Here is a 56636-nt window from a genome sequence, read left to right on the forward strand (position 1 = left end):
TTGCGCAAGCCACCAACACCGACCTGACCATCTGGCAGGAACTGACCATCCTGGGCGTGGCGATGCTGACCTCCAAGGGCGCCTCCGGCATCACCGGCGCCGGCTTCATCACCCTGGCCGCGACCCTGGCCGTGGTGCCGACGATTCCAGTGGCCGGCATGGCGCTGATCCTGGGCATCGACCGCTTCATGAGCGAATGCCGCGCGCTGACCAACTTCGTCGGCAACGGCGTCGCGACCATCGTCGTATCGAAATGGGAAAAAGAGCTGGACATGGACAAGCTGCGCAACGAGCTGGCCCACCCAACCTACGCGGCCGATGACGCTTATGTTGCACCAGCAGTCAATACCGTGAAGTAATCAAGACTGCTAATTGAGTAGTCAGAAGGCCCCGGTAGCGAAAGCTGCCGGGGCTTTTTTCATGGCCGCCGTGTCCCTTAAAAGCGACTGCTCAGCTGCAAATAAATAGTACGTGGCTGGGCCACGTATTTACCCTGGTTATTGTCGTCGAACGAACGCGTGAAATAGCGCTGGTCGAACAGGTTCTTCAGGCCCAGGCTCAGGCGGAAGGCGGCCGGGCCGCCGTCCAGGTCGACACTGCCGCGCGCAGCCCACACGCCATAGCCGGGAATGCGGCCATTGTTGCCGGCTGCGCTCTCCAGCAAAGTATTGGCGCTGTCGGCATATTGGCCGCCTTCGAACATGCCATCGAGACTCGCGCTCCATTTGCCCGCCTGGTAAGCAATCCCGGCCGTGCCCTTGTGGCGTGGCGAAAACGGCACTTGCTTGCCGAAATTGTCGCCCTCTTCCTTGATGGCGGCATCGACATAGGCATAACTGGCGTAGACATTCACGCCGCGCAGCTGCGGCCACGCTTCACCGAGCGCATATTGGGCGCTGCCTTCCAGGCCGCGGTGACGCGTCTTGCCGCGCGCATACACGCTATTGGTTTGCTGGTTGCTTTCATATTGATTGCTGAAGCGTATCAGGAACAGGTCGGCGTCCAGGCGCAAGCCGCCTTGCTGGTAGCGCGTGCCCAATTCCCACGAGCGGGCTTTTTCCGGTTCGGCGCCGCCACTGACGACGGCATTGGCCATCTTGCTGTATTGCACGGTGCCAAACGAGCTGTCGCTGCTGGCGTACAGATTCCATTGTTCGCTCACGTGATAGATCACGTTCAGCGCCGGCAGCAGCACATTGTAGTCGCCGCCATCGCGCTTGCCCGTCAGGTTATTGTCCTGGTGCGAGCGGATGCGCTCATTGCGCACGCCGGGCGTGACGGTCCAGTTGCCCGCGTCGATGCGGTCATCGATAAAGAAGGCGTTGGCGCGCGTGCTGCCCGAAGTGTCGCGATCAAAAGGGCTCGCTTGCGTGGGCAGAATGCCGCCCGACTTCAGGCGCCAGTAGCGCAGCTCATGGCTGGTTTCATCGATATAGCGGTGGCCGACACCGATCTCGTGCCGCACGCTACCGGCGCGAAATGCCTGCGAATAACGCGTCTCGATGCCGCGCACCGTGTACGTGCGCGGCGACAAGGTCAGGTTCTTGCCCTGGTCCAGATAACCGCTGCGCAAGGTATCCGTATAGAACGTCTGCACGGTGAGTTGGCGCTGGCGGTCCGGCTTGTATTCGTACGCCAGGCTGGCCAGGTTGCGGCGGCCCCAGAAATTGTCATACGGGCGCGTCGATTGATACGGGTCGCGCGCATACGCGGCGGCCGTCAAGCCGCCCGGCATGTCGGCCCGGCCTTCATAGTTTTGCAGCATGGCCGTCAGGGTGCTGGCGCCATCGATGCGGTAGCGGCCTTTCAGGATCACGTCATCGATCTTGGTGTCGCCATGTTCGCGCCAGTCGGCGCCGCGCACGCCGCTATATAAAATGGCGCCGCCCAGGCCATTGTCCAGCGTGCCGCCCAGCAACACGCTGGTATGCGTCTTGATGCTGTCGCTGGACGACGAGGGGCTTTGCTCGCCCTGCACACTGACTTCGCCGGTGGCTTTGTCAGGAATCGCGCGCGTGACGAAGTTGACAATGCCGCCCACGTTTTGCGGACCATACCGCACGGCGCCGCCACCGCGCACCACGTCCACCGCATCCATATTGCCCATGGAAATGGGTGTAAACGACAGTTGCGGCTGGCCATACGGGGCGAACGGCACGGGGATGCCGTCCATCAAGACCGTGGAGCGGGCCGCCAGGCGTGGATTCAAGCCGCGCACGCCAAAGTTCAGCGCCATGTCGTGGCTGCCCGTGCCATTGTTGGCCGGCGCCAGCACGCCCGGAATGCGGTTGAGCACATCGCGGGCATCGGTCGCGCCCAGTCGCACGAATTCGTCGCGCGCCACCACATTGCGCGCGCCGCCATGTTCGAACACGGATTGTGCATCGGGCTGGGCCAGCCAGTTGCCGACCACGGTAATCACCGCCATCGATTGCTCGGCAGGCGCAGCTGCGATTGCCGCCTGGCGCAGCACATAACTGCCCGGTGCGCGGGCGACGGCTTCCAGGCCGCTGCCCGCCAGCAAATGCTGCAAGCCTTGCTCTGGCGTGTAACTGCCTTGCAGGGCGGGCGCCAGTTTGCCATCGGTCAAGCTGGCGTTGACGGACAGCGCAATCCCTGCCTCGCCGGCAAAGCGGCTCAGGGACGTGCTCAGCGGGCCGGCAGGAATCTGGTAGGCGCGGGCGGCAACTTGCGCGGCAGGAGTATTTGACGCCGGGGCGGCAAGCACCAGGCTGGCTGGCAGCATCAGCAGGGCGGCCTGGACGGCAGCAGCCAGACGGCGCGGAGAGGCGATACGGGGCGAAACAAAATGCATGGGTTTCCTTTTCGATCAACACAACAGAGATGGGGCTTTCTCTTGTCTGCCAATCGAAACGCCAAAAGCGGAACCACTTTTTGAATTTTTTTATTCTTGTCAGGAATTATTCCGCGCCGACACGCTGATCCACCAGGGCAGCGGCCGCCGCACCTGCACCGGCAAGCTCGCTTCCAGCATGGCAAAGATGGCGTCCTGGTCATCGAGCGGATACGCGCCCACCAGGCGCAGCGCCGCCACTTCCGGCGCGCAGCCCACATAACCATGGCGGTAGCGCGATAACTCGGCCAGGAAGGCATCGAGGCGCATATTGTCGGCCAGCAGCATCTTGCGCGTCCAGCCGGGCGCGGCGGCCGGCACATGGGCGGGGGCGTCGATGTACCCAGCGTCAAAACGGGCGCCCTGCCCTGCCGCAATCACCTTCGCTCCAGCGTGCAGCGGCGTGATTTCAACCGCGCCCTGCTCCACGGATAACTGCGTCTGCCCACCCTGCAGGCATACTTCAAAACGCGTGCCCAGCGCACGCAAGCTGCCCTGGCGCGTCTGCACCAGCAAGGGCCGCGGCGGATGCTGCGGATCGGGGGCGCTGCTCACATAAATACGGCCGCGCCGCAAGATGATGCGCCGGGCCGTGGCGCTGTAAGCGAGCTCGACCTCGCTATCCGTATCGAGATGCAGACTGCTGCCATCGGCCAGCAGCAACTGGCGTACCCCGCCGACTGCACTGCCGTACGCGCTATTGGCCAGCGCATTGATGGAAGCAGGCTCTTCGCCGCTACGCCATTGCCACAAGGCCAGCCCGCCGACGGCCGCCACCAGCATGGCGGCAAACGCGCGCCGCCCCTGCGCACCGCCCGCCGACAAGGCGGCGTGCGCCGGTGCGCCGGGCAGGCGCTGGAATTGTCCGCTGATGGCTTGCACTCTTTGCCAGGCCGCCGCATGCGCGGGGTCGGCGTCCAGCCAGCGCTGCCACTTGGCATGGTCGCTGGCGCCCGCTTCATTGGAAGCCAGCAAGGCCCACCACTCCGCCGCTTGCTGCAAGATAATGAATTCCCCCTTGGCCGGCATGGCGCGCGTCATCCAGCGGGCCTCAAGCTGCGCTGGCCAGGCAATGCAGCATCGCCTGGGCCATGTATTTGCGCACCATGCGCTCGGATACGCCCAGCTCCAACGCGATTTCACCATACGCACAACCATTGAGCTGGTGCATCAGGAAGGCGCGCCTGGCCTTGGCCGGCAGCCGCGCCAGCATGGCGTCGGCCGCGTGCAGCGCTTCGAGCACCAGTGCCCGCTCTTCCGGCGAGGGGGCCAGCGCCAGCGGCATGGCCGCCAGGGCGTCCAGATACGCACGTTCGATATCCTGGCGGCGCCAGTGGTTGACGGCCAGGCCGTGTGCAATCGTGCACAGGTAGGCGCGCGGCTGCAGGATGCCCACGCCAGCGCGCGCCGCCAGCACGCGCAAAAAGGTATCGTGCGCCAGGTCGGCCGCCAGATGGGCTGAGCCCAGCTTCAAACGCAGCCACGACAGCAGCCAGCCGTGATGCTCGCCATACAGCCGCCCTACCGTATCGGCATGCTGGGCAGAACTGGGAAGCATCAGGTCGCTGGCGGGCATCGAAGGGGAAGTCGCGCGGCGAGGCACGGATTAAATGAGAAGTATTCTCATTATCAGGCAAAAACAGGCGAATCGCAAGACAGATGTGTTAACTTAAACAACAGTGACAAGGCACATTATCAATGAATGAGAAATGATGCATCAATAAAAATCATGATGATCAACCCAATGAAAATCATTATAGTCTTCATCACTCGCCGTCATGTTGAAGCGTCGATCATCGACTTTGCAGCATGAGATTGATTTATCCACTTTTTTGAATGGAGTCCATCATGTTCCCTTCCCCTGCTTTCAGCGCCACCTGGTCGCCACGCGCACAAGGCTTGTTGCGCATCATCGTTGGTTTCCTGTATCTGCAGCATGGCGCGTCCAAGCTGTTCGGCGTGCCGCACGTGGCCATGTTCGATGGCTTGCAATTGTTTTCCCTGATGGGCGCGGCCGGCGTGCTGGAACTGGTCGGTGGCAGCCTGGTTCTGCTGGGCCTGTTCACCCGTCCCGCCGCCTTCTTGCTGTCGGGCCAGATGGCCGTCGGCTACTTCATGATGCATGCGCCGCAAGGCTTCTTGCCGATGCTGAACGGCGGCGAGCTGGCCGTGCTGTATTGCTTTACCTTCCTGTACTTCGCCACGGCCGGCGGCGGCGCCTTCAGCCTCGATGGCGTGCGCAGCAAGGCTGCCACGGCGTAAAGCAAAAAACGGCGCAAGCTCAAGGAGCCTGCGCCGTTCTGATTGCAGCCGATAGGGGCTTAGAAACCCACTACGTCCAGCTCGGCGCCCGTGGCCGCCTGGATCTGTTCCTTCGTCACGCCCGGCGCCAGTTCCACCAGCTTCAAGCCGTTTTCCGTCACGTCAATCACGCCCAGGTCGCTGATGATGATGTCGACCACGCCCACGCCCGTCAGCGGCAAGTCGCATTGTTTCAGCAGCTTGTGCGACGTCGTACCATCCTTGGCGGTGGCCACGTGCTCCATCAGCACCACCACGCGCTTGACGCCGGCCACCAGATCCATCGCACCGCCCATGCCCTTGACCATCTTGCCTGGAATCATCCAGTTCGCCAGGTCGCCCTTTTCCGACACCTGCATGGCGCCCAAAATAGCCAGGTTGATCTTGCCGCCACGAATCATGCCAAACGAGTCGGCCGAGCTGAAGTAGGCAGCGCCCGGCAAGGCCGTCACCGTCTGCTTGCCGGCGTTGATCAGGTCGGCATCGACTTCATCGTCGGTGGGGAACGGGCCGATGCCCAGCAAGCCGTTTTCCGACTGCAGGAACACTTCGATATTGTCCGGCACATAGTTGGCCACCAGGGTCGGCAAGCCGATGCCCAGGTTCACATAAAAGCCATCCTGCAATTCTTTTGCTGCGCGCGCAGCCATTTGATCTCTGGTCCAGGCCATGATAATTATCTCCGTCTGTTCTATTTAGTCGGCGCGCACGGTGCGCTGCTCGATGCGTTTTTCCGGGGTTGCGTTGACCACGATGCGGTGCACGAAGATGCTCGGCGTGTGGACGTGGTCCGGGTCGATCTCGCCCACTTCCACCAGTTTTTCCACTTCGACGATGGTGATCTTGCCCGCCATGGCTGCGTTCGGGTTGAAGTTGCGGGCCGTCTTGCGGTACACCAGGTTGCCGGCGCGGTCAGCCATGTACGCTTTCACCAGCGCCACGTCGGCCACCAGGCTGCGTTCCATCACGTATTGCTCGCCGTCGAATTCGCGGATTTCCTTGCCATCGGCAACGATGGTGCCCACACCCGTCTTGGTAAAGAAGGCGGGAATGCCGGCGCCGCCGGCGCGCAGCTTCTCGGCCAGGGTGCCTTGCGGCGTGAATTCCAGTTCCAGTTCGCCGGCCAGGTACTGACGGGCGAATTCCTTGTTTTCGCCCACGTAGGATGCGATCATTTTCTTGATCTGGCGCGTGGTCAACAATTGACCGAGGCCAAACTCGTCCACGCCAGCGTTGTTGGAAATGGCCGTCAAGCCCGTTACGCCGGAATCGCGCAAGGCGGCGATCAGGGCTTCGGGGATGCCGCACAGGCCGAAGCCGCCAACGGCGATGGTCTGGCCATCTTGGACGATACCGGCCAGCGCCGAGGCGGCGTCAGGATAAACTTTATTCATGGGTGTCCCTCTATCGTTAAACTTTTGTCTGCAATTGAATAAGCGTTGTATGCCAGTTCCATGGCTGGAGTCTGCGACTCTTGCCGCAAGTCAGCATAAAATACGCCAGTCGAAAGTACAATACCGTAGAACTACCGGCGCCGTGCCGACTATCCACCTGTGAGAGTGACGTACATCAGATGATGAATGTGAATGCAGCGCCAGCAGCCATCGATTATGAAAGCATCTTCCTGCACGCGCCGGTCGGCATGTGCATGTCGGAGCAACGCATCATTCGCAGCTGCAACGAGGCACTGGCCGCCATGTTCGGTTATGAACGTGCCGAACTGGTGGGCCAGTCCTTCCAGGTACTCTACCCTACGCTCGATGAATTCCTGCGCACGGGTGACCGCATCATCCCCATCATGAACGCCAAGGGGCGCTATTCGGATGAGCGCATCATGCGCCGCAGCAACGATGAATTATTCTGGTGCCACGTGACGGGCCACGCCATGCTGCCGACGGACCCGCTGGGACCAGGCATCTGGACGTTCGAGGATGTCAGCGAGAAGCGCCCGGTGACGGCGGAACTGACGCCGCGCGAGCGCGAAATCGCCGCGCTGCTGGTGGAAGGCAAGACCAGCAAGCTGATCGCCCGCCAGATCGACCTCAGCCCCCGCACGGTGGAAATGCACCGCGCCAGGCTGATGCGCAAATTCTCGGCCGCCACCTCGTCCGAACTGGTGCACAAGCTGGCGGGAGTGCAGCTGTAAAGCGCGGCCTTAAAAAGTACTCATGCCGCCATCGGCTGAAATGATGGCGCCATTGATGAAGTGCGAATCCTCGCCTGCCAGTAATAACAACAGGCCATCGAGGTCTTCCGGCTTGCCCGGACGTTTATTCGGCAACATCTCGATCAGTTTCTTGCCTTGCTCGGTAGCAAAGTAGTCTTCATTGATTTCGGTCGAGATATAACCGGGGCAAATGGCATTCGTGTTGATGCCATACTTGCCCCATTCCACCGCCATGGCGCGCGTCATGTGCACCATGCCGGCCTTGCTCATGCAATACACGCCGATTTGCGGCAACACCTGCAAGCCCGCCATCGAGGCGATATTGATGATGCGGTGCTGTTTTTTCGGGTCGCCCTTGGCGCGCGCGATCATGCGCTTGGCCGTTTGCTGGGCCACGAAGAACGATCCGCGCAGATTGGTGTCCATCACAAACGAGTAATCCTCGGGCGTGACGTCCACCAGGCGCTGGGTGGTCGAGACGCCGGAATTATTCACCAGGATATCGATCGGGCCCGCTTCCGTTTCCGCGTGCGCGATGGCCGACTTGATGCTGGCGTAATCGGTCACGTCGAGCGACACCACGTGCGCGGCGCCGCCATCGGCTTCGATCTCGGCGCGCAATTCCTTCAGGCGCTCGGTGCGGCGCGACGCCAGCACGACCTGGGCGCCCGCTTGCGCCAGCACTTTTGCAAAACGCGCGCCGAGGCCGCTCGATGCGCCGGTAATCAGGGCGATCTTGCCCTCGAAGTTGACTTCTATGCCCACGAGCTACTCCTGTTTTGTTTTAGATAACACCCTGCACGCTGTCCATGGAAAACGGCAAAAACCCGTAGACCACAGCTGGGCATAAGTAAACGCCATCATTACACAAAATGCCCGGATTTAGATTGCGGCGTGGGGGATTGTCACGCAAAATGGCGCCAAAGTTGCAATCCTCGCCAAAAACAAGCACACTCGTGCTTAAATTTTCCCGAAGATGCCCCACTTACCTAATTTAGTCACTATAAAACGAGACCATGACACAAGCTAATAACTTAATTGAACAGTATGGACCGCGCGAGGCCATGGAATACGACGTCGTCATCGTGGGCGGCGGCCCGGCCGGCCTGGCGGCAGCGATCCGCCTGAAACAGCTGGCGGCTGAAAAAAATCAGGAAGTATCCGTTTGTGTACTGGAAAAAGGCGGCGAACTGGGCGCGCACATCCTGTCGGGCGCCATCATGGACCCGAAAGCCCTGACCGAGCTGATCCCGAACTGGAAAGAGCTGGGCGCGCCGCTCAATACGCCCGTGACGGAAGACCGCATCCTGTTCCTGACCGAAACCAAAGCCTATAAAACCCCGAATTTTGCCGTACCGGCCTGCTTTGAAAACCATGGCAACTACATCGTCTCGCTGGGCAATGTGGTGCGCTGGATGGGCCAACAGGCGGAAAACCTGGGCGTGGAAATCTTCCCCGGCTTCCCTGCCGCCGAGATCCTGTACAACGACGACGGTTCCGTCAAAGGCGTGGCGACCGGCAATATGGGTGTCAAGCGCGATGGCGAGCCTGGCCCCGACTTCCAGCTGGGCATGGAATTGCACGCCAAGTACACCCTGTTCGCCGAAGGCGCGCGCGGCCACCTGGGCAAGCAATTGATGGCCAAGTACGACTTGAACGCCGGCAAGGACCCGCAATCGTATGGCATCGGCATCAAGGAATTGTGGGAAATCGACCCTGCCCTGCACCAGCCTGGCCTGGTGATCCACTCGACCGGCTGGCCGCTGGACGCGAAAACCTATGGCGGCTCCTTCCTGTACCACCTGGAAAACAACCAGGTGATGGTCGGCTACGTGGTGGGCCTGGCCTATGAAAACCCGTACCTGTCGCCCTACGAAGAATTCCAGCGCTATAAAACGCATCCGGAAATCCGCAAATTCTTTGAAGGCGGCAAACGCGTCTCGTATGGCGCGCGCGCCATCACGGCCGGCGGCCTGCAATCCCTGCCGAAACTGGTGTTTGCCGGCGGCGCGCTGGTCGGCTGCGATGCGGGCTTTTTGAACATGAGCCGCATCAAGGGCAGCCACGCGGCAATTAAAAGCGGCATGCTGGCGGCGGAAGCGGCGTTTGGCGCGCTGGGCGAACAGCGCCAGCACGATGAACTGACCAGCTACCCTGTGGCTTTCGAACAATCCTGGCTGCATGAAGAACTGCACGTGGCGCGCAACGTCAAGCCATGGCTGTCGAAAGGCCTGTACCTGGGCAGCCTGATGACAGGCATCGACCAGATCATCTTCCGCGGCAAGGCGCCATGGACCTTGCACCACACGCATGGCGACCACGAATGCCTGAAGCCGGCGGCCCAGTCGAAACAGATCGTGTATCCGAAACCGGACGGCAAGCTGACCTTCGACAAGATGTCGTCGGTGTTCATCTCGAACACCAACCACGCCGAAGACCAGCCGATCCACCTGACCCTGAAAAACGCCAGCGTGCCGGTCGACGTCAACCTGGCGACGTATGCAGGCCCGGAAGCGCGCTACTGTCCGGCCGGCGTGTACGAATTCGTGAAAAACGACGACGGCGCCGAGCGCCTGCAGATCAATGCCCAGAACTGCGTGCACTGTAAAACCTGCGACATCAAGGACCCCACGCAAAACATCGTCTGGATCACGCCGGAAGGCGGCGGCGGACCGAATTATCCGAATATGTAATGCCTGGCCAGGCCGCCAGCAAACGCTGACCTGCGCATAAGACAGCGCGCCACCTCGCGGTGGTGCGCTTTTTTTTATGACAAACGCCATGCCTGGCCCTGCTGATACCTGTTAGCAACATAAAGTTTGCATTGAAACAGCTTTTGGCATAAAAATTCCGACAGGAAAGTTTCTCATAAGCACTGTCAACAGTTACAATTCCTGTTGATCAACATTTCAGTGCCTCCCCATGACAGCGAATGCCCCGCCCGTAGCGCCACTCGAAACCGAATTGCAGCAGGCTATCGCTGAACACCAGGCAGGACGCTACGCAGAGGCGGAGGAACTTTACCTGTCGATTCTGCAAGTGCAGCCGTATCACGCCATCGCCAATCACAACCTGGGCCTGCTTGCGGGGCAAGTCGGGCAATACGAAGCCGGCTTGCCGTATCTGCACAAGGCACTGTCGGTCGAGCCGGACGAGGGCCAATTCTGGCTGTCCTATGCGAACGGTCTTTTGCAGGCAGGGCAAGCTGCCGAGGCGCTTGACATCGTCGAGACGGCGATTGGCCGCGGGCTTGACAATGACAGCTCGCAAATCCTGCGCCAGCGCGTGCTGCAGGCTATTGCCGAAGCCGCCCTTTCGCCGTCCCGGGAAGACAAGGAACACATCGTCAAGCTGTATCACAGCGGTGATTTTGCGCAGATGGAAAGCGCTTGCCGCGATTTGCTGGAGAAGTTTCCCGAGTCTTCCTTTGGCTGGAGCGTATTGGGAACGGCCTTGCAGGTGCAAGGCAAAGATGCGCTCGCGGCCCTGCACAAGACGGTAGAACTGACGCCATACGATGCCCAGGCGCATGGCAACCTGGGCAATGCCTTGCAAGACATCGGCAACCTTGACGCCGCCATCGACAGCTATCTGCGGGCACTGGAGATCGATCCAGAGTTTGCCGAGGCGCACAGCAATCTGGGTAGCGCCCTGCAGTCGCAGGGACGCCATCAGGAAGCATCGGCCAGCTACCAGCGCGCGCTGGCCATACGCCCCGATTATGCCAAGGCCCATTTCAACCTGGCGAACACCTTGAAGACACAAGGCAAGCTTGAGCAGGCGGCCAATAGCTACCGCAGCGCACTGGAATTCATGCCGCACGATACCGAAGCACATTTCCAGCTCGGGGAAATCTCGCATGCGCTTGGCCATTTCGACGCAGCGGCCAGCAGTTTCCGCGCCCAATTGCAGATAACGCCGCTCGACGCCAGGGCGCATGCCGGCCTGGGCGCCGCCCTGCAGGGCGCAGGACAGCTGGAACATGCCGTCGCCAGCTACCGTCGCGCGGCAGAACTCGATCCGGCACTCGACATGCTGCATCACAATATGGCGCTGGCGCTGCACTCGCTGGAGCAATATGACGCCGCCGTAGACGCCTATCGCCAGGCATTGGCCACCGCATCCGATTGCGCGCCATTGCATACGCGCCTGGCCGAAGCGTACTGGGCCCTTGGACAAGCCGAGGCAGCGGTGGCTTGCTATCGCCAGGCACTGGCCCTGGATACGCAAAATGGCAAACTCATGCTATCGCTGGCAATTGCGCTGACACAATCTGGACAGGCTGAAGAAGCGCTTGTTTACTACCGCGATGCGGCCAGGCTGCATCCCGATGATATCGACACCCATATCAATCTCGGCATCTGCCTGAAGAACCTGGGGCATGCCGGGCAGGCAGTCGACAGCTATCGCCGGGCGCTGCAAATCGATGGTAATTCCATCGTTAGCCTGAACAATCTGGGAGCAGCGCTACTGGGCCTTCATCAATTCGACGAAGCCCTCGCGCACCAGCAGCACGCCGTCAGGACCAGTCCGGATTCGGCGATCGCCCACTGCAACCTCGGCGCTTGCCTGCAAGCATTGGGGAAATTTGGCGAAGCCGAAGCCAGCTACCGCCAGGCGCTGGCCCTGAGCCCCGATTACATCATCGTCCACAACAACCTGTGCACTACGCTGCAGCACCTGGGACGGCACGAGGAAGCGCTGCAAGTATGCAACCGCATGCAGGAGCTGGGGGAAGACAATGCAGCTTTCCATTTTAATATGGCCAATTCCCTGCAGGCGCTCAGGCAGACAGATGCCGCAAAAACGCATTACCTGATGGCGCTGGAACACGATCCAGAATATGCAGAAGCGCATGTCAATCTGGGTACCTTGCTGCAGCAGCAAGGCCAGGGCGAACAGGGCATGGCGCATATCCGGCAAGCTTTGCAAGCCAAGGAAGGCCACTATACGATGGCGCATAGCAATCTGCTGTTTAGCCTCAGCCACAGTGACACGGCAGATGCCGACACGCTGTTTGCCGAACACTGCCGTTTTGGCGCATTGCTTGAAGCCAATCTCGACGGCACACTGGCCAGCCTGCCATTTTCGAATACACCGGAACCTGAACGGCGCCTGCGCATCGGCCTGGTTTCTGGCGACTTCAACAACCATGCCCTCGCCAGCTTTCTCGCTCCCGTGCTCGCGCTACTGGCAGGCAACCCGAATCTGGCACTGTACGCCTATTACAACAAGATCCTCGAACATGCCAATACGGCGACCTTGCGCGGCTACATGGATGAATGGCGCAATGTGACCGCCCTGAGCGACGATGCCCTGGAAAAACTGATACGCGCGGACGCGATCGACATTCTGATTGACCTGTCGGGCCATTCGGCAGCCAACCGCCTGCCCGTGTTTGCGCGCAAGCCAGCACCCATCCAGGTCAGCTGGATGGGCTACCCGGGCACGACTGGCTTGCGGGCCATGGATTACTTTTTGAGCGACAACAAGATCTTGCCAGCGGGCCAGTTCGACCATCAGTTTCTGGAAAAAATCGTCCACTTGCCCATCAGCGCCCCGTTTATCCCCCATGGCGGCAGCGCCGGCATCAGCCCATTGCCGGCACTGGCCAACGGCCATGTGACGTTTGGCAGCTTCAACCGCGCCAACAAGCTCAATCGCAAGGTCATCGCCCTATGGGCGCAAGTGCTGCGCGCCTTGCCAGATTCAGTCATGCTGCTGGCCGGACTCAATGGCGATGAACGCGACAATTACCTTCGCGAGTGGTTTGCCGAAGAGGGTATCGACAGTACGCGGCTGCGCTTCCACGCACGTGGCAACATGGACGAGTACATGCAATTGCACCATCAGGTGGACGTGTGCCTGAACACCTTCCCCTACACGGGGACTACCACGCTGTGCCACGCGCTGTGGATGGGCGTGCCAACCCTGAGCCTCAGTGGCAACACCATCCCGACCCGCGCGGCGGCAGCTTACCTGGGCCATCTGGGCCTGGAGGCGTTTGCGGCGGACGACGAGGAAAACTTCGTCAACAAGGGCATTTTCCTGTCGCAAAATATTTCTGCGCTAGCCCACCTGCGCGCCACCCTGCGCGAGCGCTTCCTGCAATCGCCGATCACCAAGCCGGCACTGGTGACGCAAGCTCTCGAGCGTTCCCTGCGCATCATGTGGCGCCGCTGGTGCGCGCAATTACCCCCTATCTCCTTTGATGCTGCACAACATGATCAGCAACAAGGAACAGCCAAGGAATCCACGTCATGAGCACACACAAGCCATTGCAAGAAAAAGACTACCCCGTACTCGATCATGACCAGTATGCACGTAGCCAGCCAGCCGATGATTTCTGGGCGCAGATCAAGCGCACTGTCAATGGCAAGCCTGTCACGGAAGAACAGATCGCACTGATCGAGACGACAATCAAGAGCAACCTGGGCCTGCACGCCGGCGACGTGCTGCTCGATTTAGCTTGCGGCAACGGTGCATTGTCGACCCGCCTGTTCGACCGCTGCCAGGAATTTGTCGGCGTGGACTTGTCCAGCTATCTGATTTCCGTCGCCAGGCAGCACCATGAAATCGCGCCACGCTATACCTTCCAGGAACAGAGCGCGGATGATTATGTGCGGACAGAGCCGCGGCCAGAGCGCTTTTCAAAAGTCCTGTGCTACGGCAGCTTCTCGTATTTTTCCGCTGAGGCGGCGCAAGCGGTTCTGCAATTGCTGTTCCAGCGTTTCAGCCACGTCGAAAAAATCTACCTGGGCAACTTGCCAGACCGCGACCGGCTCGACCTGTTTTACAAGGACAATCGCCCCAGCGACGCCGAACTGTCCGACCATGCTTCGCGCATCGGCATCTGGCGCAGCAAGGACGAATTTGCCGCACTGGCGCATGCCGCCGGCTGGCAGGTCCAGTTTGTCGCCGCCGATCCCCAATTTTATGCGGCGCACTACCGCTACGACGTCATCCTGACCCGCTAACACGACGCCTTGTCCATGAAAAATTCCACAGCCGACCTGGCGCTGTTTGGTGGCAACAGCCTCTTTGCCACGCCAAAATCGACCTCCAATCTGGTGCGTCCCGATATCGAGCATTTTCTCGCGTATTCAAAGCAGTTTTACGCACAGCGCCAGTACACCAACAATGGCCCGCTGGTCCGGCAACTGGAAAAACGCCTGGCGGCGTTTCACCAGACCGAGTATTGCGTCACATTCTGCAGCGGCTTCTGGGCCTTGGTGCTGGCCATTTCCAGCCTGGCGCGCAAGGGCAAGAGCGAAATCGTCATGCCTTCGCTGACATATCGCCGCATGGCCGACATCGCCGCCTGGAACAACTTGAAACCGCGCTTTTGCGAGGTCGATCCGCAGACCCTGGCCATGGACCGGGCCAGCGCCGAAGCGTGCATCAATGACGATACGGCACTGATCCTGTGCGTGCACCCGATCGTCAACTGCTGCGACACCGACGGCGTCGCCGCACTCGCGCGTGAAAGGCAGATCCCGCTGCTGTTCGACGCCGTGGAATCCGTCTACGAGGGCCAGGCGTCAGGCAAGGTGGGACAGTTTGGCGATGCAGAAATCTTTTCCCTGCACGCAAGCAAACTCATCAATGGATTTGAGGGCGGCTACCTGACCACCAACAACCGGCAGTTGGCCGAGGACCTGGCCCTGATGCGCGGCTTTGGCTTCAAGCAAGTCGACAATATCTCCGTACCGGGTGGCATGAACGCCAAGCTGAATGAAGTCCATGCAGCCATGGCCTTGGCCAGTCTTGATGACCTGGAACAGCAAGTAGCCCGCAACCGCGCGCGCTACCGCCTCTATCAATCGCTGCTGCAGCCGATTCCGGGCCTGCAACTGCTTGAGTTTGATGAAACGCACGCTACCAGCTATAAGAATATCGTGGTCCGCCTGGAGGCCAGCTGGCCACTGAACCGCGCAGATACCTTGCGCATCCTGCATGCCGAAAAAATCGTCGCACGCCCTTATTACTCACCTGCGCTGCACCAGAAAGCCATGGCCTATCCGCACATCCCTGCCGACCTGCCTGGTACCGACAAGCTGTCCGGCGAATTCATGCTGCTGCCTTGCGGCCACCATGTAGATGAGCACGATATTCGGCAAATTGCAGCACTGCTCGCCATGTTGCAGCAGCACGCGGCATCGATCAACCAACAGCTGGAGGCCGCATGAGCCCATCGACGTTTGCCCTGCTCGGCGCAGCACCGGCATTTGAGAAACCATTGCCCGTTGGACAACTGTATTTCCCTGCGTGGGAGCGTTATGAAGCCGCCTTCCGCGACATCTTCGAACGCCAGTACTATACCAACCAGGGGCCGCTGACGGTCGAACTGGAAAACCGGCTGCAAGACTTCCTCGGCGTCCGCAATGTCATTTGCGTCAGCAACGCCACGATCGGCCTGATGATGGCAGCCGAAGCCATGCAACTGCGCGGCAAGGTGATACTGCCCGCGTTCACCTTTGTCGCCTCGGCCCAGTCGCTCAGCTGGACCGGCATCGAGCCGGTTTTCTGCGACGTCGACCCAGCCACCGGCCAGATCGCACTGGAGCAGATCGAGGCGCTGATCGACGACGACGTCACTGCCATCATGGGTGTCAACCTGTGGGGCGGCGCCTGTGACCCGGTAGGGCTGGAAGCCCTGGCCCGCAAACATGGCATACAACTCTATTTCGACTCCGCACATGCGTTCGGCTGCGCCGTGGGCGACCGGAAAATTGGCAATTTTGGCCAACTTGAAGTGTTTTCCTTCCACGCAACGAAGATCCTCAGTGCCAGCGAAGGCGGCTGCGTGTGTACCAATGACGATACACTGGCTGCGCGCCTGCGCAATATCCGCAGCAGCTATGGCGCCGGCCATGCGGTGCCGGTCGTCAAGACATCCAATGGCCGCATGTCCGAGGCACAGGCAGCCATTGCACTGATGAGCCTGGAAGACTTCCCGCTCAACCAGCAAAACAATCTGGCGCAATTCCAGGCCTACCGGGAAGGCTTGCGCGACATTCCCGGCATCACCGTGACACCGCCCAGCGGCGTCAGCTTTTCCAATTATCAATACCTGGTCTGCAGCATCGACGCCGCCAGGTTCGGCCTGTCGCGCGACCAGCTGGTGGCGCTGCTCAAGGCGGAAAACGTGTTAGCCCGCCGCTATTTTTACCCCGGCATCCATCGCTGCATTCCGTATGCGGAACAGTTCCCGTGGTATCAGGAGCGCCTGCCGCAAACCGACGCACTGTGCGCAAGCAGCATGCAGCTGCCGATCGGGGCGCTGCTGACACTCGAGGATATCGCGCGCATTTGCCAATTGCTGGCGCGCGCGCAACAGCACGCAAGCGAGATCAGCTTGCATGTGCGGACATAATATGGCGGAGAAAATCACGCTCGGCATCATGCAGCCGTATTTTTTCCCCTATCTCGGTTACTTCGACCTGATCAACCGCAGCGACCGCTGGATCGTTTTCGATGTGGTACGCTACGCGCCGAAGAGCTGGATGAACCGGAATCGCATCCTGCACCCCTCGGAGGGGTGGCAGTATGTCAGCGCGCCGGTCGACCGGCATGCCGGCGCGGGCCTGATCAAGGACGTGACGCTCATCACGCCGCAAGCGGCGCATGACAAGATCCAGGGCCAGATTCTGCACTACCGTGCAGCGGGCGCACCTTATTTCGACGCCGTCTCCGCCTTGATCAGCCAGAGTTTCGCCGCGGCTGCCAGCGGCCTGCTGCGCGACCTGAACGTGGCGTCGCTGGCCGCCACCTGCGCCTATCTTGAGATTCCATTTCAGCCGCAAAACCTGTCGGACCTGGACTTGCACCTTCCAGAGATACCGCATGCCGGGGCCTGGGCGCTGGAAATCTCTGCCGCGCTCGGCGCCCAGGCTTACCTTAATCCGCCCGGGGGCAAGGATATTTTCCATCCCGCCGAATGGGCCCAGCGTGGCATCGAACTGGGCTTCACGGAATTGGTGTCGTTCACCTACCCCACCCGGCGCTATCAATTTATCGAGCACCTGTCGATTCTCGATGTACTGATGTGGAATCCTCCCGCCACGGTGAAAGCCTACCTGGACAGCCGCAAATCCGCAAAACCGGCATAGGTCTGGCGTCACTGGCGGCTGGAGTGCTTAGGCGCCGCACGCATAAAGAAATAAAAAATTTCCATAAAGCATTTAATAAAGACATGCATGCAGTCGTCTTGTACTGAAGAGAGCACAGTGTATCGTTGCTCCGGAACCAACCCATCCTTAGGAGCCATACAATGCTGAGCCTTCACACCAACAACGCATCTCTGTCCGCACAAAATTCGATCGCCAAGACCCAATCGCAATTGTCGACCTCGATGACCCGCCTGAGCACCGGCTTCCGCATCAACTCGGCAATGGACGACGCTGCCGGCCTGCAAATCGCAACCCGCCTGAAAGCACAAACGAGCGGCATGACCGTTGCCATGAGCAACACCCAAAACAGCACCTCGATGCTGCAAACGGCTGAAGGCGCTTTCAACGAAGTGACCAACATGCTGGTCCGCATGAAAGACCTGGCCACCCAGGCAGCTGACGTTTCGTCGAACCAGGACGACAAAGACGCCATGCAAGCCGAATTCGATGCCCTGGGCAAAGAACTGTACAACGTCATGACCAAAACCACGTTCGGCGGCAGCAGCCTGCTGACCGGCGGCACCCTGGCATCGAGCATGACGTTCCAGATCGGCGCCAGCGCCGGCGAAACGATGAACCTCGACGTATCGGCCAAAATGACTGCACTGGCCAGCGCACTGGGCACCGCCGTCGGCACTTACAGCGCAAGCGCTTCGTCGACCGCAGGCACCGAAATCGCTTCGGGCACCGCTGCCAACGGCGCGATCACCGCACTGTCGAGCCTGATCGACAACGTCGGTGAAATCCGTTCGGCACTGGGCGCTGCCGCCAACCGCCTGGACCACGTCAACAACAACCTGTCGAACATCTCGACCAACACCAAAGCAGCTACCGGCCGCATCATGGACACCGACTACGCTACCGAGAGCTCGAACATGACCTCGTCGCAAATGTTGCTGCAAGCTGGTACCGCGATGCTGAAACAATCGAACAGCATGTCGCAAATGGTTATGTCCCTGCTGCAATAATCACCGATATCCGGGCCTGACCGGCCTTGATGACAAAAAAAGCCAACTGCACTCGCAGTTGGCTTTTTCATATCGGCAAGAGCAATACAGGAAATAATCATAAAAATTTCCATAAAGCATTTAATAAACCGATGAACATGGTCGTCTTGTACTGAGGAGAGCACGATGCATCGCTGCTCCAGAATTAATTTACCCTTAGGAGCTACACCATGCTGAGCCTTCACACCAACAACGCATCCCTGTCCGCACAGAATTCGATCGCCAAGACCCAATCCCAGCTGTCGACTTCGATGACACGCCTGAGCACCGGCTTCCGCATCAACTCGGCAATGGACGACGCTGCTGGTCTGCAAATCGCAACCCGCCTGAAAGCACAAACGAGCGGCATGACCGTTGCCATGAGCAACACCCAAAACAGCACCTCGATGCTGCAAACGGCTGAAGGCGCTTTCAACGAAGTGACCAACATGCTGGTCCGCATGAAAGACCTGGCTACCCAGGCAGCTGACGTTTCGTCGAACCAGGACGACAAAGACGCCATGCAAGCCGAATTCGATGCCCTGGGCAAAGAACTGTACAACGTCATGACCAAAACCACGTTCGGCGGCAGCAGCCTGCTGACCGGCGGCACCCTGGCATCGAGCATGACGTTCCAGATCGGCGCCAGCGCCGGCGAAACGATGAACCTCGACGTATCGACCAAAATGGCTTCGCTGGCCAGCGCCCTGGGCGCCGCCGTCGGCAGCTACAGCGCAAGCGCTTCGTCGACCGCCGGCACCGAAATCGCTTCGGGCACCACCGCCAACGGCGCGATCACCGCACTGTCGAACCTGATCGACAACGTCGGTGAAATCCGTTCGGCACTGGGCGCTGCCGCCAACCGCCTGGACCACGTCAACAACAACCTGTCGAATATCTCGACCAACACCAAAGCAGCTACCGGCCGCATCATGGACACCGACTACGCTACCGAGAGCTCGAACATGACCTCGTCGCAAATGTTGCTGCAAGCTGGTACCGCGATGCTGAAGCAATCGAACAGCATGTCGCAAATGGTTATGTCCCTGCTGCAATAATCATTGCCTGCCTGGCCGCTTGCGGCCAGTCATCGAAGCCAGACTGCGGTCTGGCTTTTTTTTGGCCTGCATCTTGATGAAACTATATTGCCCCGCCATTTAACGATGTTGTCCACCTAGTCGCTTATACAAGATAGAACAATCCCCACTGGAGCCGCCGAGTGCTGAGCCTCTACACGAATATCGCCGCACTGGCCGCACAAAGCGCCGCCGCCCGCGCGCAATCCATGCTGTCGACCTCGATGACGCGCCTGGCCACGGGCTTTCGCATCAATTCGGCGATGGATGACGCAGCCGGCCTGCAGATCGCCACGCGCCTGCGGGCCCAGATGAGCGGCATGACGGTGGCCATGCGCAATACGCAAAACAGTACCTCGCTGCTGCAAACGGCGGAAGGTGCGTTTGGCGAAGTCACCGATATGCTGGTGCGCATGAAAGACCTGGCGACGCAGGCGGCCGATGCGTCTTCCAACCAGCAGGACCGCGACGCCATGCAAAGCGAATACGATGCGCTCGGTGCGGAACTGTATAACATCATGCGCAACACCAGCTATGGCGGCAGCAAGCTGCTGGGCGACGGCAGCGCCGGCACAGGCACCTTGTCGGCCGCCATGACATTTCAAATTGGCGCATCCAGCAGCGAGACGATGGGCTTCGATGTATCGGGCAAAATGGGCACGCTGAACACGGCGTTGCAAACGCTGTCGGCCAGGTTCGCCGCCCCCGGCGCGGCCGGCAGCGAGATCAGCAGCAATGGCGGCGCCAATGGCATGATCGATTTGCTGGCCGCCGCCATTTCCCAGGTCGGCAGCGTGCGCTCGGCCCTGGGCGCGGCTGGCAGCCGCCTCGATCACGTCAACAATAATTTGGGTAATATGGTGACCAACACCAAGATCGCGATAGGGCGCATCATGGACGTCGACTATGCCGCCGAAAGCGCCAACATGACGTCGGCGCAGATGCTGCTGCAGGCCAGCACCGCCATGATCAAACAAAGCCAGAGCATGGCAAAGCTGATCCTGTCGCTGCTGCAGCCATGATGGCGCGCGTTGTTTAACTATTTTTATGTGAAAGCAGTGGCATGGCGATAGACCGTATTTCGGCAGGCAATCCCCTGCCCCTGATCACGCAGCGCCTCGACGTCAGCATGGCTACGCCGATGACGCCGGGCGTGGTGCAGCCGCTGGTGCCCGTCGGCCCCTACATGGCGCCCTCGCCCGATGCCGGCACCCTGCCGGCCCAGCTGCAGCAAGGACAGGACAGCCTGGCCGCCCTGATCAAGCCCAACGCCGATGGCGCGGGCGCCACCGCGCGCGACAGCAGCGCCATGCAAGCCAATCAGCTGTTCTTCAGCCGCCAGCTGGTGTGGCAACCGCCCGATCCGGCGCAGCTGGCCGCGTCCTGGCGCGTGATGGTGAAAACCTATGGCGAACAATATGCCGTGATGCAAGAACAGGCGCGTGGCCAGCATGTGCCCGGCAACCTGTTCATGGCCGAACAGCAGCCGGCGCTGCTGCGCGAAGGCCCCCGTCCGCCGCTGCTGCTCGATAGCGAAGCCTGGCGTTTCGCCGTCTACGGCTGGGGCGGACAGCGGCTGATGCTGCGCGTGCTGGCCAGCGATGAAGATGATGAGCACGCTCCTGCGCGGCGCCGGGCCAAGGTCGCCTTGCGCGTGGAATTGATGATCGCCGGCATCGGCCGCGTGCTGATCCAGATGGAACCCGTGGGCGATGGCCTGCTGCTGGAACTGGCGGCAGAAGAAGAAAGCGCCATCCGCCATTTGCGCCTGGCCTTGCCCGAGATCGCCGACGCCGTGCGGCGCGCCGGCCTGCGCGTGGTGCGCTGCCGCCTGAACCGCCAGTTGCATGCGCAGCGCGTGCACGGCAATTTCGCCATGCAGGCGGCGGCCGCTTCGCTTTCGCTGCCGCTGTTCCGCGCCATGGCCGAAGTGGCGCTGCTGCTGACCCAGCCCGAGGCGGAAGCGGCGGCGCAGCCGGAAGAGCCGGCGCCATCGCCCACGCCAGAAGCGGAAATCATCACCTCGAAGGAAGTGGCGGCGCCGCTGGGCCATGACTACGGGGAAGAGGAAGATGGTTCGGCGCCAGGCGGCGAATTCCTGCTGCTGGCCGAGCCGAAGGTGGAAGAGTTGCTGCCGCCGATAGACGAACAGGATTGAAACAAAAAAAACCGGCGCATGCGCCGGTTTTTTATTTACCCTACGGTACCGATGATGCTGACTTCGCGGTTTTCGGGAATTTCGTTATACGACAGCACATGCAGGCCCGGCGCAAACAGGCGCGCGTAGCGGGCCAGCAGCGGGCGGATCTGCGGCAGCACCAGCAGCAAGGGCGGCGTCGCCTGCTGTTTCATCTGTTCGCGCGCCACCGGCATGTTCACTTGCAGCTGCGACAGCAGGTGCGGGTCGATCGGATAATTGTCCAGGGTAACCTTGCCCGACTGGCGCGCCTGGTTCAAGGAACCAAGCAGCATGTTTTCCAGATCCCCCCCCAGGTTAAACGCCTGCATTTCCATCTTTTGGCCAAACAGGCCGGTCACGATCTGGCGCCGCAAGGCGCAGCGCACTTCGGCCGCCAGCAGGATCGGATCCTTGGTGGTCTCCGCGCTGTCGACCAGGGTGGTGGCGATCGGCACGATGTCTTTCAGCGATACATTTTCCGTCAGCAACACGCGGAACACGCGCAGCAACTGCGTATGCGTGAGCGTCTTGTCGAGGGTGGCCGCCAGCTTGGGCGATAAGGCCGTCAGGCGCTCCATCATGGCCGACACGTCTTCGTGGCGGAACAGCTCAGGCAGATACTCGCGCACCATCTTCGACAAGTGCGTGGCGATCACGCTCGGCGCCTCGATCACCTGGTAGCCCAGGCCCAGCGCATGGGCTTTGGCGGCCGGCTCGATCCAGGTGACAGGCATGCCGTACGCAGGCTCGATGCCGGGGATGCCGTCCAGTTGTCCATACACATTCGGCGACGGTATCGCCATCAGCCGGTCGGCCTGGACTTCGGCCTGGGCCACCACCGTGCCCGACAGCACGATCGAGTACTGCGAGGGTTTCAGTCCCAGGTCGTCGCGCACGCCGATCGGCGGCAACAGCAAGCCCATCGCTTCAGACAGGCTCTGGCGCACACCGCGAACGCGCTTATTCAGCGGTTCACCCTGGGTTTTATCGACCATGCCCACCAGCTTGTAGCCAAGCATGACCATCAAAGGCTGCACGGCAGGCAGTTGCTGCCATTCCATCTCGGCCGGACGTTCGTCGCGCAAGGCGGCCTCGATGGCCGCCAGGCCGGCCTGGTCCGGCTTCTTCACGCGCTGCGTCAAGCGCCAGGCCACGTACGCCAGCACCACGGCAAACGTCATGAACATGAACCATGGCATGCCCGGGATCAGGGCCAGCGCCACCATCATGCCGGACGCGCTGAAAATCACCGTCGGCGAGGTCAGTACCTGGCCCGCCACCTGCTGTTCGAAATCGCCCGAATCGCTGATACGCGTCACCAGGATGGCAGCCGCGGCCGACAGCAGCAGCGCCGGCACTTGCGCCACCAGGCCGTCACCGATGGTCAGCAGTGCATACTGGCGGAAAGCGTCGCCGAACGACAGGTCGTGCATCAGCGCACCGATGGCCACGCCGCCGACCATATTGATGATCAAAATCAGGATACTGGCGACGGCGTCGCCGCGCACGAACTTCGAGGCGCCGTCCATGGCGCCATAGAAATCCGCTTCGGCAGCCACGTCCTTGCGGCGGGCCTGGGCTTTTTCCTGGTTGATCAGGCCGGCGTTCAGGTCGGCGTCAATCGCCATCTGCTTGCCGGGCAAGGCATCGAGGGTAAAGCGCGCGGAGACTTCCGAGATACGCTCGGCGCCCTTGGTGACGACCACGAAGTTGATGATCATCAAGATCACGAAGACCACGATACCGACCACGTAGTTGCCGCCGATCACGACGTTACCGAAGGCCTCGATCACCTTACCGGCCGCATCCGCCCCTGTGTGGCCGTGCAGCAGCACCACCCGCGTGGACGCCACGTTCAGGGTCAGCCTGAGCATGGTAGTGGCCAGGATCACCGTCGGGAACACCGAGAAGTCCAGCGGCCGCTTGGCCGAGACGCTGACCAGGATGACGATCAGTGCCAGCACGATATTGAAAGTGAACAAGATATCGAGCAGCACCGGCGGCAGCGGCAAGATGATCATGGCCAGGATCACCAGCAGGAACAGCGGCGTGGCGAACTTGTGGCGGCGCATTTCAGCAACCACGCGGTTCAGGAAATTCATGTCGGTACAACCTCGCTCAGATGAGATGGCACAAGCACCTCGTTAGGAAATGGGGGCTGGGCAGCACGCTGCCCAGAACGGAATGCTTTCAGCTGCAGGATATAGTTCAGCACTTGCGAGACAGCCTGGTACAGCTGCACCGGGATCTGCTGCTGCACCTGGCTGGTGTTATAGATGGCGCGCGCCAGCGGCGGCAATTCCAGCGTCTCGATATCGTGTTCCCTGGCCACCTGCTTGATATACAGCGCCATTTCGTCGACTCCCTTCGCCACCACGAAAGGCGCCTCGGCGCGGTCCTGGTCATACTTGAGCGCCACCGCATAATGTTCAGGATTGACGATCACCACGTCGGCGTCGGGCACGGTCTTGCGCACGCTGCGCCGGCCTATCTGCTGCTGCAGTTGGCGGATGCGCTGGCGCACTTCAGGCCGGCCTTCGCTGGTCTTGTGTTCTTCCTTCACATCCTTCTTGCTCATGCGCTGGTTGCGGGCAAAGAAAAACGCCTGCGCCGGCACGTCGATGATGGCAAACAGCACAAACACGAAGATCAGCGCCATCAGGCTGTCGAGCATCAGGCTGGAGCCATCGAGCATGGCTTGCTGCAAGGGACGGTGCTGCAAATCGACGTACTGCGACAGGCTGGAGCGGCTGACATGCACCAGCACCATGCACAGCACCACCGCCTTGGCGATGGAGATGCCAAATTCGAAGCCATGCTTGGGCGTGACCAGCCGGCCCAGGTTCTTGCCCGGGCTGAGCCGTTCCAGTTTCGGCATCCAGTTCTTGGTGCTGATCACCCAGCCACCGGGGATCAGGGAGCCGAGCACGACGAACAGCGGCACGCAAAACAGCGGCACGATCATCTTGATCAGCAAGCCCACCGAGGTGGTAAACGCCATCGACATGGCATTGTCGAGCGCACCTGTACTATCGAGCGGCATGAAGGACATGGCAAACAATTCACGGAACGTTTCCAGGTAGCCGGGCAGCAGATAGACGAACAACTTCATGCTGATCAAGATGCCGAGCGCCGTCGACAGGTCGCGCGAGCGCACCACCTGCCCTTCCTGGCGCGACTTCTTCAGCTTCTGCTGTGACGCCTTTTCGGTTTTATCGCCCGTGCTGCTATCCGCCATGCGCGATCCTCATCTGTTCGGTGATCATCTCGAGTACCCGGTTGGTCATCGCGATATAGTGTTCCGGTATGAATTTCACGATCTGCGACAGCATCAGCAGGCCGAACATGGTAATCATGGAAAAGCCCAGCGAAAACAGGTTCAGCGACGGCGCCACCCGGTTGAGGAAACCAAAACCCAGTTGCACCACCATGGTGGAAAACACGATAGGCAGGGCCAGCAGCATGGCGGCAGCGAAGATCCACGCCACGTTGTAGGCCACCGTCTGCAGCAGCAGCGGGCCGTAGCCCTGCCCTACCGGCCAGGCCTTGAAACTGGCGCCGATCACGCCCGTCAGCACCAGGTGGCCATCGACGGCAAAGAAGACGATCATGCACATGATGCTGAGCAAACCGGAAATCACGTCCGACGAAGTGCCATTGAGCGGATCGTTCATGATGGCCATCGAAAAACCCACCTGGCTCGACACCAGGTAACCGAGCACCGACATGACGGACATGGCGAAGTGGAACGCCAGTCCCAGCACAAAGCCGATCACGGCCTGCTCCAGGGTCGCCACCACGGCGTGCAGCGAAAACGGATCGATCTTCAGCAATTCCTGCGAGGCCCCCGAGGCCTGCATCACGGGCAGCATCAGGATCGCCAGTATCAGCGACAGCAGCACGCGCACCGGCGTCGGCACCATCGCGTCGCCGATCACCGGCGAGGCGCTGAGCATGGCCAGGATGCGGCAAAACGGCCACCACACAGCCAGCAGAAACGGCAGTACCTGATTGAAAATCTGATCCATGGCGCGCCGCGCTATCCGACCAGGGTGGCCGCGCGCTGAAAAATGGAAACGCAATAATCCATCAGGTAGCCGGACATCCAGCGTCCCGCCAGTATCAGGGCCAGCAGGGTCACCAGCAGGCGCGGCAGGAAGCTCAGGGTCTGCTCGTTGATCTGCGTGGCCGCCTGCACCAGGGCTACCACCAGGCCCGTCAGCAAACCGGGGACGACCAGTATCACCACCAGCAGCATGACCATGCGCAGCGCTTCGATAATCAGGTCGACGGCAACTTCAGGGGTCAGCATTCAATACGCCTGTATGCTGGTGACCAGCGTGTTGACGGTCAGGGTCCAGCCATCGACCAGCACGAACAGCAGCAGCTTGAACGGCAGCGAGATGACCAGCGGCGAGAGCATCATCATGCCCATCGCCATCAACACGGACGCCACCACCAGGTCGATGATCAGGAAGGGAATGAACAGCATGCAGCCGATCTGGAAGGCTGTCTTGAGTTCGGACAAGACAAACGCAGCCAGCTTGACCGTGAAGCTATGGTCCTGCGGGCGCATGGTCGACGGTTCGCCGGCCAGATGGGCGATCTGCGCCAGCGCGGCCTTGCTGGTCTGCGCCAGCATGAAACGCGAAATCGGCACTTCGGCAATCTTCAAGGCTTCCTGCATGCCGATCTGGTCGCGGTCGTAGGGTACGAACGCGTCTTTCCACACCTGGTCGCCGATCGGGCGCATGACGAGCAAGGTGAGGATCAGGGCAATGCCGGTGACGATACGGTTAGGCAAGCCCTGCTGCAGGCCCAGGGCCTGGCGCAGCAGGGACAGCACGATCACGAAACGGGTGAAGCTGGTCATCATCATGACCATCACGGGCAGCAGCCCGAGCAGGGTCATGACGACCAGCACTTGCGTCTTGACCGTCAGGTCGGTCTTCGCGCCGGGCACGATACCGCCCAATAAATCCTGCGCGCCAGCCGAGGCGCAGCACAGCATCAGCACGGGCGCGGCCAGGGCCGCCGCCAGCACTGCGCGGCGCCGGGTCACACCGGGTACCGCCAGCTTCATGCTGTCATCATGTCGAGATTGAGGCCATCCAGGTCGATTACCTTCAGGCCGTAATTTTCGCCGGCCACCACCACTTCGGCACGGCCGATCGGCGTGCCATTGACCTTGATCACCAGCGGTTCGCCGGCCAGCATGTCGAGCTCGATCACGCTTTCGGGGCCGATCGCCATCAGTTCTTCCAGCGAAATGCGGGCCGACCCCACTTCCAGCGTCAGGGTGACGGGAATCTTGCGCATCATTTGCGGAATGTCGCGCCGCGCGCGGGTGCTGGAGACGTCGGCAACGTCGCCCTGGTCGATGATCATCTCATCGCCCAGGTCTTCCAGCAGGGTTTCGCTCTGGTTGGTATCGGTCATGTTCATATTATTCGACATCTTCAAATGAGGTTAAACAGAGCTTGCCCTTGTGTTCGGAAACAGCGGCAGTAAATAAACGGGAATCATCGAGCATCACGTCGGTGCGGCTCAGGCTGACGGGTATCACGTCGCCCACGCGCAAATCAAACAAGGCGCCCAATTGCACCTGCTTGCTGACCAGCCGTCCTTCCAGCGTTACCTGCAGGCGCGACGCCAGCGGACGCACGCTGCCGCGCAAGGCCTTCTTGGCTTGCGCGCGTTCGGGCAGCAAGCCACGCAGCACGTCGGCCATCAGGCGCTTGTCGAGTGAAAACCAGAAAGAACCGGTCTGGCCGGCATCGACGTCGCTGACGGAGACCGTGACGATCCAGCTGCCGCGCGCCGGATGCACGCCGGAATGCGCCGTGCTGTCGCCGGCGGCCTCGCCGCCGGCCTTGCCGACGGCGTGCAGATTCTTGCTGATACGGCCGAACAGGCTGCCTACCAGCTGTTGCCCGAGCACCACAGCGAGCCGCTCTTCGGTCGCCGTCACGCGCACCAGCGCCGGATCGGGCAGCGGGCTCTTGGCGCCCGCGCTGCCGCCGCTACCATAGCGATAGTTGAGCACGCTTAAAAGTATCTGCCGCTCAAGGCTGAATCCTGCCTGGCCTGCGGACGAGGCAAAGCTCAGCCAGCGGTTGCTGCTGTCTTCCTGCTCGACGCGCGACAAGGTCACGGCGTCGATCTGGAAACTGCCCCAGTAACGGCGGCTCATCGGCTGGCGCAGGGCCGCGGCCAGGTCATCGCGCAACTGCGCGCCGAACACGTGCAGCAAATGGACAGGACGTCCAAGCAGACAGGAATCCAGGACTTGATGGCGTAGGGTTTGATCTGTCTTGGTAAGGGTTGTCATGTAATGGTCATGTCGGTATTGCGTTGGCAGAACAAATTATACGGATCACCCGAAATTAAATACAGTAAATACATCGCCATCCACCGTGAGCGGCGGCTTGACGCAGCCTGGAGCAAACGATTGCGCATCATGCAGCATGCTAGATGACTACGGTGCTGAACAATACAGGAAATCCTTAAATATTGCCATGTATCAATAGTACTTGAGACAATACTCTCTTTACTTTATAGTTGCTTCGAGGTAAGCTTACAGCGACAAAATTCAGATTTGCAGTGCGCCATTCCACTTACCTGATTACCGTTTTTTTATGGCAGTTTTTAAGTCCAGCTAATTGCCACCTGTAGAACTCTCATCAGTTAATGATCCTTGGCCGTGGCCTTGCAAATAGTCTGTGCAGTCGATCGCGTGAATTTGCTTGAAAGACGTTCTCGCATGGCGTGGCGTGGCAATTGATAAAACTGATGGGTTCGGCATTGGACCAGGCATAGCGGCACAGCAGTACTTGCGGCTGGAACAGCAACACCAGTAATTCTGATTGATACGGCATCGCATATACATAGAGGGCAAGATGAGCAATGAACTCGCAGGTCTGATCAAGGCCGATCTGGCGGCATTAAGCAACGATGCGCGCGCACTCGGCAACAGTATCGCGCCGGCCGCCACCTTCGGCGCAGGAGAACCATCGGGCTTCTCCTTCTCGCAAAGCATGAAAGACGCCGTCAACAAGGTCAACAACGATGACCGCCTGGCCGCGCAAAAAATGAGTGACGTCGACAGCGGCAAGAGCGACGACCTGGTCGGCGCCATGCTGGCCAGCCAGGAAGCGAGCCTGTCCTTCTCCATGTTGATGCAAGTGCGCAACAAAGTCATGGGCGCCGTCGACGAATTGATCAAGCTGCCTCTGTAAGTAATATCCACAAGCGCCACGCCCGGATCCACGCCCAGCCTCACAGCGAAAGTTACCCCAAGTGATAACCACCATGAAGTCCGCCTTTGCGCGCTGGCGCCCTGGCGCCCAGCCCACCATCCCGCCCGCCCTGCTGAAGAACCTGGTTCCCATAGTGGTGCTCGCCATTGGCATCACCACCCTGGTGACCGTATATTTCTGGCGCGACCAGGCCAATTACAAGCCGGTGTTCGGCGCGCGCGAAAAAGTGGCGGTGACGGACATGATGGCGACCCTGGACGCCGAACACATCCCTTACCGCCTGCATCCGGACAGCGGCCAGGTGCTGGTGCCCGACGCCATGCTGGGCCGCGTGCGCATGATGCTGGCCTCGAAAGGCGTGACGGCGCAATTGCCGGCCGGCCTGGAACTGATGGACAAGAACGACCCGCTGGGCGTGTCGCAATTCGTGCAGGACGTGCGCTTCCGCCGCGGCCTGGAAGGCGAGCTGGCGCAAAGCATCATGACCATGGATGCGATCGCCTCGGCGCGCGTGCATCTGTCGATCGCCAAGTCGACCTCGTTCGTGGCCAGCGATGGCGACAAGTCGTCCGCCTCGATCGTGGTGGCGCTGAAACCGGGCCGCACCCTGGCGCCGGAACAGATCGCCGCGGTGATCAATATGGTGGCCGGCAGCGTGGCCAGCCTGGCGCCGACCCGCGTCAGCCTGGTCGACCAGGCCGGCAACCTGCTCTCTTCGCATATCGATCTGACGGACGGCTTCGACGCCTCGGCCGCCGGCAATGAAGCGGCCAAGCGCGTGCAGGATGAAATCCGCCGCAACGTCACCGGCTTGCTGGGCCCCGTGATCGGCGAAGACAATTTCAAATTGAGCGTGACGGCCGCGGTCGACAATGACCGGGTCGAAGAAACGCTGGAAAAATACGGCGAAGCGCCGAAGGTGACCAGCGAAGCGATGCGCGAAGAGCAGGAACGCAACCGCACCGTGGCCGGCATCCCGGGCAGCCTGTCGAACCGTCCGCCGGCCGCTGCCGTGCCGGCGCCGACCGACGCCGCCGGCGCAGCGCCTGCCGATGGCGCGCCGAAGCCACCCGACGATGGCACCGCCCGCAAGAACGCCACCACCCGCCAGTACGCCTACGACCGCAGCATCACGCAAATCAAGCGCAGCCGCGGCCGCCTGGAAAAACTCAGCGTGGCAGTGGTGCTGAACAGCGCCGCCGCACCGGACGCGAAAGCCGGCTGGACCCCGGCCGAGCTGGCCAATATCGAAAAGATGTTGCGCAGCGGCCTGGGCATCAACACCCAGCGCGGCGATAGCCTGAGCCTGACCGCCCTGGCCTTCCCGGCCAAGCCGCCCGTGGCGCAATGGTGGGAAGAGCGCGATACCGTCGTCGATTTCAGCAGCTGGCTGCTGTACGCCCTGGGCGCCGTGCTCGGTTACTTCCTGATCCTGCGCCCCTTGATGCGCCTGCTGACGGCGCGCCTGGCGCCGCCTGCACTCAAGCAACTGGACCCTGCCCTGGCGATCGCCGGCAGCGGTACGGCAGCGGGTGCCGATGGCGTCGCTGCACTGGCCGCCAACGGCGCACCGGCGCTGGAAGGCGCCACTGCCGGCGGCAGCATGCCGGTGGTGCCGCTGCTGGAAAACTACAACTTGCCGCCGCCCGGCTCGGATGTCGACGTGATGGTCGACCACCTGAAAGTGCTGGCGGAAAAAGAACCCGAGCGTGTCGCCGAAGTCGTCAAACAATGGATGCAGAAAAATGGCCGAACTCAACAACAATAATTTTCCTGACGCGCCCGAGTACGAAAGCGTCAGCCTGACCCCGGTCGAACAGGCGGCCATCGTGCTGCTGAGCATAGGCGAAGAACAGGCGGCCGGCGTGCTGCGCTGCCTGTCGCGCGAAGAGTTGCTGGAAGTGACGCAAGTGATGTCGCGCATGAGCGGCATCAAGGTCGAGGCGGTGAAAACGGCCATGCAAACCTTCTTCGACGATTACCGCCAGCAAAGCGGCGTGCACGGCGCCTCGCGCAGCTACCTGAAGCGCTCGCTGGACATGGCGCTGGGCAGCGATATCGCCAATAGCGTGCTCAACAATATCTACGGCGACGCCATCCGTCCGAAAATGGCGCGTTTGCAGTGGGCCTCGCCGAAATGGCTGGCCGAATACATCGTCAACGAACACGTGCAGATGCAAGCCGTGTTCCTGGCCTTTTTGCCGCCGGCACTGGCCGGCCAGATCCTCGACGCCCTGCCCGTCGAAGGCCGCGACCTGGTGCTGCTGAACCTGGCGCGCCTGGACGAGATCGACCGCGACCTGCTGATCGAGCTCGATGAACTGGTGGGCCGCTGCCTGGGCACGCTGGACACGCAAAGCACCAGCGTGGAAGGCATCCGCCAGGCGGCCGAGATCCTGAACCGCATGCCGGGCAACCGCACGGCGCTGGTGGAACTGCTGCGCGCGCACGATCCGGAAGTGGTGTCGGAAATCGAACTGAGCATGTACGACTTCCTGATCCTGGCCACGCAGAGCGATGTCACGCTCACGCGCATCCTGGAAGACGTGCCGATGGAACAGTGGGCGATTGCCCTCAAGGGCGCGGAACCGGCCGTGCGCGATGCCGTGCTGAAAACCATGCCGCGCCGTCAGGCACAAAGCTTCGAAGACATGATGCGCCGCTCCGGCCCCGTGCCGCTGTCGCGCATCGAACAGACGCGCCAGGAAATCATGGCCACCGTCAAGGGCCTGGCCGACGCCGGCGAAATCGAAGTACAACTGTTTGCCGAAGCGGTGATCGAATGAAGCACTTCCGCTCCTACCGCTTTCCGCCGCTGTCGCAATTCATCGCGGCCGGCCAGCGCGCCTCGAACGAGGACACGGACGGCCAGTGGCAGGCGTCCGTCTCGGAAGGCTTTGAACAGGGCCAGCGCGACGGCTATGAAGTGGGCCTGGTGCAAGGCCAGCAGGACGGCTATGACGCCGGCCGCAGCGACGGCGTGGCGCAGGGCCGCGAAGAAGGCCGCAATGAAACCCTGGTGGCGCTGGACAAGCTGGCGCGCCCGGTCGATGCCATTTTGCGCGACCTGAAAAAAGTGCGCGCCGATTACCGCGCCGCCCAGCGCAAGGAAGTGGTCGACCTGGTGGCCAAGGTGGCGCGCCAGGTGATCCGCGCCGAACTGGCGCTGCAACCGGTGCAGCTGCTGGCCCTGGTCGATGAAACCCTGGCCTCGATGCCGCCCACGCGCGAAGAAATCGACGTCTACCTGAACCCCGAAGAATTGAAACGCATCAGCGAACTCGATCCCAAGCGCGCCAAGCGCTGGAACCTGATCGCCGACGCGCGCCTGGACGCCGGCGAATGCCGCATCAAGGCCGGCGACAATGAAGTCGACGCGGGCTGCCATCAGCGCCTGTCCGCCTGCATGGACCAGGTCAGCAGCCACCTGGCGCTGGCCGCCGAACATGCCGACCAGGGCGCGCCTGCATGATCGCCGACACGCTGCGCAGTTTCGAGATCGGCGAGATACCGGTCGCGACCCCGACCGGCCGCCTGGTCGGCGCTTCCGGCCTGCTGCTGGAAAGCGCCGGCTGCCGGCTGCACACGGGCCAGCGTTGTCAGATTGAAACCGTAAATGGCGAATGGCTCGATGCGCAGGTGGTGGGTTTCCGCGACAAGCTGTCGTATTTGATGCCGTTCAAGAAGGCCACCGGTCTGACCACCGGCGCGCGCGTCCTGCCGCTGCCCGACAAGGCCAGCCTGCAGATCGGGCCATCGTGGCTGGGACGCATGGTCAATGGCCTGGGCGAACCGATCGATGACCTGGGCCGCCTCGGTGGCGAGCACATCCTCGAAGTGACGCCGCCCAAGATCAATCCCCTGAAAAAACAGCCGGTGGTCGAAGCGCTGGACGTGGGTGTGCGCGCGATCAACAGCATGCTGACCCTGGGCAAGGGGCAGCGCGTGGGCCTGATGGCTGGTTCGGGCGTGGGAAAAAGCGTACTGCTGGGCCTGATCACGCGCCAGACCGTGGCCGACGTGGTGGTGGTCGGCCTGATCGGCGAACGGGGCCGCGAAGTGCGCGAATTCGTGGAAAAGTCGCTCGGCGAAGACGGCTTGAAAAAAGCCGTGCTAGTGATCGCCCCGGCCGACGAATCGCCGTTGATGCGCATCATGGCCACCGAATTGTGCCACTCGATCGCCGCCCATTACCGCGACCAGGGCAAGCACGTGCTGCTGCTGGTCGACTCCCTGACGCGCTACGCGATGGCCTTGCGCGAAGTGGCGCTGGCCCTGGGCGAGCCGCCGGCCACGCGCGGCTACCCGCCGTCGGTCTTTTCGAATTTGCCGCAACTGGTGGAAAGCGCCGGCAATGGCGCCCATGAAGATGGCAGCATGAGCGCCATCTATACCGTGCTGGCCGAAGGCGACGACCAGCAGGATCCGGTGGTCGATACGGCGCGCGCGATCCTGGACGGGCATATCGTGCTCACGCGCGAACTGGCCGAACGGGGCCACTACCCCGCGATCGATATCGCCGCCTCGATCAGCCGCTGCATGGCGCAGGTGATCACGCCCGAGCACCAGCAGTCGGCACGGGCGCTGAAAGCCTCGATGGCGCGCCATGCGCGCGTGCGCGACCTGATCCCGCTGGGCGCCTACGTGCCTGGCGCCGATCCCGTCACCGACAAGGCGGTGCAGCTGCATCCGCAGATCGAGGCCTTTCTGTGCCAGGGCACCAAGGAAGCGGCGCCAATGGCGCCGTGCATCGCACAACTTGAACAAATGATGGCCTAGACCACCCCATGAGCGACTCGCATACCATCCGCAACCTGACCACCCTGGTGGGACTGCGCAGCACCGAGGTCGAACGCCTGCAAAGCGACATGGCGGCGCAAACGGCAGTACGCGACCGCTACCAGAAAAACCTGGAGCGCCTGACGGGCCTGTACACCGACAGTGGCGCCAGCGGCGCCCTGCCCTTGGCCTTGTCCGTCAACTGCGGCAACTTCAAGCAAGCCGTGATGCAACTGGCCGACCAGCACCGTACGGACTTGCATTTGCACGAAGCCAATATGGCCGTTTCGCAGCGCGCCCTCAATACGGCCTGGGCCAAGCGTGAAGTGCTGGACCAGGTGCTGACGCAAAAGCAGCAGCATGTTGCAAATGAGCAACGTCGGACCGATGCCAAGCGGCAAGATGATCTGGCGACCCAATTCTGGTTCCGCGGGCAGGTAAAATGAACTTTGTGTAAGTTTCTTCGCGGAAAATTTCACAAAACGGGAATGGGGGTCGCCTTGTACCGGTATATCCCTTTCTTCTGGAGTCTGGCATGGCAAACGTAATTACTTCACCGACCTACGATCCAATCACCACGGCCAAGAATCTGGCAACCAATCTGGTCGCTGCGCAAAAAACCGCGCTGACGACGCAGGCGACGAACGCCACCAATACTTCGGCGGCCTTGACCAGCCTGAAGTCGGCCATTTCGGCGTTCCAGTCGGCGATGTCGACCATGACATCGAATAAAAGCGTGCTCAGCCAGGCAGCCACCTTCAGCAACACGGCCTATGGCTCGGGAACGGCGGGCCCCAAGGCCCAGCCAGGCACGTATTCCTTTTTTGTCGAAGCGCTGGCCACTGCCGCCCAGACGTCGTATGGCGGCCTGGACAAACTGGACGCCGCCAGCAACACCGGCACCCTGAAGATCCAGTTCGGGGGCAGCGATACAGGTGCGCTCAACATCGATCTGAGTACCGTCGGCAAGAATGCGGATGGCACCCTGTCGCTGTCCGGCATCGCCACCGCCATCAATGCCGACAGCAATAACAACTCGCGCGTGACGGCCTCCATCATCACCATCGATGGCCAGCCGCAACTGGTGCTGACATCGAATCTGACCGGCAAGGAAAACGCCGCCGCCTTCGACCCCAGCGGCCTGGCCGATAGTCCGCTCAAGACAGCGCTGACCAACAACGCCAAACCCCTGGTGGCAGCCGCCGACGCGGTGGTCTGGCTGGGCGGCCAGGGCACGGGCACCAAGATCACCCAGGCATCGAATACCTTTACCAACGTGGCCGACGTGAAGATGACGTTCACCAAGGCCATGGCGGCCGGTGACGCGCCGATTACCGTCACCGTCGCCACGGACAGCACGGCCACCATCGCCAATGTGCAAACCTTCGTCGATGCGTATAACAAATTGAAAGGCTTGATGGATAGCCTGGCCGACCCTGGCGACCCGACCAAAAATGTGGCCCCAGGCATTTTCGCCCACGATTCCGGTCTCAATGCCTTGCGCTCGAGCATGAACGATGCATTGCGTGTGGGCGTGGGCGGCGTCTCGCTGGTGTCGTATGGCATCACGGCGCAGCGCGACGGTTCCATCGCCCTCGACAGTAAAAAACTGACGACCAAGCTGGCAAGCGATCCTGCCAGCCTGGACAAAATCCTGGGCAATAACAACCTGGTCAACTCGTCTGGCGTGATGGGCAAGCTCAATGCCGTACTGGGCCAATGGAGCGACATTACCAAGGGCCAGATCACCCAGCGCCTGGCCGCTTCGGACAACCTGCAAAAAACCTTAAGCAAAAGCATGGACAGGCTCAATGCGCAGTATGACAACGCCTACAACCGTTACCTGGATCAATTCACCCGTCTGCAAGTGCTGCAAGAACAAATGAGCAAGACCGCGGACATGTTTGACGCCATGTTCAGCAACGATAAATCCTAAGGCGGACTCGCCCGCAGCGCAGCCGCCTTATCAACAGTGACCATAGTGAGAAAAGAAACATGTTGAACAATGAAGCTTACGGCAATTACCACGCCATCAATCTCGATGCCCAGACGGCCAGCGCCTCGCCGGTCGAACTGGTGCTGGTATTGACGGATGGCTTGCTGGAAGAACTGGCGCGCGCGCGCGGGCATATCGTCGGCAAACGCTACGAACAAAAGGCGATCAGCCTGGACAAATGCACGCAAATCATCAATGGCTTGTCGAGCTCGCTCGATTTCGACAACGGCGGCGAAGTCGTCGTCAACCTGGCCCGCCTGTACGATTACTGCGTGGCGCGCCTGTACACGGCCGGCATCAAGCTCGATCCGGCCCTGATCGATGAAGTCACGACCCTGATGACCACCATCAAGCGCGGCTGGGTCGGCGTCCAGGCCAACAATGCCTAGGCGCACTGCACTACAGCAACTGAGCCGTCAATTCGCCCAGGCCACTGCGCAGGCGGACTGGGATGCGCTGGGAAAACTGACCGCCATCCTGGCAAAAAACCTGCCTTTATTGGCCGCACGTGGGCCATGGAATGAAATAGAACAAACAGAATTGTTGCAATTGCGCAAAAATTACGCGCAAGCGGTTAAAATTTGCTCTGAAGAAAAAGAGCGCCTTGGTTTGCACCTGGGCGCATTACAGGCAAATAAAGAAGGTTGGGTCGCTTACGCCGTTGTGGGCGAACTCGATCCAGATGGGAATCGAGCATGATAATTAACTTTAGCGCGGCCAGTTTTAGCGCAGCCAGTTTGAGCGCGGCCAGTTCCAGCACGACGCCGGCTGCCCCTGCCGTCAATACCAATGCGCCAGCGGCGCCGGTGGCGCCATTGACTGGCGCGTCCGGCAACCCGGCGCCCGCCAGCTCTGGCCCATCGACACCACCAGCCCCTGCCGCGCTGTCGCTGTTTGCCCAGGTGATGAACCAGGCAACGGCCGCCGGACCAGGCGGCGCTGCCGCGAACGTGCTGGCCAATGTTGCGCCGGAGGCGGACAAGGCGGCCAATGATGAGCACAAGGCCGATGACAAGACCGGCGCCGTACCGGCCGATATCGCGGCGGCGCTGGCAACCCAGGCCGACAACAGCCTGCCGGCCATGGCCGCGCCCGTGATCGCCCTGCCGCTGCCGGCACCGGCGGAAACACCCGCGCCGGCCCAGGCACAGGCGCAAGCCCAGCCGCAAACGCCGTCCCAGGTCAGCATGGCGCAATCGAATCCCGCCCTCGTGCTCAGCATGCATCCTGCCGCGGTCACGCTCAACGCGGCTGCCGCGCCGGCAGGCCGCGACACGCGCGAGCCGCTGGCCGCCGCCAATCCGCTTCCCTCCGACAAGAGCGGCGCGCCATTCGACAGCTACGCGGCGCAGGGTAACGCCCGGCCGGTGGCAACGCCAGCCGCCGCTGCCCCTGTCGCTGCGGCCACCGCCGGCGCCAGCACCGCGCGCGATGGCGAGCGCGCCGCCGAACCGGTCCCCTCCAGCACGCCGAGCCAGGGCTTGACGGGCGCACCAGCAACGGGCGCACCGGCCGCCGACACGATCAAGCTGAATGGTCCGGCCCAGCAGTGGCAAGCGCCGCTGCGCGAAGCGCTGGGCGACCGCCTGCAGACGCAAGTGGGACGCAACGGCGAAACGGCGGTGATCCGCCTCGATCCGCCCATGCTGGGCCGCATCGATATTGCCATCCGCCATACGGCAGGCAGCTTGCAGGTCAGCGTGACCGCCTCGAACACGGAAGTGCTGCGCCAGCTGCAAAACATCGGCGACAACCTGCGCAGCGACCTGGCGCAGCGCCAGTACACCGATGTGTCGGTCAATATCAGCGCCACGCCGCGCAGTCCCGCCGCGCAGGCCTTTGCCGACAACGATGCACGTGGCCAGCGTCAGCCGGGCCGCCAGCAAGACGACAACGAACCGGGCCGCGCCCTCTCCGACGACGCCCCGGACAGCGCTACCTTCGCCATGCATGAGCGGGAACAATACTGATGAACATGAAAATCAAACTGATCGGCGGTTTTCTGCTGGTGGCCGTGCTGGCCGCCGGCGCGGCTGGCGGCGCCATGTGGTATCTGGCCAGGCCCGTGGGACCGCACGTCCCCGAGGCGGCCGACGCCAAGGCCCCGCCACCGCCGGCCACCGGCAAGAAGGCGCGCAAGTTCCTGACGCTCGACAAGATCATCGTGATGCTGCGGCGTGCGCCTGGCGATGCCGAAACGCATTATCTGTCGGCCGACCTGGTGATCGCCACCACCGAAGAAAAGGAAAAGCTGACCAAGGACCACTTGCCGTTGATGCGTTCGATCGCCGTCAGCACCTTGTCGAGCTTTCCGGTAGACAAGGCGCAAAGCATGACGGTGGAAGAGTATGCCGCACAGATCAACAAGGCCTTCAATGTCAGCTATGAGCGCGAACAGATGGAAAAGCCGTTTACCGAAGTCATGGTAGGCAAGCTGATCATTGAATAAGCCTACGCCAACACGCCAGCCGACCTAGTGGGAGACCCCGTGGCCTATGTAGAGCAATACCAGGAGGCGTATGGCGCGGATGAGTACGCCGCAACCAGCGCCGCCGCGGCCATCTTTACCGTTGCAGAAGAGCAGCAGCATTTGCTGGCCTACTCGCCATTGGTCAAGCGCATCGTACGCCAGCTCAATTCGCAGGTGTCGGGCGCCATCGACCGCGACGACATGGAGCAGATCGGCCTGATGGGACTGCTGGAAGCCCTGCGCCGCTACGGCGTGCCGGACCAGTCCTTCGGCAGTTATGCCAGCCTGCGCATCCGCGGCGCCATCCTCGATGAGCTGCGGCGCCAGGATTGGCGGCCGCGCGCCGTGCGCCAGGAAAGCCATCGCCTGCGCGACAACGTGCGGGCCCTGACGCGGCGCCTGGGGCGCGAGCCGCAGGAAGGGGAAATCATGGCGGCCCTGAACCTGACGCCGGAAGCGTATCAAGAGTACCAGCTGGCGGAAAACGCCGAGCTGATCGCCAGTTTCGACGAAGTGCTGCAGGAAAGCCTGGGCCAGGCCGACAGCGCACCGAGTCCCGAAGAGCAGCTGATGGTGCGGCGCAGCCTGGAGCAGGCACTGCGCGCGCTGGACGAACGGGAACAGCGCGTGGTGCAGATGTATTACGAGTTTGAACTGAGCTATAAAGAAATTGCCGCCGTACTGGACCTGAGCGACGCCCGCGTCTGCCAGTTGAACAAGACGGCGCTGGGCAAGATGAAGGCCATGCTGAAGGACGCATAAGGCGGACGCCAAGGCAGCACCATCCATAAATTGATGCAGCACCACAATGACGCAGAAAGGCAGTTGACATGGTAATTATCGGTATCTTAATCGTGATGGGATGTGTATTCGGAGGCTTTGCCCTGATGGGCGGCACCGTCCACGCGATCTGGCAACCGGTCGAGTTGATCATCATCATCGGCGCTGCCGTGGGCGCCCTGGTACTGGGCAATCCCAAGCATGTGCTGGCAGAAATGCTGCATCAGATGCGCAAGATCGTGACGCACAAGAAACAAGGTTCGGAATTCCAGCGCCAGTTGCTGCTGCTGATGTATGAATTGCTGCAAACGGCGGCCGGCGGCCTGAAGGCGCTCGACGCCCACGTCGAAGCGCCGCGTGAAAGCGCCCTCTTCCAGCGGTATCCGCTGGTACTGGAAGAACCGAAGCTGCTGGCCTTCATCGTCGACAACTTCCGTTTGATGGCCATGGGCAAGATCAACGCGCATGAACTCGAAGGCGTGCTGGAACAGGAACTCGAAGCGATCCATGAAGAATTGCTGCAACCGTCGAAATCCCTGCACAAGATCGCCGAAGCGATGCCGGGTTTCGGTATTCTGGCGGCCGTGCTCGGTATCGTGATGGCCATGAATTCGGTGGCCGATGGCGCCGATGCGGCGGAAATTTCAGAAAAAGTGGGCGCCGCCATGGTCGGTACCTTTATCGGCATCTTCTTTTGCTACGGCGTGCTCGATCCGATGTGCAATATGATGAAACAGCTGGTCGGTGAAGAAGGCTCGACCATGGAATGCGTGAAAGTGGTACTGGTCACGCACGTGGCCGGCAAACCGCCCCTGCTGGCGATCGATGCGGGCCGCCGCCTGGTGCAGCTGAATATCAAGCCGAGCTTCGCCCAGCTGGAAAGCTGGATCAATGCGCTCGAAGACGGTGGCGCGGAACAAGAGCAAGGCCAAGGCCGGGGAGGCCGCCGTGCTAAAGCCGCATGAGAAACATGAACAGGCCATCATCAAGCGCGCCGGACGCAAGCACGACGACGATGGTCACGGCGGCGCCTGGAAGGTAGCGTTTGCCGACTTTTGCCTGGCCCTGCTGTCGCTGTTCCTGGTGCTGTGGCTGATGGCGGCCCGCGAACAGCAGGCGATGAAGGAAATCATGATGGACGCCACCGCAGGCAGCCGCCAGGGCGAAGGCCAGGGCGTGATGCCGGAACAGAAAGGCGGCCCGCGCGGCAGCCTGATCGAACGTTTCCCGATGCCGCGCAAAGGCATGGGCGACACGCGCACGGAAGGCAACAAGTCGCAGGATGGCAAGGCCGGCACGGCGCAAGCGCAGCCGAAAATGAATTACCAGACGCCGGAAGACCTGTTGACGCTGTCGCGCGCGCTCGACAAGCTCAGCGAGGAAGCTGGCCTGAAGAGCAATCTGCAATCGGTGATCACGCCCTACGGCTTGCGCGTGATGCTGCACGACACGGACAAGCAAGGCATGTTCGTGCGCGGCAGCGCCGTGCCGACCGACCGCTTCCGCAAATTGCTGCGTGAAATGGGCCCCGTGTTTGCGCAGATGGAAAACCAGATGCTGATCGTCGGCCATACGGATTCGATGCAATACGCCAATACCGGGTATGAAGGTTATTCAAACTGGACCCTGTCGGCCAACCGCGCCATGTCAGCGCGCGCACAGTTATTGATTGGCAGCATGAATCCGGACAGCGTGCTGCAAGTGGTGGGCATGGCCGACCGCGCGCCGCTGGACGTGAAAAATGCCAGCGCTGGCATCAACCGCCGCATCGAACTGTTAATATTGACGCGCGGCCAGGCCGACAGCATCGCCGCCATGTTCGGCATGGCAGGCCAGAAAGGCCACGGCGACGACCTGGAAGTGGCCGAGCCCGACTCGGCAACCCTGCAGCGCCTGCGCGACAAGCTGGGCCTGCCGGCCAAGAAAGAACGGGGCGACAATGCAAATTAAAGGCAAGGGACAACGTATGAAAATTTCCACAGGAGCCAGCGGCGCCAGCCTGCGCAGCAGCGCCGTGGCGCCCGCCGAGGCGATCGCGGAAAATGCTGCCGCCGGCGCCGTCACGCCCGGTTCGTCGGCGGGCGAGCAAATGCAGTCGGCCGTGCTGCAGCCTGCCATCGCTGCACTGCGCGCCATGCCCGAGATCGACCATGAGCGCGTGGCGATGCTGCGCGATGCGCTGGCCAAGGGCGAACTGCCGTTCGATCCCTCGAAACTGGCGGGACTGATCCAGCGCTTTCACGGCGGTGAATCGTGAGCGCCATCCTGAACACACCACGCAAGGGCATCACGCGCCAGGAAGCGCTGCAGCGCGTATTGCAAGGCATCGCTGACGATAGCCAGGCGTATGTGGCATTGCGCGCCCTGCTCGAGGAGCAGTTTCAATCGATCTTGCGCCACCAGAATGCACAATTGGCCGTGCTGGCCGAGCAGGTCGTCGCCGCCGTCGAGCGCCTCGATGGCCGGCGCCGCCAGCGGGTCAGCCTGGCCACTGCCCTGCTGGGGCCGAAGCCGGACATGCAGCAGCTGTTCGCGCTGCTGCCGGCCGAGCGCGCGGCGGCAGCCGTGAGCGAATGGGCCGCACTGGAACAAATGGTACTGGAATGCAAGCGCCTGAGTGCACGCAACAGCGAATTTTTAACGGAACAGTACAGCACCATGCAAAGAGTGCTGCACGGCGAGGACCATACGTATGCGCCAGGCTGATTTTTTCACCAGCAATACCATGGCAACCCAGGCCACGACAGCGACGGCCGCCATTCAAAGCAATATGCGCGCCACTACGGCGACCGCTTCCAGCGGCAGTTTCAATAGCGTGTTCCAGCAGGTGCAGGGCGAAGTGGCCCGCTTCATTGAGCAGGGCGGCGGCGGCGCCGCGACCACCTTGAGCCCGCAGGGTCGCGCCTATCTGGACCAGAGCCAGTCCACCAATGTGCTGGGCAATATCAATCAGGGCGGCGAGATCAGCGAAGTGCAGCAGCAATTTCTCGCTTCCATCAAGCCATGGGCCGAGGAAGCCGGCGCGCGCCTGGGCGTGGCGCCCGAGGTCGTGGCCGCCCATGCGGCACTGGAATCGGGCTGGGGCCAGCACCCGCTGCGCCAGTCAAGTTCAGGTTCGGATACCAATAACCTGTTCGGCATCAAGGCGAACGGCAAATGGCAAGGCGACGTGACCACTGCCCTGACCACGGAATATGAAGGCGCGAGCGGCACGGCCCTGAAAAAAACCGAACGCTTCCGCAGCTATCCCGACCAGGCCAGCGCCTTCCGTGATTATGCGCAAGTGCTGCTCGATAATCCGCGCTATCGCAGCGCCCTCAATACGGGCAGCAATGCAGGAGCGTTTGCGCAGGGTCTGGCGCGCGGCGGCTATGCCACCGATCCCAACTATGCAAGCAAGCTGACCCAGCTGGCCACGCGCCTGCAGCGCAGCGCGCCGGCCGGCGACTGATCAGCGCCCCGGAATTTCGACCGGTTCGACCACGCCCGCATCGACCACCCTGGCGCGTATCTGCGTGCCGCTGGTGGCGTTGCGCACGCGAATGATTTCCCCTTGCGCGCCAGGGTCCATGGCCTCGCCGGCCATGCTCACTTCCACCAGTTCCTTGCGCGCGACGATGCTGACCGCACTGCCCCGCTTGACCAGCACGGCCGACGCCAGCTGGCTCTGGCGCAACACTTCGCCAGCGCGCAAGCTGCGCTTGCTGGTCAGTCCCACTACGCCAGGCAGTGAAGAAATACTGTCCGGTATCAAGGTCACATCGTGCCGCGCCAGGGTCATGTCGGCCGCCTGCAAGGGCGTATTGGCCGTCACGGGGACGCTGGTGACGGCCACCCTGGCCGTGATGCTGCTGCGCACCAGGATGTCATAGCGCCAGCCGCCGGCGCCCGGGCAGGCAGCGACAAAGCGCATGCGCTGCGGCACGCGGCTATCGGCAAGTTCCAGCGTGACGGGTGCGGCGCAGGCCGGCATCACGCGTGACGTTTTGATGACAGCAACCTGAAATTGCGGCTCCAGCAGGCCGGCTGCACTCGCTTGTTGCGCCAATTGCTCACGCGCCAACTGTTCTGTTCTTAAAAATATATTGTCGGCTGGCAATTCTGCGCGTCCTGCACTACTATAGAGGCTGGTCAGTAAAAACAGGCTTGGGATCAGTATGTGCAGATGCCGCGCCTTGTTGGATGTCACGACAGAGTTGTCGAAATGAGTCATTGCTAACCTTAATCAAAGATACTGAAGCGGCATGACCTTACCATGCGTCAACACGACTTGGCAGGCATTTTACTCCGCCTCAGCTATTTTTAAGCCCAAACTGCAACAGCGCGTACGCATTCAACACAAGGGAAGACCATGGGGATTAATTTCAAGGAAGCATTGGGCGTGCATAGCGATGCACTGCACTTGCGCGCCGACCGTACACGCGTGCTGGCGGCCAATATCGCCAATGAGAACACACCGGGTTTCCAGGCCATGGATATGGATTTCGGCAGCGCCCTGCAGCAGTTGCAGGACAATAGCGCCGGCCTGCTGTCGACAGACGATGACGCCAGCGCCCTGTACCGCGTTCCCTACCACCCCAGCCGCGACGGCAACACCGTCGAGATCGGCGTCGAACAGGCGGCATTCTCACAGAATGCCACCGACTTCCAGACCAGCCTGACTTTCGTCAACATGAAAATCAAAGGTCTGGCCAAGGCCATCGCCGGACAATAAGGACAGTCATGAGTTTCCAGGATATTTCCAAGATCGCCGGTTCGGCGATGGCGGCGCAAACCGTGCGCCTCAATACTGTCGCCAGCAACCTGGCCAATGCCGATTCCGTGGCCGGTTCCGAAGGCGAAACCTACCGCGCGCGCAAACCGGTATTTACGGCCGTCATGAGTGGCGACGGCAATACCGGTGGCCAGGTCCAGGTGATGGACGTGGTTGAAAGCGACGAACCGCTGCGCCGGGTGTATGAACCGGGCCATCCGATGGCCAACGCCGACGGCATGGTGTTTTACCCGAATGTCAATCAGGTGGCCGAGATGACCGACATGATGTCGGCTTCGCGGGCGTTTGAGACGAATGTCGAAGTTCTGGGCCGCATCAAGTCGATGCAGCAATCTCTACTCAAATTAGGTGAAGCATAAGCCATGGAAACCAATCTCTTTACGAATAACAATGGCAGCGGCAGTGGCAACAGCAGCGATGCCGTCAAATCGCAAAACAATGCCACCCAGGACATGTTTACCAAGTTGCTGGTAGCGCAAATCAAGAACCAGGATCCGCTCGCCCCTACCGATCCCAGCCAGTTCGTCAATCAGCTGACGCAGCAGGCGCAAACCGAGGCGATCCAGAATATGGCTGCGCTGACCAGCTCCAACGCCAGCGTACTGCAATCGATGCAGGTACTGGCACTGGGCGCCCAGGTCGGCTCCGAAGTGACGGTCAACACCCCCAATGTGCAACTCGACAGCAGCAAGGTCAACGCCAGCATTGCACTGACCGCCAACAGCAACCAGACCACCGTCACGCTCAAGGGCAGCGACGACAAGGAATACACGATTGAACTGGGCTCGAAGGCTGCCGGCACCGTGCCGTTCACGATCGACCCGGTCGCGTTGGGCATACCTGCAGGTAACTACACGATGACGGTCACGACCAGCAGCGGCGACAAGCCCACCGTCGACATCACCGGCAAGCTCAACAACGTGCGCCTGTCGTCGACCGGCAGCATGGTCTTGAACATCGCCAACGTCGGCGACATCAACCCTGGCGCCATCACCGGCTTCAACGGTAAAACAAGCTGATCCGCGGCTACCTGCCCATCCTAATCCCGTCCTCCATTAAAGGAAGTCAACATGAGTTTCGACATCGCGCTGTCCGGCATCCAGGCCATCAACCAACAGCTCAACAGCACCAGTAACAATATCGCCAACGCCGGCACCTATGGTTTCAAGAGCAGCCGCGCCAACTTTTCCTCGATGTATGCCGGTTCGCGCGCGACAGGGACGGAAATCGGTTCGGTCACGCAAAACATGTCGCTCAACGGCGGCGTGCTGAACACGGGCCGCGCGCTCGACGCCGCCATCGACGGCCGCGGCTACTTCGTTTCGCGCGATGCGCAAAACACCCTCAGCTACAGCCGCGTCGGCATTTTCTCTGCCAGCAACTCCGGCTACCTGGTCGATTCGAATGGCAAGATGGTGCAAGGCTATGCCGCGATTCCCGGCTCGACCGCCCTGGGCCCGCTGGGCGACCTGAAGATTCCAACCGGCCAGATTCCAGCACAGGCCAGCGACAAACTGACCTACACGTCCAATATGTCCGCCGACTGGGCCGTCAAGACTGGCACCTTCAGCAAGACCGACAATCAAACCTATAACAGCCTGAAAACGTCCGTGCTGTACGATTCGCTGGGCGCCAAGCACCCTTTGAGCCAGTACTTCGTCAAGACCGGCCCAAGCAGCGTCGACGTGTACTACACGCTCGACGATGGCCCGCTGGCGGCCGGCACGCCCAACCCGACCAAGCTGACCTTCGACGCCAAGGGCCAGCTGGCCACGGTGAATGGCGACGGTCCAACCAATGCCGTGCCAGCCGGCACCCCGACGCCGAGCGACTGGGTCCCCACGTTTGCCAACGTGGCCCTGACCAGCAACGCCATTCCTGGCGCAGCCGTGCTCGCGTTTGGCATCGACTACAACGGCACCACGCAATTCGCTGGTGAGGCGACCACCTCGACAGACCAGCCGAACGGCTACGCTTCGGGCACCTACATGGGCGTGGAACTGGCCAATGACGGCTCGCTGGTGGCAAAGTACTCGAACGGCTCGAAACAGAACATCGGCACCATCGCCCTGGCCAACTTCGCCGACGAAGGCGCGCTGACGCCGGTCAACGACACCAGCTGGATCGCCTCGACCACCTCCGGCAGCCCGCTGTACGACCGTCCGGGTGTCGGCATGTCCGGCAAACTGGCCACCAGCTCGCTCGAACAGTCGAACGTCGACATCACCTCCGAGCTGGTCGGCCTGATGACGTCGCAACGCAACTACCAGGCCAACTCGAAGGTCATCTCGACCGAAAGCGCCATGCTGCAGTCGCTGATGCAAGCGTTGTAATGCCCGTCACTCAAGGATAAAGCACGATGGATGCGCTGATTTACACCGCCATGAGCGGGGCCGACCGCGCCCTGCGGGCACAGCAGGTACACGCCAACAACCTGGCCAATATCGAGACCAGCGGCTTTCGCGCCAATCTGGAGGTATCGACTGCCCAGCCCTTGCAGAACGGCTATGGCTACGACGACCGCCACATGGCGCAAACGCAGTCGAGCGCGATCACCACGCGCAGCGGCACCCTGAAGGAAACCGGGCGCGATCTCGATGTGGCGATTGTCGGCAACGGCTTTCTGACGGTGCAATGGCAAAACGGCGAGGCTTACACGCGCGCCGGCGCCATGAACCTGGACGAGAATGGCACCTTGAGCATCAATGGCCGTGCCGTGCTGGGCGAAGGTGGTCCGATCACCTTGCCTGAGAACAGCAGCGTCTCCATCGGCGTCGACGGCACGATTTCGGTGCAGGTGCCGGGCAGTGCGCAAATGCAGATCATCGACAAGCTCAAGCTGGTCAACGCCGAAACGGGCGAGCTGACCAAGAACGAGGCGGGCCTGGTGGTGGCGCGCAATGGCGAAGACTTGCAGGCCGACCCGACGGTGCGCCTGAGCGACCGCCACCTGGAAGGCAGCAACGTTTCTGCCGTCGAGGAAATGGTTGCCACCATGAGCCTGAACCGCAGCTTTGAAATGCAGATGAAAATCTTCAAGGCCAGCGATGACATGACCCAATCGGGCAACCGCCTGCTTGGCGCCTGATCCACCTGACGAATCTAAAGGAAGAAACCATGAATCCAGCAATGTGGATCAGCAAGACCGGCGTGCAGGCACAAGATGCAAAACTGCAGGCGATCGCCAACAACCTGGCCAACGTCAACACGGTGGGCTTCAAGCGCGACCGCGTCGTCTTCGAAGACCTGTTTTACCAGGTCGACCAGCAGCCGGGCACGCAGCGCGCCGACAATACCCTGTCGCCATCGGGCGTACAGCTGGGTAACGGCACGCACATGGTCGGCACGCAAAAGGTATTTACCACCGGCAGCCTGCAAACGACCAGCCGCGACATGGACGTGGCCATCACCGGCAACGGTTTCCTGCAAGTGCTGCGCCCGAACGGCGAAGCGGCCTACACGCGCGCCGGCCAGCTGACCATGAATGAAAACGGCGTGCTGGTCAACGCCCAGGGCTTGCCGCTGGTGCCGCAGATCACCATCCCGAACAACGCCACCGGCATCACCATCGGCGAAAACGGCCAGGTCTCGGCCACCGTACCAGGCAACGTCGCCGCCACGCCGCTGGGCCAGCTGACCCTGACCAACTTCATCAATCCGACCGGTTTGCAGGCGCTGGGCGAAAACCTGTTCCAGGAAACCGCCGCCAGCGGCGCGCCGACCGAAGGCGTGCCGGGCGAAGGCGCACTGGGCAAGATCAAGCAGTTTGCGCTGGAAGGCTCGAACGTGCAGGTGGTCGAAGAGATGGTCGACATGATCGCGGCGCAACGCACCTATGAAATGAACACCAAGGTGCTGTCGGCCGCCGACAACATGCTGCAATACCTGTCGCAAGCGGCACGCTGATGAAACCCGCACTGAACACTGCGGCAATCCTGCTGCTGGTGTTGACGGCTGGCTGCGCCAGCCGTCCGCCGGCGCCGGTGCCGGTGCCGCCCAGCTTCTCGGACGAACCGCTGCCGCTGGCGCCGCGCAGCACGGCGCGCGGCGGTGTCGCCGGCGGCGTCTTCAATCCCGATGCCGGCCTGGCGCTGACCTCGGACAGCCGCGCCTTCCGCGTGGGCGATGTGGTCACCGTGGCCCTGCAGGAAACCACGCAGGCCAGCAAGAAGGCGGGCACCTCGTTCAACAAGGGTTCCAGCGTGGGCATCCAGGCCGCCAACGTGCTGGGCAAAACCCTGCCGAAGACCGGGCTGGACCTGGGCGCCAACCGCAATTTTGCCGGCGATTCGACCAGCACGCAGCAAAATGCGCTGTCTGGCGCGATTACCGTGATCGTGCAGGAAGTGCTGCCGAACGGCTTGCTGCGGGTACAGGGCGAAAAGACGCTGACCCTGAACCAGGGCGAGGAATTCGTGCGCCTGCGCGGCTACCTGCGCTCGGCCGACATCGATTCGAACAACCAGGTGTCGTCCTTGCGCATCGCCAATGCGCGGATCGCCTATTCCGGCCAGGGCACCCTGGCCGAAGCCAATACACCAGGCTGGCTGACGCGCTTCTTCGTCGGTCCATGGATGCCGTTTTAAGGTGACATCATGAAATTTCGCTCCGCCCTGCCCCTGGCAGCCTTGCTGGCCGCCCTGAGCGGCCTGTCCCTGCCGGCCACGGCCGCGCAAGTGCTGCGCAACCTGGTCAGCATCGAAGGCGTACGCGACAACCCCCTGGTCGGCTACGGCCTGGTCGTCGGCCTGAACGGCAGCGGCGACAGCACCCAGGTGAAGTTTTCCAGCCAGTCCGTACTCAATATGCTCAAGCAATTCGGCGTGAAAATGCCGGATGGTATCGATTCGAAAAGCAAGAACGTGGCCACCGTCATGGTCAGCGCCGTGTTTCCGCCCGGCTACCGCCGTGGCCAGGCGATCGACGTCACCGTGTCGTCGCTGGGCGATGCGAAAAGCTTGCGTGGCGGCACCTTGCTGCTGACCCAGCTGCGCGCGGCCGACAATGAGGTCTATGCACTGGCGCAAGGCAACGTGGTGGTCGGCGGCCTGAACGCCACCGGCAAGAGCGGTTCGTCCGTCACCGTCAACACGCCCACCTCGGGCCGCATTCCCAACGGCGGCAATATTGAGCGCGAAATCATCAGCGATTTTTCGACCAAGCCGACCGTGACCCTGAATTTGCGCCATCCGCACTTTGAAACGGCGACCAATATCGTCGAAGCCGTCAATCGCCGCTTCGGCGCCGTCGCCACCACCAGCGACGCCACCAGCGTGGAAGTGCTGGCGCCGGAAAATCCGACCCAGCGCGTGGCCTTCATGGCCAAGCTGGAAGCCTTGAGCATCGACGTGGGCGCCGATACGCCAAAAGTCGTCTTCAATTCGCGCACCGGCACGGTCGTCATCGCCGAAGGCTTGCGCGTCAAAGCGGCCGCCGTCACGCATGGCTCGCTGAAAGTAGTGATCTCCGAAAGCTCGGCCGTCAGCCAGCCGGCGCCGTTCGGCCGCGGCCAGACCACCGTCACGCCGCAATCGAAAGTCTCGGTCGACCAGGGCAACGGCAATATGTTCAACTGGCCGGCCGGCGCCAAGCTGCAATCGATCATCGATGTCGTCAACAGCCTGGGCGCCTCGCCCGACGATGTCATGGCCATCTTGCAAGCCCTGGACCAGGCTGGCGCCATCGAAGGAGAACTGGTAGTCATATGATCAATATCAACGACAGCAACGGCGCGCTGCCCTCGTCGCTCGACGACAAGAGCATCGCTGCCGCCACGCCGGCCGATCCGCGCTATGCGGCCAAGGCCACCGAGGCAGCCGTGAAGTTTGAAGCGTTCTTCATCTCGCACATGCTGCGCCAGATGCGTTCGGGCACGCGCGAGATGGCGGGCGAAGACAGCGTCTACAAGGACCCCGTCAACAGCGACATGCTGGAAATGGCCGACAACCTGGTGGCCGACAAGATGGCCGGCCAGCGCGCCTTCGGCATCGCCGACGCGATACTGCGCCAACTGCTGCCAGCCACAAACACGGTGGCAACGCCAGTCAAATCCGACAATATTGCATCCGCGCTTAATAAATCCGTTTGATACGTCGCCTGTAGTCAGTAACGACGATTCATGGCCAGGCGCAGCTTCCAGCGCGCCGCCCACCACACGAAAGATTGCCACATGAGCATCATCAGCAACGCGCTGTCAGGCAGCATTGCCGCCCAGGCCGCACTCGGCGCGGCCAGCCAAAATATTGCAAACTTACAAACTCCCGGCTATACGCGCCAGGGTGTATTGCTGACTTCGCTGGGCGCCGGCGTGGGCGTACGTTCGGCCGGCAATGGCGTGCAAGTGTCGGCACTGCTGCGCTTTGCCGATGACTACAAGACCCAGCAGATGTGGCGCGCCGCGTCCGACCTGGGCGCGCGTACCCAGACCCAGCCTTACCTGACGCAGCTTGAGCGCGTGATGGGCGACGATACGTCGAGTATCAGCAAGGGCATCGATGGCTTCTTCACGGCCCTGAACGCGGCTGCCGTCGATCCCACCTCGACGCCTTTGCGCCAGCAGATCATCACTTCCGCCGATGCCATGGCGCAGCATTTCAACAGCATCAGCAATGTCATGAACAACCAGTTGCTGTCGGTACGCCAGCAGCGCGATGCGATCATGCCGCAAGCCAATACGGCACTGGCGGGTATTGCCGCCTTGAATCAAACCATCAGCAGCTCCATCGCCGCCGGCACCAACGTCTCGGCGCTGATCGATGCGCGCGACCAGTTGATCGATGGCCTGGCTTCGCAAATGTCGATCTCGGTGACGGATCAGGCCGATGGCTCGCGCAACGTCTCGCTCAAGACGGGACAGCCGCTGGTGATCGGCTCGATTCCCGCCACCATGAGCAGCAACATGAGCAGTACCGGCGAGCCGGTACTGAGCCTGAAATTCGCCAACGCCAGCTTTACGCTCGATAAGGTTGCCATTGGCGGCCAGTTGGGCGGACTGGGCGACTTTGAGCAAAACACCCTGAAACCGCTGATACAGTCGGTCGCCGACCTGGCACAAACCCTGACCACCAAGGTCAATGCGCAGCTGCAAGCGGGCCAGACCATCGGCACGCCCGGTGTGCCCGGCACGCCCGGCAAGCCGCTGCTGGTGTATGCGAATGGCAAGATGAGCATCGCTGACAACTACACGACATCGGACCTGGCGCTCGCCACCAGCGGCGGCGCCGCCGGCGATAGCGGCAACTTGCAAAAGCTGATCGATATCAAGAATCAATCGGCGGATGTGAACTGGGTCGGTTCGGTCTTGATTGGTGATGCGGATACGCAACTGGTCGGCAAGCTGGGCATCAACAGCCAGCAAAACCAGGCCTTGCAAAAGACCGCCAGCACCGTGCGCGACCAGGCCGTGAATGACTGGAAATCGACCAGCGGCGTGAACAAGGATGAAGAGGCGATGAACCTGGTCGAATTCCAGAATATGTATCAAGCCAATATGAAAGTCATTTCAGTGGCCAATAGCCTGTTTGACGCCACTTTGCAAATGATGGGTTAAGGAGAAGACTATGCGCGTCGCCACTGGCCAGTATCAACAACTGATCAATACTTCATTGCAACAGAACCAGGATCGCATCAACCAGCTGACCTTGCAACTGGCGTCCGGTTCGCGTATCCAGCTGCCATCGGATGATCCGATCGGCAACGTGCGCATTTCGCGCCTGAACCGCGAACAAGCCATGGTCACCCAGTACAAGGACAATATCGCCACGGTCAAGGTGCGCCTGCTGAAGAATGAAAACTATCTGTCGAGCATGGTGACCGACATGGGCCAGGCGCGCGACTTGCTGGTCTGGGCGGCCGACGGCAGCAATACCACCGACGACTTGAAATCGATGTCGCAGTCGCTGGTGGCGATGCGCGACAGCGTGCTGTACACGGCCAATATGAAAGACCAGGAAGGCCGCTACATGTTTTCCGGCACGGCAACCGACCAGGCGGCGATCCAGTTCGACGCCAATGCGGCCCCCGGCTCGCGCTACAGCTATATCGGCAATACCGACAGCCAGATGGTAGTGGTAGGCAATGGCATCACGCAGGCAGCCAATGTCGACGTGAAAGGCGTGCAGGACTGGCTGAACAAGATCGACCAGGTCATCAGCGCACTCGACGTGCCGGGCGCCACCGCCAACGATCCGACCACCCACGCGGCGATCGTGGCGGGCCTGAACGGCACCGACGACGGCATGGACCGGGTGTCGAACAAGATCGCCGTGTTTGGCGGCGCGCAAAATATTTTGACCACGCTCGACAATAACCTGTCGAATGTATCGCTGTCGAACAATAGCGCCCTGAATGACTTGCAACAGACCGATGTGGCAGCGACCACCATCGATTTGAACGGCTATCAGCTCGCCTTGCAGGCAACTTACAAAGCCTATGCCAAGGTGGGTAATCTCTCCCTGTTTGACGTACTCTGACCATCATGCAAATCGCCCAGCTCCCCACCTCTTCCGGCATTTCCGCCAAGGGCGCCAGTACCGCCCGCGTCGTCGATGAAGCCTCGGGTGCCAGCGACGCCGGCGCCAGCGCGCGCGCTGGCGGCGCGGCGGCGAAGAGCACGCCCGCGCCGCTGCAGCGCGGGCTGAGCAACTGGGATCACCAGTTGCAGGGCGAGATTTCCAACGCACAGCAAACACTCGATTACCTGGACCGCAGCAGCAGCCAGCTGCAGGCGCTGAAAAGCGAGCTGGCGGCCAAGCTGGCGGCGCGCCAGGGCCGCGATGGCCAGGTGGAAGCGCGCGTGCGCCAGTTCAACAATACCTGGCGCCAGCGCAGCAATGCGTCGGGCGGCACGCTCGATGCCCAGCTGGGCTACAGCAGCCCGCAGGCGGCGCAGCAGAGTTTCACGATCCGTGGCCTGACGCTGGCCAGCCTGCAAGATGGCCCGCCGGAAGTGCTGGCATTTTCCGTGGGCGGCGCCAACCAGGCGCTGCGTTCGGTGAATATCGAGCCTGGCCTGAGCCCGGATCAAATCGTTGCCCGCTTCGACCAGGCGCTGATGCCGTCGAATATCCGGGTCAAGCGCGGCGACAATGGCGAGCTGCTGTTCAGCACGCCGGAAAGTTCCTGGGCTTCCGTGCGCGACAGCCTGTCGGTGCGCGGCAGCGGCATCCGTTTCCCTACCGGCCAGATGAGCCGGGTCAAGACCGATGCCGAACCGGCCGCCATCGCTCCCGAAGAATGGAATACGGGCGATGTGGAAGCCTTGCGCACCACCTTGCAGCAAGTGGTGCAGGCGCTGGCGCATTTGCAGCAGGCGCGCAGCTCGGTCAACCTGGCGCTGGCCCAGGCCAATACCCGCGTCGCCGACGCCCAGCCGGTGCAAGGCCCCGTACGCATGGACACGCTGGCGCAAAACTTCAGCGACAAGGCGAGCAAGCCCGGCTACGAGTCGCTGCTGGCCATCAGCTCGGCGCTGGTCGGCATCAGCCGCGACCGCGTGATTGCCCTGCTGGGATTGGGCTAGCCAGGACTGGTTTTAGTTTCCCCCTATCAGCGAACGGGAGAAATCCGTAAGATGCTGCTTGTGCGCCAGCGCACTTCTTCATCCACATTCGGAGTTCCCTTGATAAAGCTCGCCGCCAGGCTGATCAGTTACGCCCTGCTGGGCAAACGCCATAAACAGCCGCTCGATCTTGCCAGCGTGCGCAAGGTGCTGATCTTGCGCAACGACAAGATCGGCGACATGATCGTCACCACGCCCCTGCTGCGCGAATTGAAGCGCCGTTATCCGCACTGGCAGATCGATGTCGCCGCCAGCAGCGCCAACCGCGCCGTGATCGCCGCCTGCCCGCATGTCAACCAGATCATCGTCTGGGACAAGCAGTCGCTGCTGCGCGACTTGCGCACCACGATCGCCACCCTGCGCCAGCGCCGCTACGACGTCATCTTCAATCCCTATAACCGTTTTTCGATTCCGCTGCTGTTGCGCATCAAATGGCTGGGCGCGCGCTACCTGACGGGCTTTGCGATTCCCAAGTACGGCAGTTCGACCGCGCAGCTGGGCATGTTCGACCACACCGTGCCCTGCGACCGCAGCCGCCATATTCTCGACAGCTACTTTGCCGCGTTTGCCCAGTTCAAGCTGGGCGAGGTCGACCAGCGCTATGAACTGTTCGGCGTCGACGCCCACGCGGCGCGCATCGATGCCGCCTGCGACACCCTGCTACAACAATATAGCGGCCTGTTTTGCCTGAACTTCCAGGGCAGCAACTGGCAGCGCACCGTCAGCGTAGCCGATGCCCAGCGCTGCTGCGCGGCCATCGCCAGCCGCTATCCGCAGCATGCGCTGCTGGTGATCGCCGCACCCGGCACCGAGGCGCGCGCACAGGAAATCGTCAGCGGTGCGGGCCACGCCAATGTCATGCTGGCGCCGCCGACCGGCCATATCCTGGAACTGGCGGCCCTGATACGGCGCTGCGAACTGGTGGTCTCGCCCGACACTTCGGTGATCCACCTGGCCTCCGTGTACGACAAGAAGATCGTCGGCTACTATATCCGCACCGATAATTACCGCTGGTTCTATCCTGCCAGCAGCCATTACCGGGTGCTGCTGGCGCCAGGCCTGACCTTGGAATCGGTCAGTGCCGACGACACGCTGGCGGCCGTCGCGCAATTGATGGCGCCGCAGCCAGCACTTCAGGCAGGCTGATCCGCCAGCCAGGCCTCGAATTCGGCCACCGGCGCGGCGCGGGCAAACCAATGCCCCTGCGCCAGGTCGCAGCCGGCCGCCACCAGCGCCTCGCGCTGCGCCGCCGTTTCCACGCCCTCGCCCACCACTTTCAAGCCCAGCCGGTGGGCCAGCGCAATGATGGCCTCGCACAAGGCTTGTTCGGCATCGCCCTGCTCCAGAGCGCCCACCAGCGACTGCGCGAGCTTGAGGAAAGCGATATCGAATTTCTTCAGGCACGCCAGCGAACCATAGGCACTACCGAAATCGTCCAGCGCCAGGCACATGCCCATGGCGCGGAACTGGCGCAGCCGCTCCACCACCTGGCGCGTGTCGTCGAGCAGGATGCCTTCCGTGATCTCGACCACGATGCTGCCCGCAGGCAAGCCCTCGCGCGCCAGCAGCTCGGCCCAGCCCTCATACAAGCCGGCATCGCAGCGCAACTCCGACGGCGATTTATTGATGCAGATCTGAAACCCGGCGCCAAACCGCGCCTGCCACAGCCTGGCCTGGTGCACCACCTGGCGGAAAGCCCAGTCGCCGATCTCCAGCAGCAAGCCATTCGCATCGGCAAACGGCAGGAAATCGCCGGGCAGCAGCAAGCCGCGCTGCGGATGGCGCCAGCGCAGCAAGGCTTCGACGCACTGCACGCGCCCGCCGGGCAAGCCGACCATGGGCTGGTAATGCAGTTCGAATTCGTGCTGCACCAATCCTGCGCGCATTTCACGCGCCATGTTGCGGCGCAATTCGGCCGCCTGCTGCAAGGCCGGCGTGAAATAACTGTAGCTATTGCGGCCCGCGCTCTTGGCCGCATACATGGCCTGGTCCGCATGCCGCAGCAAGGTATCGGTGTCATCCGTATCGGCCGGATACAGGGCCACGCCGATACTGGCCGACACCTGCACGCTGTCGCCATCGAGCACGAAGGGGGTCGCCAGCGCCGTGATCAATTGCTGCACCACCCGCTCGATGCCGCCCATCTGGCCCACGCCGGCCAGGATCACCGTGAATTCATCGCCGCCCAGGCGCGCCACCATATCGGTGGGGCGAACCCGTTCTCCGATGCGGAGGGCCGCCTGGGGCAGTAAACGGTCGCCCCTTGTGTGGCACAGGATGTCCTTGATCTCCTTGAAATGGTCGAGATCGATAAACAGCAGCGCCAGATAACCGCCTTCCCGCTTGGCGCGGCGCGCCTCGTTTTGCAAGCGGTCGAGAAACATGTGCCGGTTCGGCAAGCCCGTCAGCTGATCAAAATTGGCTTGCTGCCAGATGCGCTCGGAAGCAGCGCGTTGCGCCGTGATATCGCTGACCAGCGCCAGCGCGCCCAGATAAGCGCCATTGGAATCGAAAATGGGATTGGTGGCCAGGGTCGCCCACAGCGGCTGGCCGTCGCGGCGCAGGAACTTGAATTCATGGCGTTCGGCAATGCCATCCTGGCGGCGCGCGATGTTGCGCTCCAACAAGATGCGCCCTTCGGCATCCATGAAGGTCGCCAGCGGCTTGCCGAGCATGTCTTCGATCTGGTAACCGAGCATCTGCGCCATCTTCGGATTGACAAAACTGGTCAGCGCCTGCGCATCGATTTCCCAGATCCCCTCTTCGGCGCTGTGGACGATGCGCCGGAAACGCTCTTCGCTGCGTTCAAGCGCCGCCATCTTGCCTTCGGCCTGCTCCAGCACCAGGCGCAGTACCTGCCCGCCCGGATCCGTGCTGCCCAGCAAACTGACCGGCAATCCCGGCGCCGCTGTTCCCGGACGCAATTGCACTTGCAGCTGGATGCGTTCCGGCTCATTGCTATTGAGCACCCGTTCGACAAACTGCGCATAATCGCGGTGAAACGCCGGACTGACAAACGTACGGAACAGGACCGGACCAGGCCGTTCGCGCTGCAGGCCGAACAGTTCGGCCGCCACCAGATTCATCTGCAGGATCATGCCATCGAGACCCAGCACAAAATAGGCTAGCGGCGCCAGCAGATACAAATCGTTGAAATACGCCTGTTCGCGTTCGACACGCATGCGCCCGGGGCTGAAGACACCATCGTCGAGCAAGGGCTCGGCAGCAGGCACGGAAGCGGGCGCCAGTCCCTCTTCCCGGGCTGCATCTTCCTCCTGCCCTGC

Annotated in this window: 58 protein-coding genes (2 of these 58 only partly in view); 43 read left to right on the forward strand and 15 right to left on the reverse strand. The window is 61.6% G+C overall.

Going from position 1 to position 56636, the window contains the following annotated elements; genetic code table 11:
* Positions 1–359: the final stretch of a dicarboxylate/amino acid:cation symporter gene (locus tag ACL9RI_RS22300; protein ID WP_422728680.1), read on the forward strand. The gene continues 979 nt to the left of window position 1, outside the view; only the last 359 of its 1338 coding nucleotides appear in the window; its start codon lies beyond the left edge, outside the window; its stop codon occupies positions 357–359.
* A 77-nt stretch (positions 360–436) separates the two neighbouring features.
* Here ACL9RI_RS22300 and fecA read toward each other — a convergent pair whose 3' ends face one another.
* From fecA to ACL9RI_RS22315, 3 genes are all read right to left on the reverse strand, one after another.
* Positions 437–2815, reverse strand: a complete 2379-nt coding sequence (gene fecA, locus ACL9RI_RS22305) for a TonB-dependent Fe(3+) dicitrate receptor FecA (RefSeq protein ID WP_422728681.1) — start codon at positions 2813–2815, stop codon at positions 437–439.
* Positions 2816–2914: 99 nt separating this feature from the next.
* Positions 2915–3895: a FecR domain-containing protein gene (locus ACL9RI_RS22310; RefSeq protein ID WP_422728682.1), complete on the reverse strand. Its 981-nt coding sequence runs from the start codon at positions 3893–3895 to the stop codon at positions 2915–2917.
* A 10-nt stretch (positions 3896–3905) separates the two neighbouring features.
* Positions 3906–4412 carry a sigma-70 family RNA polymerase sigma factor gene (locus tag ACL9RI_RS22315; RefSeq protein ID WP_422728683.1) on the reverse strand — a complete coding sequence of 169 codons (507 nt, stop codon included), beginning with the start codon at positions 4410–4412 and terminating at the stop codon, positions 3906–3908.
* Between the two features lie 290 nt (positions 4413–4702).
* Between ACL9RI_RS22315 and ACL9RI_RS22320 the strand changes: the two genes are divergently transcribed.
* Entirely contained in the window at positions 4703–5116 is a 414-nt protein-coding gene (locus tag ACL9RI_RS22320) for a DoxX family protein (RefSeq protein ID WP_422728684.1), read from the forward strand.
* Positions 5117–5175: 59 nt separating this feature from the next.
* Here ACL9RI_RS22320 and ACL9RI_RS22325 read toward each other — a convergent pair whose 3' ends face one another.
* Together ACL9RI_RS22325 and ACL9RI_RS22330 are read right to left on the reverse strand one after the other, a co-directional pair.
* Complete coding sequence (locus tag ACL9RI_RS22325) at positions 5176–5826, reverse strand: CoA transferase subunit B (RefSeq protein WP_422728685.1); 651 nt, start codon at positions 5824–5826, stop codon at positions 5176–5178.
* A gap of 24 nt (positions 5827–5850) precedes the next feature.
* Positions 5851–6549 (reverse strand): CoA transferase subunit A, encoded by a 699-nt coding sequence (locus ACL9RI_RS22330; protein WP_422728686.1) that lies wholly within the window; start codon positions 6547–6549, stop codon positions 5851–5853.
* A 179-nt stretch (positions 6550–6728) separates the two neighbouring features.
* Between ACL9RI_RS22330 and ACL9RI_RS22335 the strand changes: the two genes are divergently transcribed.
* Complete coding sequence (locus tag ACL9RI_RS22335; protein WP_422728687.1) at positions 6729–7301, forward strand: LuxR C-terminal-related transcriptional regulator; 573 nt, start codon at positions 6729–6731, stop codon at positions 7299–7301.
* A gap of 9 nt (positions 7302–7310) precedes the next feature.
* Here the strand turns inward: ACL9RI_RS22335 and ACL9RI_RS22340 are convergent, their stop codons facing one another.
* A complete protein-coding gene (locus ACL9RI_RS22340; RefSeq protein ID WP_183676457.1) occupies positions 7311–8087 on the reverse strand; it encodes an SDR family oxidoreductase in 777 nt (258 codons plus the stop codon).
* A 251-nt stretch (positions 8088–8338) separates the two neighbouring features.
* On the opposite strand from ACL9RI_RS22340, the gene ACL9RI_RS22345 reads away from it, so the two are divergent.
* From ACL9RI_RS22345 to ACL9RI_RS22390, 10 genes are all read left to right on the forward strand, one after another.
* The gene (locus ACL9RI_RS22345) at positions 8339–10015 is read left to right on the forward strand and encodes an electron transfer flavoprotein-ubiquinone oxidoreductase (RefSeq protein WP_422728688.1); all 1677 of its coding nucleotides are present in this window, start codon (positions 8339–8341) and stop codon (positions 10013–10015) included.
* Positions 10016–10244: 229 nt separating this feature from the next.
* Complete coding sequence (locus tag ACL9RI_RS22350; protein WP_422728689.1) at positions 10245–13586, forward strand: tetratricopeptide repeat protein; 3342 nt, start codon at positions 10245–10247, stop codon at positions 13584–13586.
* Positions 13583–14299 carry a class I SAM-dependent methyltransferase gene (locus ACL9RI_RS22355; protein ID WP_422728690.1) on the forward strand — a complete coding sequence of 239 codons (717 nt, stop codon included), beginning with the start codon at positions 13583–13585 and terminating at the stop codon, positions 14297–14299. Before ACL9RI_RS22350 ends, ACL9RI_RS22355 begins: the two co-directional genes overlap by 4 nt.
* 15 nt (positions 14300–14314) lie before the next feature.
* Positions 14315–15511, forward strand: coding sequence for a DegT/DnrJ/EryC1/StrS family aminotransferase (locus ACL9RI_RS22360; protein ID WP_422728691.1), 1197 nt, complete (start codon positions 14315–14317; stop codon positions 15509–15511).
* A complete protein-coding gene (locus tag ACL9RI_RS22365; RefSeq protein ID WP_422728692.1) occupies positions 15508–16698 on the forward strand; it encodes an aminotransferase class I/II-fold pyridoxal phosphate-dependent enzyme in 1191 nt (396 codons plus the stop codon). The genes ACL9RI_RS22360 and ACL9RI_RS22365 overlap by 4 nt, the downstream gene beginning before the upstream one ends.
* Position 16699: 1 nt before the next feature.
* Positions 16700–17434, forward strand: a complete 735-nt coding sequence (locus ACL9RI_RS22370) for a WbqC family protein (RefSeq protein WP_422728693.1) — start codon at positions 16700–16702, stop codon at positions 17432–17434.
* A gap of 161 nt (positions 17435–17595) precedes the next feature.
* Positions 17596–18462, forward strand: a complete 867-nt coding sequence (locus ACL9RI_RS22375; RefSeq protein ID WP_422728694.1) for a flagellin — start codon at positions 17596–17598, stop codon at positions 18460–18462.
* A 209-nt stretch (positions 18463–18671) separates the two neighbouring features.
* On the forward strand, positions 18672–19538 hold the full coding sequence (locus ACL9RI_RS22380) for a flagellin (protein ID WP_422728695.1): 867 nt from the start codon (positions 18672–18674) through the stop codon (positions 19536–19538).
* A 161-nt stretch (positions 19539–19699) separates the two neighbouring features.
* Entirely contained in the window at positions 19700–20578 is an 879-nt protein-coding gene (locus ACL9RI_RS22385; protein ID WP_422728696.1) for a flagellin, read from the forward strand.
* Between the two features lie 41 nt (positions 20579–20619).
* A complete protein-coding gene (locus tag ACL9RI_RS22390; RefSeq protein WP_422728697.1) occupies positions 20620–21714 on the forward strand; it encodes a hypothetical protein in 1095 nt (364 codons plus the stop codon).
* A gap of 35 nt (positions 21715–21749) precedes the next feature.
* Here ACL9RI_RS22390 and ACL9RI_RS22395 read toward each other — a convergent pair whose 3' ends face one another.
* The 7 genes from ACL9RI_RS22395 to ACL9RI_RS22425 are packed head-to-tail and all read right to left on the reverse strand — an operon-like array spanning position 21750 to position 28066.
* A complete protein-coding gene (locus ACL9RI_RS22395; RefSeq protein ID WP_422728698.1) occupies positions 21750–23837 on the reverse strand; it encodes a flagellar biosynthesis protein FlhA in 2088 nt (695 codons plus the stop codon).
* Positions 23834–24973, reverse strand: a complete 1140-nt coding sequence (flhB, locus tag ACL9RI_RS22400) for a flagellar type III secretion system protein FlhB (protein ID WP_422728699.1) — start codon at positions 24971–24973, stop codon at positions 23834–23836. The genes ACL9RI_RS22395 and flhB overlap by 4 nt, the downstream gene beginning before the upstream one ends.
* Complete coding sequence (locus tag ACL9RI_RS22405; protein WP_422728700.1) at positions 24963–25763, reverse strand: flagellar biosynthetic protein FliR; 801 nt, start codon at positions 25761–25763, stop codon at positions 24963–24965. The genes flhB and ACL9RI_RS22405 overlap by 11 nt, the downstream gene beginning before the upstream one ends.
* A gap of 11 nt (positions 25764–25774) precedes the next feature.
* Entirely contained in the window at positions 25775–26047 is a 273-nt protein-coding gene (fliQ, locus tag ACL9RI_RS22410) for a flagellar biosynthesis protein FliQ (protein WP_422728701.1), read from the reverse strand.
* The gene (fliP, locus tag ACL9RI_RS22415; RefSeq protein WP_422728702.1) at positions 26048–26818 is read right to left on the reverse strand and encodes a flagellar type III secretion system pore protein FliP; all 771 of its coding nucleotides are present in this window, start codon (positions 26816–26818) and stop codon (positions 26048–26050) included.
* Positions 26815–27180 (reverse strand): FliM/FliN family flagellar motor switch protein, encoded by a 366-nt coding sequence (locus ACL9RI_RS22420; protein ID WP_183676444.1) that lies wholly within the window; start codon positions 27178–27180, stop codon positions 26815–26817. The genes fliP and ACL9RI_RS22420 overlap by 4 nt, the downstream gene beginning before the upstream one ends.
* Before the next feature lies 1 nt (position 27181).
* The gene (locus tag ACL9RI_RS22425) at positions 27182–28066 is read right to left on the reverse strand and encodes a FliM/FliN family flagellar motor switch protein (protein WP_422728703.1); all 885 of its coding nucleotides are present in this window, start codon (positions 28064–28066) and stop codon (positions 27182–27184) included.
* Positions 28067–28634: 568 nt separating this feature from the next.
* On the opposite strand from ACL9RI_RS22425, the gene ACL9RI_RS22430 reads away from it, so the two are divergent.
* The 17 genes from ACL9RI_RS22430 to ACL9RI_RS22510 all read left to right on the forward strand — a co-directional run bounded on the left by ACL9RI_RS22430 (position 28635) and on the right by ACL9RI_RS22510 (position 42470).
* Positions 28635–28973 carry a flagellar hook-basal body complex protein FliE gene (locus ACL9RI_RS22430; protein WP_422728704.1) on the forward strand — a complete coding sequence of 113 codons (339 nt, stop codon included), beginning with the start codon at positions 28635–28637 and terminating at the stop codon, positions 28971–28973.
* A 73-nt stretch (positions 28974–29046) separates the two neighbouring features.
* Complete coding sequence (fliF, locus tag ACL9RI_RS22435; protein ID WP_422728705.1) at positions 29047–30762, forward strand: flagellar basal-body MS-ring/collar protein FliF; 1716 nt, start codon at positions 29047–29049, stop codon at positions 30760–30762.
* Complete coding sequence (locus tag ACL9RI_RS22440) at positions 30740–31780, forward strand: flagellar motor switch protein FliG (protein ID WP_183676440.1); 1041 nt, start codon at positions 30740–30742, stop codon at positions 31778–31780. Before fliF ends, ACL9RI_RS22440 begins: the two co-directional genes overlap by 23 nt.
* On the forward strand, positions 31777–32466 hold the full coding sequence (fliH, locus tag ACL9RI_RS22445) for a flagellar assembly protein FliH (RefSeq protein ID WP_300755288.1): 690 nt from the start codon (positions 31777–31779) through the stop codon (positions 32464–32466). Before ACL9RI_RS22440 ends, fliH begins: the two co-directional genes overlap by 4 nt.
* Positions 32463–33773 (forward strand): flagellar protein export ATPase FliI, encoded by a 1311-nt coding sequence (gene fliI, locus ACL9RI_RS22450; RefSeq protein ID WP_422728706.1) that lies wholly within the window; start codon positions 32463–32465, stop codon positions 33771–33773. The genes fliH and fliI overlap by 4 nt, the downstream gene beginning before the upstream one ends.
* An 8-nt stretch (positions 33774–33781) precedes the next feature.
* Positions 33782–34219 (forward strand): flagellar export protein FliJ, encoded by a 438-nt coding sequence (locus ACL9RI_RS22455; protein ID WP_422728707.1) that lies wholly within the window; start codon positions 33782–33784, stop codon positions 34217–34219.
* A gap of 89 nt (positions 34220–34308) precedes the next feature.
* The gene (gene fliD / locus ACL9RI_RS22460; protein WP_422728708.1) at positions 34309–35709 is read left to right on the forward strand and encodes a flagellar filament capping protein FliD; all 1401 of its coding nucleotides are present in this window, start codon (positions 34309–34311) and stop codon (positions 35707–35709) included.
* A 59-nt stretch (positions 35710–35768) separates the two neighbouring features.
* Entirely contained in the window at positions 35769–36158 is a 390-nt protein-coding gene (fliS, locus tag ACL9RI_RS22465) for a flagellar export chaperone FliS (protein ID WP_422728709.1), read from the forward strand.
* Entirely contained in the window at positions 36151–36468 is a 318-nt protein-coding gene (locus tag ACL9RI_RS22470; RefSeq protein WP_422728710.1) for a hypothetical protein, read from the forward strand. Before fliS ends, ACL9RI_RS22470 begins: the two co-directional genes overlap by 8 nt.
* Positions 36465–37739 carry a flagellar hook-length control protein FliK gene (locus ACL9RI_RS22475; protein WP_422728711.1) on the forward strand — a complete coding sequence of 425 codons (1275 nt, stop codon included), beginning with the start codon at positions 36465–36467 and terminating at the stop codon, positions 37737–37739. The genes ACL9RI_RS22470 and ACL9RI_RS22475 overlap by 4 nt, the downstream gene beginning before the upstream one ends.
* Positions 37739–38218: a flagellar basal body-associated FliL family protein gene (locus ACL9RI_RS22480; protein WP_422728712.1), complete on the forward strand. Its 480-nt coding sequence runs from the start codon at positions 37739–37741 to the stop codon at positions 38216–38218. The genes ACL9RI_RS22475 and ACL9RI_RS22480 overlap by 1 nt, the downstream gene beginning before the upstream one ends.
* 39 nt (positions 38219–38257) lie before the next feature.
* A complete protein-coding gene (locus ACL9RI_RS22485) occupies positions 38258–39001 on the forward strand; it encodes a FliA/WhiG family RNA polymerase sigma factor (protein WP_422728713.1) in 744 nt (247 codons plus the stop codon).
* Positions 39002–39069: 68 nt separating this feature from the next.
* Entirely contained in the window at positions 39070–39984 is a 915-nt protein-coding gene (gene motA / locus ACL9RI_RS22490) for a flagellar motor stator protein MotA (RefSeq protein ID WP_183676430.1), read from the forward strand.
* On the forward strand, positions 39911–40969 hold the full coding sequence (locus ACL9RI_RS22495) for a flagellar motor protein MotB (RefSeq protein WP_422728714.1): 1059 nt from the start codon (positions 39911–39913) through the stop codon (positions 40967–40969). The genes motA and ACL9RI_RS22495 overlap by 74 nt, the downstream gene beginning before the upstream one ends.
* 16 nt (positions 40970–40985) lie before the next feature.
* Positions 40986–41276 (forward strand): flagellar biosynthesis anti-sigma factor FlgM, encoded by a 291-nt coding sequence (flgM, locus tag ACL9RI_RS22500; protein ID WP_422728715.1) that lies wholly within the window; start codon positions 40986–40988, stop codon positions 41274–41276.
* Positions 41273–41725 carry a flagellar export chaperone FlgN gene (gene flgN, locus ACL9RI_RS22505; RefSeq protein WP_422728716.1) on the forward strand — a complete coding sequence of 151 codons (453 nt, stop codon included), beginning with the start codon at positions 41273–41275 and terminating at the stop codon, positions 41723–41725. The genes flgM and flgN overlap by 4 nt, the downstream gene beginning before the upstream one ends.
* Entirely contained in the window at positions 41712–42470 is a 759-nt protein-coding gene (locus tag ACL9RI_RS22510; protein WP_422728717.1) for a glycoside hydrolase family 73 protein, read from the forward strand. The genes flgN and ACL9RI_RS22510 overlap by 14 nt, the downstream gene beginning before the upstream one ends.
* Here the strand turns inward: ACL9RI_RS22510 and flgA are convergent, their stop codons facing one another.
* Complete coding sequence (flgA, locus tag ACL9RI_RS22515; protein WP_422728718.1) at positions 42471–43082, reverse strand: flagellar basal body P-ring formation chaperone FlgA; 612 nt, start codon at positions 43080–43082, stop codon at positions 42471–42473.
* A 288-nt stretch (positions 43083–43370) separates the two neighbouring features.
* On the opposite strand from flgA, the gene flgB reads away from it, so the two are divergent.
* The 13 genes from flgB to ACL9RI_RS22580 all read left to right on the forward strand — a co-directional run bounded on the left by flgB (position 43371) and on the right by ACL9RI_RS22580 (position 54498).
* A complete protein-coding gene (gene flgB / locus ACL9RI_RS22520) occupies positions 43371–43733 on the forward strand; it encodes a flagellar basal body rod protein FlgB (RefSeq protein WP_183739112.1) in 363 nt (120 codons plus the stop codon).
* Positions 43734–43741: 8 nt separating this feature from the next.
* On the forward strand, positions 43742–44152 hold the full coding sequence (gene flgC, locus ACL9RI_RS22525) for a flagellar basal body rod protein FlgC (protein ID WP_422728719.1): 411 nt from the start codon (positions 43742–43744) through the stop codon (positions 44150–44152).
* 3 nt (positions 44153–44155) lie between these two features.
* Complete coding sequence (locus tag ACL9RI_RS22530) at positions 44156–44812, forward strand: flagellar hook capping FlgD N-terminal domain-containing protein (RefSeq protein WP_422728720.1); 657 nt, start codon at positions 44156–44158, stop codon at positions 44810–44812.
* Positions 44813–44863: 51 nt separating this feature from the next.
* The gene (locus ACL9RI_RS22535; protein WP_422728721.1) at positions 44864–46126 is read left to right on the forward strand and encodes a flagellar hook protein FlgE; all 1263 of its coding nucleotides are present in this window, start codon (positions 44864–44866) and stop codon (positions 46124–46126) included.
* Positions 46127–46152: 26 nt separating this feature from the next.
* The gene (locus ACL9RI_RS22540; protein WP_422728722.1) at positions 46153–46881 is read left to right on the forward strand and encodes a flagellar basal body rod protein FlgF; all 729 of its coding nucleotides are present in this window, start codon (positions 46153–46155) and stop codon (positions 46879–46881) included.
* 29 nt (positions 46882–46910) lie between these two features.
* Positions 46911–47699 (forward strand): flagellar basal-body rod protein FlgG, encoded by a 789-nt coding sequence (gene flgG, locus ACL9RI_RS22545; RefSeq protein WP_422728723.1) that lies wholly within the window; start codon positions 46911–46913, stop codon positions 47697–47699.
* Positions 47699–48379 (forward strand): flagellar basal body L-ring protein FlgH, encoded by a 681-nt coding sequence (gene flgH, locus ACL9RI_RS22550; protein ID WP_422728724.1) that lies wholly within the window; start codon positions 47699–47701, stop codon positions 48377–48379. Before flgG ends, flgH begins: the two co-directional genes overlap by 1 nt.
* A gap of 9 nt (positions 48380–48388) precedes the next feature.
* Complete coding sequence (locus ACL9RI_RS22555; RefSeq protein WP_422728725.1) at positions 48389–49501, forward strand: flagellar basal body P-ring protein FlgI; 1113 nt, start codon at positions 48389–48391, stop codon at positions 49499–49501.
* A complete protein-coding gene (locus ACL9RI_RS22560; protein WP_422728726.1) occupies positions 49498–49881 on the forward strand; it encodes a flagellar biosynthesis protein FlgJ in 384 nt (127 codons plus the stop codon). Before ACL9RI_RS22555 ends, ACL9RI_RS22560 begins: the two co-directional genes overlap by 4 nt.
* A gap of 81 nt (positions 49882–49962) precedes the next feature.
* Positions 49963–51342 (forward strand): flagellar hook-associated protein FlgK, encoded by a 1380-nt coding sequence (gene flgK / locus ACL9RI_RS22565; protein WP_422728773.1) that lies wholly within the window; start codon positions 49963–49965, stop codon positions 51340–51342.
* Positions 51343–51352: 10 nt separating this feature from the next.
* A complete protein-coding gene (gene flgL, locus ACL9RI_RS22570) occupies positions 51353–52264 on the forward strand; it encodes a flagellar hook-associated protein FlgL (protein ID WP_422728727.1) in 912 nt (303 codons plus the stop codon).
* A 5-nt stretch (positions 52265–52269) separates the two neighbouring features.
* A complete protein-coding gene (locus ACL9RI_RS22575; RefSeq protein WP_422728728.1) occupies positions 52270–53313 on the forward strand; it encodes a hypothetical protein in 1044 nt (347 codons plus the stop codon).
* A gap of 99 nt (positions 53314–53412) precedes the next feature.
* Positions 53413–54498: a glycosyltransferase family 9 protein gene (locus ACL9RI_RS22580; RefSeq protein ID WP_422728729.1), complete on the forward strand. Its 1086-nt coding sequence runs from the start codon at positions 53413–53415 to the stop codon at positions 54496–54498.
* Here ACL9RI_RS22580 and ACL9RI_RS22585 read toward each other — a convergent pair.
* A protein-coding gene (locus ACL9RI_RS22585; RefSeq protein ID WP_422728730.1) for a putative bifunctional diguanylate cyclase/phosphodiesterase crosses the window boundary here: on the reverse strand, positions 54486–56636 show its 3' portion. Its footprint extends 18 nt past the window's final position; only the last 2151 of its 2169 coding nucleotides appear in the window; the start codon falls outside the window, past its right edge; the stop codon is at positions 54486–54488. The genes ACL9RI_RS22580 and ACL9RI_RS22585 overlap by 13 nt on opposite strands.

This window comes from Janthinobacterium sp. Mn2066, from assembly GCF_049319705.1.
GTDB lineage: Bacteria > Pseudomonadota > Gammaproteobacteria > Burkholderiales > Burkholderiaceae_D > Janthinobacterium.

Coding starts and splice junctions, on each gene's coding strand:
- ACL9RI_RS22365 (WP_422728692.1), top strand. CDS start 15,508: ATGAGCCCATCGACGTTTGCCCTGCTCGGCGCAGCACCGGCATTTGAG.
- ACL9RI_RS22380 (WP_422728695.1), top strand. CDS start 18,672: ATGCTGAGCCTTCACACCAACAACGCATCCCTGTCCGCACAGAATTCG.
- ACL9RI_RS22560 (WP_422728726.1), top strand. CDS start 49,498: ATGATCAATATCAACGACAGCAACGGCGCGCTGCCCTCGTCGCTCGAC.
- ACL9RI_RS22345 (WP_422728688.1), top strand. CDS start 8,339: ATGACACAAGCTAATAACTTAATTGAACAGTATGGACCGCGCGAGGCC.
- ACL9RI_RS22475 (WP_422728711.1), top strand. CDS start 36,465: ATGATAATTAACTTTAGCGCGGCCAGTTTTAGCGCAGCCAGTTTGAGC.
- ACL9RI_RS22440 (WP_183676440.1), top strand. CDS start 30,740: ATGGCCGAACTCAACAACAATAATTTTCCTGACGCGCCCGAGTACGAA.
- flgK (WP_422728773.1), top strand. CDS start 49,963: ATGAGCATCATCAGCAACGCGCTGTCAGGCAGCATTGCCGCCCAGGCC.
- ACL9RI_RS22495 (WP_422728714.1), top strand. CDS start 39,911: ATGCGCTCGAAGACGGTGGCGCGGAACAAGAGCAAGGCCAAGGCCGGG.
- ACL9RI_RS22375 (WP_422728694.1), top strand. CDS start 17,596: ATGCTGAGCCTTCACACCAACAACGCATCTCTGTCCGCACAAAATTCG.
- ACL9RI_RS22360 (WP_422728691.1), top strand. CDS start 14,315: ATGAAAAATTCCACAGCCGACCTGGCGCTGTTTGGTGGCAACAGCCTC.
- ACL9RI_RS22535 (WP_422728721.1), top strand. CDS start 44,864: ATGAGTTTCGACATCGCGCTGTCCGGCATCCAGGCCATCAACCAACAG.
- ACL9RI_RS22540 (WP_422728722.1), top strand. CDS start 46,153: ATGGATGCGCTGATTTACACCGCCATGAGCGGGGCCGACCGCGCCCTG.
- ACL9RI_RS22425 (WP_422728703.1), bottom strand. CDS start 28,066: ATGACAACCCTTACCAAGACAGATCAAACCCTACGCCATCAAGTCCTG.
- ACL9RI_RS22315 (WP_422728683.1), bottom strand. CDS start 4,412: ATGCTTCCCAGTTCTGCCCAGCATGCCGATACGGTAGGGCGGCTGTAT.
- flhB (WP_422728699.1), bottom strand. CDS start 24,973: ATGGCGGATAGCAGCACGGGCGATAAAACCGAAAAGGCGTCACAGCAG.
- ACL9RI_RS22325 (WP_422728685.1), bottom strand. CDS start 5,826: ATGGCCTGGACCAGAGATCAAATGGCTGCGCGCGCAGCAAAAGAATTG.
- ACL9RI_RS22330 (WP_422728686.1), bottom strand. CDS start 6,549: ATGAATAAAGTTTATCCTGACGCCGCCTCGGCGCTGGCCGGTATCGTC.
- ACL9RI_RS22510 (WP_422728717.1), top strand. CDS start 41,712: ATGCGCCAGGCTGATTTTTTCACCAGCAATACCATGGCAACCCAGGCC.
- flgC (WP_422728719.1), top strand. CDS start 43,742: ATGAGTTTCCAGGATATTTCCAAGATCGCCGGTTCGGCGATGGCGGCG.
- fliF (WP_422728705.1), top strand. CDS start 29,047: ATGAAGTCCGCCTTTGCGCGCTGGCGCCCTGGCGCCCAGCCCACCATC.
- flgM (WP_422728715.1), top strand. CDS start 40,986: ATGAAAATTTCCACAGGAGCCAGCGGCGCCAGCCTGCGCAGCAGCGCC.
- ACL9RI_RS22530 (WP_422728720.1), top strand. CDS start 44,156: ATGGAAACCAATCTCTTTACGAATAACAATGGCAGCGGCAGTGGCAAC.
- flgH (WP_422728724.1), top strand. CDS start 47,699: ATGAAACCCGCACTGAACACTGCGGCAATCCTGCTGCTGGTGTTGACG.
- fliQ (WP_422728701.1), bottom strand. CDS start 26,047: ATGCTGACCCCTGAAGTTGCCGTCGACCTGATTATCGAAGCGCTGCGC.
- fliS (WP_422728709.1), top strand. CDS start 35,769: ATGTTGAACAATGAAGCTTACGGCAATTACCACGCCATCAATCTCGAT.
- ACL9RI_RS22575 (WP_422728728.1), top strand. CDS start 52,270: ATGCAAATCGCCCAGCTCCCCACCTCTTCCGGCATTTCCGCCAAGGGC.
- ACL9RI_RS22355 (WP_422728690.1), top strand. CDS start 13,583: ATGAGCACACACAAGCCATTGCAAGAAAAAGACTACCCCGTACTCGAT.
- ACL9RI_RS22335 (WP_422728687.1), top strand. CDS start 6,729: ATGATGAATGTGAATGCAGCGCCAGCAGCCATCGATTATGAAAGCATC.
- fliD (WP_422728708.1), top strand. CDS start 34,309: ATGGCAAACGTAATTACTTCACCGACCTACGATCCAATCACCACGGCC.
- fliI (WP_422728706.1), top strand. CDS start 32,463: ATGATCGCCGACACGCTGCGCAGTTTCGAGATCGGCGAGATACCGGTC.
- fliP (WP_422728702.1), bottom strand. CDS start 26,818: ATGAAGCTGGCGGTACCCGGTGTGACCCGGCGCCGCGCAGTGCTGGCG.
- ACL9RI_RS22370 (WP_422728693.1), top strand. CDS start 16,700: ATGGCGGAGAAAATCACGCTCGGCATCATGCAGCCGTATTTTTTCCCC.
- fecA (WP_422728681.1), bottom strand. CDS start 2,815: ATGCATTTTGTTTCGCCCCGTATCGCCTCTCCGCGCCGTCTGGCTGCT.
- fliH (WP_300755288.1), top strand. CDS start 31,777: ATGAAGCACTTCCGCTCCTACCGCTTTCCGCCGCTGTCGCAATTCATC.
- ACL9RI_RS22480 (WP_422728712.1), top strand. CDS start 37,739: ATGAACATGAAAATCAAACTGATCGGCGGTTTTCTGCTGGTGGCCGTG.
- ACL9RI_RS22350 (WP_422728689.1), top strand. CDS start 10,245: ATGACAGCGAATGCCCCGCCCGTAGCGCCACTCGAAACCGAATTGCAG.
- ACL9RI_RS22430 (WP_422728704.1), top strand. CDS start 28,635: ATGAGCAATGAACTCGCAGGTCTGATCAAGGCCGATCTGGCGGCATTA.
- flgG (WP_422728723.1), top strand. CDS start 46,911: ATGAATCCAGCAATGTGGATCAGCAAGACCGGCGTGCAGGCACAAGAT.
- ACL9RI_RS22555 (WP_422728725.1), top strand. CDS start 48,389: ATGAAATTTCGCTCCGCCCTGCCCCTGGCAGCCTTGCTGGCCGCCCTG.
- motA (WP_183676430.1), top strand. CDS start 39,070: ATGGTAATTATCGGTATCTTAATCGTGATGGGATGTGTATTCGGAGGC.
- ACL9RI_RS22405 (WP_422728700.1), bottom strand. CDS start 25,763: ATGGATCAGATTTTCAATCAGGTACTGCCGTTTCTGCTGGCTGTGTGG.
- ACL9RI_RS22320 (WP_422728684.1), top strand. CDS start 4,703: ATGTTCCCTTCCCCTGCTTTCAGCGCCACCTGGTCGCCACGCGCACAA.
- ACL9RI_RS22390 (WP_422728697.1), top strand. CDS start 20,620: ATGGCGATAGACCGTATTTCGGCAGGCAATCCCCTGCCCCTGATCACG.
- flgL (WP_422728727.1), top strand. CDS start 51,353: ATGCGCGTCGCCACTGGCCAGTATCAACAACTGATCAATACTTCATTG.
- ACL9RI_RS22470 (WP_422728710.1), top strand. CDS start 36,151: ATGCCTAGGCGCACTGCACTACAGCAACTGAGCCGTCAATTCGCCCAG.
- ACL9RI_RS22420 (WP_183676444.1), bottom strand. CDS start 27,180: ATGAACATGACCGATACCAACCAGAGCGAAACCCTGCTGGAAGACCTG.
- ACL9RI_RS22310 (WP_422728682.1), bottom strand. CDS start 3,895: ATGACGCGCGCCATGCCGGCCAAGGGGGAATTCATTATCTTGCAGCAA.
- ACL9RI_RS22455 (WP_422728707.1), top strand. CDS start 33,782: ATGAGCGACTCGCATACCATCCGCAACCTGACCACCCTGGTGGGACTG.
- flgB (WP_183739112.1), top strand. CDS start 43,371: ATGGGGATTAATTTCAAGGAAGCATTGGGCGTGCATAGCGATGCACTG.
- ACL9RI_RS22395 (WP_422728698.1), bottom strand. CDS start 23,837: ATGAATTTCCTGAACCGCGTGGTTGCTGAAATGCGCCGCCACAAGTTC.